We start from the raw sequence: 57,671 nt of genomic DNA, 5'->3' as shown, positions 1-57,671 counted from the left end.
ATGCCGCCATTAACATGAATTGTTTGGCCTGTGATGTATTTTGCCTTTTCTGAAGCTAAGAATGCAACAGTATTGGCAATATCTTTATCTTCACCAAAACGTGCTAATGGAATTTGATTTAACATTTGCTCTTTAAGCTCATCACTTAATGCATCCGTCATATCAGAAACAATGAAACCTGGTGCAACTGCGTTTACTGTGATACTTCTAGAAGCTAATTCGCGGGCAACAGATTTCGTCATACCAATAACGCCAGCTTTTGTTGCTACGTAATTTGTTTGACCTGGATTACCAACGGCACCTACCACACTTGATAAGTTGATAATGGCACCACTTCTTTGTCTAAGCATTTGTGGTGTTACCTTTTGAATACAGTTAAATACACCTTTTAAATTTGTATCAATAACGTCGTCCCATTCTTGTTCCTTCATTCTCATAAGTAAGTTGTCACGTGTAATACCAGCATTATTGACTAGTACGTCCACTGAGCCAAATTGACTTACAACTTCTTTAATCATTGCTTTAACTTCATCACCATTGGCAACGTTGGCTTGTATCGCAAAACTGTCTACACCTTTTGCTTTAATTTCTTCGACTACTGCGTCAGCTTTGTCTTTACTGCCCGCATAGTTCACGGCTACATTGTATCCTTCATCAGCCAATTGTAGTGCAATACTTCGACCTATACCTCTTGATGCTCCTGTTACTAATGCGCTTTTAGTCATTTTCATTCCACCCTTTTACGTCTTCTAATGTTTGAATTGAAGTTACTTTTACATCTCTGTTTATTTTTTTTATTAAACCTGATAATACTTTACCCGGTCCGATTTCTATAAAATGATCAACGCCTTGTGCGATCAACCATTCAGTCGATTCGATAAATTGAACTGGAGAATATAATTGTTTAATCATATTGGCTTTAATGATATTAGCATCTGTTTCTCCTTGTGCATGTACATTTTGAACCACTGGAAACTGTGCATCGTGCCATTCAAATTGATCTACATATTGTGCAAAGTCATCTTCAATCACTTGCATCATTGAAGAATGAAATGGCCCAGAAACTGCTAGAGGTAATACACGTTTCGCACCTCTAGATTTCCCTTCTGCTACTAATTGATCAATTAATGTTTTATGACCTGAAACCACAATTTGACCTGGCGAATTGATATTAGCAGGTTCAATAACTTCATCAGCTGTTGACAAATCTTTACAAATTGCGTTTACTTCATCAAAATCTAAACCAAGCACAGCTGCCATACTACCGACACCATCTGGAAAAGCTGCTGCCATCAATTGACCACGTTTGCGTACAATTTTCACAGCATCTTCAAATTTTAATACGCCGCTTGCAACTAAACTCACATATTCGCCTAAACTATGACCCATTGTATAGTCTGCATCAATATTTTCCAAAGCACTCAGTAAAGCTGAACTATGTGTTAATAATGCAGGTTGTGTATTTTCAGTTTGACCCAGTTTCTCATCTGAATCTGTAAACATCGTTTCTAACAAGTCAAAATCCACAGCAGATTGTGCTTCATTTAATATTGCAGTTGCCGCTTCGTTCTCATTGTATAAATCACTTGCCATTCCGACCTTTTGTGATCCTTGACCCGGAAAAATTATAGCTGTTTTACTCATTTTCTGCACCTACCGTTTCTTTCATTGTTTGAACAATTCGTTGTTCACCAGCAATTTTTGCTTGTTTGATAGCAGAATAAAATGCCTTTGCACTTGAACTACCATGTGCTTTTACTACTGTACCATTTAAACCTAACAAGACCGAACCACCATATTCTGCATAGTCCATTTTAGTCATTAATTGATTTAAATCTTTACGTAAAATTAAAGCAGCCATTTTATTTTTAAAACTACTTAACAATGTAGATTTAAACATTTTTCCTATAGATTTAGCAACACCTTCGAGATTTTTAAGAATCATGTTACCTGTATAACCATCAGTTACTACTACGTCTGCTACATCTTGCATTAAGCCCTTCGCTTCTACATTTCCCGCAAACTTAAATACTTGTTGCTCAGCCATCAATCCGTAGGCTTTTTTTGTTAAACTATTACCTTTTGCAGCTTCAGTTCCAATATTTAACAATCCAACTGAAGGGTGTTCAATGCCTCGAATCTTTTGCGCATAGATATGTCCTAATTGTGCATATTGTAATAAATGCTCTGGTTTAGCTTCCGCATTCGCACCAACATCCATAAACACAAACCCTTTACCTGAAATTGTAGGTAATGTTACTACCAATGCTGGTCGTTCTACACCTTTAATTCGTCCAACAATAAACAAACCTGCAGACATGAGCGCTCCAGTGTTACCCGCAGATACGCACCCTTCTGCTTCACCTGATTTAACAGCTTCAGCCATTTTTACCATTGAACTATCTTTTTTACGTTTGATTGCGCGTACTGGCTCATCTTCCATAGTAATTTCTTCTGTACAATGTCTCACTTCAACTCTTTCATGTTGAATTGTACACTGAGCTTCATCGCCGAATAAAATGATTTCTAAATCACTAAAATCATTTACCGCTTTTTTTACGGCATCTAAAACGATTTGTGGTGCATCGTCTCCACCCATCATATCAATAGCTAATTTAACCATCTTGCTCATCCTCACTTATATAATACATTTTAAATGTACCCTTAAATACCAATGCATCTTTTACATATGAATTTACTTGTATTATAAAGTACTTACTTGTACTTTCAATTACGTGTGCTTCTGCACGTACTGTATCATTTAATTTTACTGTTTTTAAAAATTCTACATTACTTTCTTTCGTCAACACACTTGATTTATGTATAAGTGCCACACAAAGCGAATTTGCTTGTGCAAATAATACATGACCACGTGCAATTTGGTTTCTGGTAAATACTGAATCCTCGTCAATATCGATAATAGAAGTTGCTTCACGATTTGGTTGGACATTAATGACGTCCCCAATAATTTCACTGCCGTCGATCGAACGGATACGGTCGTGATTTTTCCTAGCAACTGTCTTGATTCTCTTTCGTAATTCCGGAATATTCAAGTATGTACGGTCCAACCTGATTGTTTGAATACTCACTGAAAACAACGTACTCAAATCCAAATCAGTAATAAAGGGATTTTTTTCTATTTCTTTTTTTATAGCTTCGCGTCGTTCTTGTTTTTTTAACTTCATTTTGCTCAACCCCTACTTTTTAGTACCAAGTCTTAAACATTCCTCACATATCATAACACTTTCTATTTGTTCTACTCAACAAATATCATTATTATCTTTAATTATTTTTCACAATTACTTTTTTAGTAAAGTAGTAAATAAATAAATTTAGCAACTTAATATTTTTTCCTAAATGATATAGACATTTTTAACAATAGAAAAATTACAAATTTATTAATCTTTAATTATTTTTAAAATAGTTATTGATTTTAACTAATATTAATTGCATAATGATAAGCAATTCATAAATAAAATATTAATTTGCTTTTTAATAATTTCGGAGGTATTTAAATGAAAAAATTTTTACTCGCAACATTGGCATCGAGTGCAACGATTGCATTGTTAAGTAATACCGTTGACGCTAAAGAGACATCAGCAAGGCAAACGATAACTGAAAGTCAATTAAAGCATCTAGATGATATAAACGTTACAAGCAACCAAGATATTGAAAAATTACTGCAAGATAATGCACAAAAATTAATTCAGAATAAAACAAAATCTAAAGATGAGAGTTATGTTCGTTCTGCATTTGATCAGTATCATGTCGTCAAGAAAGAAGCTGATCAATCAGGTTCAACACACTATACGTTAGAACCAAATAAAGACAACGTAACAGCGTCTGATAGCCGAATTAAAGTACATGTAAATAACGATAATAAAGTTACTTTAATTAATGGTAATTTAGATAAGCCAAAAATCGAAACAACGAATAAAGTTCAATTATCTAAAAACGATGCAGAAGATAAAGCTCTCTCAGCCTTAGGCATCGATAAAAATAAAATTAGTAATATTAAAGGATATCCTGTTATTAGTAATAATAAACTTGATATTAATAGTGATAAGAAAAAACTTGTTTACGATGTTGAGATTAACTACATACACCCTAAACTTGCACATTGGAAAGTCCAAATTGACGCAAATACAGGTGACGTAATTCGAAAACAAAACTTAATCGAACATGCTAGTGCTACAGGTAAAGGTACAGGCGTAAATGGCGATGTGAAATCACCTTTAAATATTACTAACACATTAGGTAAATATACCCTACACGATACATCTCAAGATACTGAAATCGAAACGCGATCAGCCAATAGTACTGAATCATTATCATTACCAATTATCAATGGTTCAACTAATTTCAATAAAGATAATCAAAAAGCTGGTGTGGATGCACATTATTACGCTAATTCAGTCTATCACTATTACTTAGACAAGTTTAATCGCAAAAGTTTAGATAATAATAATAAAAAAATTGATTCTGTAGTACATTATGGAAAACAATATAATAATGCCGCATGGACTGGTCAATATATGGTTTATGGTGATGGAGATGGCAAACAATTTGCACCTCTATCAGGTGCTAAAGATGTAGTAGCTCATGAATTAACACACGCAGTAACTGAAAATACTGCAGCACTTGAATATCATGACCAACCTGGAGCTTTAAATGAATCATTCTCAGATGTCTTTGGCTATTTCAATGATCCTGATAATTGGTTGATGGGAGAAGATGTGTATACACCAGGTAAAGATGGCGACGGATTACGTAGTCTATCAAATCCAGAGAAATATAATCAACCTGCTAATATGGCTGATTATTATAAAGGCACAGACGATGAAGGTGGCGTACATATCAATAGTGGTATCCCTAATAAAGCTGCTTATCTAACTATAAAATCAATTGGCAAATCAAAAGCAGAACAAATTTACTATTTAGCATTAACACAATACCTAACACCTAAATCACAATTCACTGATGCAAAAGCCTCATTAAAAGCGGCTGCAAATCAATTATATGGAGATAATAGTACTGAAACACAAGCAATTGAAAAAGCTTGGAATGATGTAGGCGTTACAGACTAGTAACTAACAATTTGAAACATATTTTCTAATTTAAAAATGCCACGCCCAAAGATTGAATCAATCTTTGGGCGTGGCTATATTTATATTCATCATATCGCACTTATTTATCATCATAATTTCGATTAAGCACATGTTGAGCATATCCATTACATACTAAATCACTATTAGTCAAAGCTCATATATAATAGATTATCTTGAATAAATGTCCTTAATCGCTCATATTGCGGTTCAAAGAACGCACCAGATTGGATTAACTCAGCAGCTTCATCTCTTGCAACTTCAAGCATTTTATAATCTTCAACTACATTGGCTACGAGGAAATCAGGCAGTCCACTTTGCTTTACACCAAAGAAATCGCCAGGACCACGCATTTCTAGGTCTCTCTCACTCAATTCAAAGCCATCTGTCGTTTGAGTCATGATATTCATTCTTTCAATTCCTGTTTCAGTTTTCGGAGAAGCAATTAACACACAATAACTTTGATGTTCACTTCTACCAACACGACCACGTAACTGATGTAATGTAGACAACCCAAAACGATCAGCATCATAGATCATCATAAACGTAGCATTGGGCACATTGACTCCTACTTCGACAACAGTAGTTGATACTAAAATATCAATCTCATGATTACTAAATCGTTGCATCACTTCATCCTTATCATCAGATGATAACTTACCATGTAAGAGTCCAACTTTTCCTTCACCATAATATTGTTCTAATGATTCATATAGTGCTACTACGTTTTGTACGTCTTCTAAATGCTCAGAACTTTCAATCAAAGGACAAATGACATAGGCTTGTCGACCTTTTCTTAATTCAGCTGTCATTTGATTTAACACACTGTCATACGCTTCATGCTTAGACCATGTGGTAATAATTGGCTTTCTTCCTTTTGGTAACTGCTTTATTGAGGATACATCCATTTCTCCAAAGACAGATATTGCCAATGTTCTAGGTATTGGTGTGGCAGTCATAAAGAGTACATTAGTCATCGCACCCTTTTCTCTTAGTAATTGTCGCTGATTCACACCGAAGCGATGTTGTTCATCCGTAATTACCAAACCAATATTATGAAATATAACATCATCCTGTATTAATGCATGTGTCCCTATAATACAATCGATTTCATTATTTTCAAGTTGTTCTAAGAGTAGTTTTCTTTTTTTCCCCTTTACCGATCCAGTAAGCAATGCTACATTCATGCGATCACCAAATATTTCAACTAAACTTTCAGCGTGTTGTTCTGCTAAAATTTCAGTTGGAACCATCAATGCAGACTGATAACCCGCTGTTTTTAAAGCATACATACAAATAGCTGCAACCACTGTTTTACCTGATCCAACGTCTCCTTGTAGTAAACGGTGCATGCGTAATGGTGCCTTTAAGTCTCTGAAAATTTCATTCACACTATTTTTCTGAGCATCCGTTAATTCAAATGGTAAATCTTTAATGAATTGTTTGACTAATTCAATATCATAATCTACTTCGATCGCTTCATCTGATGTTTTTTCAATTCGATTCAACCACTGCATTCTCAATTCAAACATAAATAATTCAGTAAAGGCATATGTACGCCTTGCTTTAAGCAATGATTGTTTATCAGGAGCAAAATGCAACGCATGTAATGTATCATTTAATGTTTCTAATTTATATTTAGCCCTTAACTCATCTGATAGCCACTCATGAATTGTAACTTCACCCAAAACCTGTCGAATCATTTCTCTTAAAGGCTTCTGTTTGATACCTTCTTTTATTCGATATACCGGTTCAAATTGAGTCTCTGATTCACTACTTTGAGTAAAAAACATCCGCATTCCATTGATTTCTTGTTTACTACGGTTCCATTTACCTTTTACTGTAACCATACCGTGCAATTCTATTTTTTTCTTTAAATACGGTTGATTAAAAAAAGTACACTTAACCGCAATATGATTTACCATAATATGCACAGTCAATTTAGATTTATTTCTACCAAAAAAAGCGACAGTAGGCGTTGAATAAACTTCACCCACTACTGTCACTGTCGCCTGATCTTCCGCCTGATTTAAATCTATTACAGTATTATCATCATAGCGTGTCGGTAAATATAATACTAAATCTTCTACCGTATAAATATTCAATTCATTTAGTACAGCCAAACGTTTAGGTCCTAAACCCTTTATCTGTGCTAAAGGGAAAGGACTATCTATTAAGTTGATTTTCGACATTTTAATCACCAAATATTTCTTGTTTTAATCGTTGGCCTGTAGGTGTACCTGCTAGACCTCCTCTTCCAGTTTCACGCAAAGCAGATGGCATCGTTTGGCCAATCTTATACATTGCTTCAATCACTTCATCCGTAGGTATTCTTGAAGTCACGCCAGCTAATGCCATATCGGCAGACACGATTGCATTTGAAGCGCCAGCGGCATTTCTTTTTACACATGGCACTTCAACTAAACCTGCAACTGGATCACATACTAAACCTAGCATATTTTTCAAACAAATTGCAAAGGCTTCGGCAGATTGTTGTGGCGTTCCACCTGCTAATTCAACTGTTGCACTAGCCGCCATTGCAGCTGCAGAACCTACTTCAGCTTGACAACCACCAGCAGCCCCTGAAATCGATGCATTATTAGCTACGACAAAGCCGAATGCACCAGAAGTTAATAAGAAATTTAACATATCCTTTCTACTAGGCTCTAGACGAGGTTTCAAACCAAATAATACACCTGGTACAACTCCCGCAGAACCTGCAGTAGGCGTTGCACAAATTTTCCCCATTGCTGCGTTAACTTCGTTAGTTGCAACTGCTTTACTTACAGCATCTAATAACGTTGGCCCTGCCAATGACTTACCTGATTTAATGTATTCCTGTAATAAGACTGCATCTCCACCAGTTAATCCTGTTGTAGAGGTTACACCTTTTAGTCCTTCTTCTAAGGCATTTTCCATTGTTTGTAAATTTTTATCCATATGAGCATATATTTCTGCTTCTGATAATCCTGTAACTTCCATCTCTTGCTCTAACATAATTTCGTGAATTTTTTTATTTTGTGATTCACATAATGCAATTAATTCTTCCACACTTTTAAACATGTAATAACCTCCATCATGCGTCTCCCATGAGTGAAACCGTCACTACACCATCGACGTTTTTAATTTTTTCTATTATTTCATCGTTAATCGCATCATCTAACTCGCAAGTCATTAATGCTTGGTCTCCTTTTTCTTTTCTTGAAACTTGCATACTACCAACATTAATACTTGAATCCCCTAAGATATTTGCTACACGTCCGATTGTTCCAAAGGTATCCTTATGGAATACTAACAATGCAGGATAATTACCGCTAATAGCAATGTTAAATCCATTGATAGCTACAACTTCAATTTTACCTCCACCTATTGAGACACCTTCAACCGAAATTTCCTTTTCACTATCTCTCATATTAATAATCGCCGTATTTGGATGCGATCTTTCTTCAGCCATCTCAATAAAGTTAACCTTGACACCCATTTCTTCAGCCGTTTCTAAACTTGTCCGTATTCTATCATCATCTGTATCATAGCCAAGCAAACCACCGACTAGTGCTACATCTGTACCATGACCTCTATATGTTTCCATAAATGAACCATATAAATAGATGTCTACTTGCTTAGGTAGATAATTAAATAAATCACGCGCTACAAGTCCGATTCTAACCGCGCCTGCTGTATGAGAAGAAGATGGGCCGACCATTGTAGGACCGATAATATCAAAGACTGTTTTATACTTCATAATTTATACCCCACTCTTATTTTTAATGTTTCTAATGTGTTGCGCTTACATTTTTGAACGTTGTTATTATTATAACAACTTACTAATCGTTTATAAACCAATTCCGGTTGTAATAATCACTTAAAAACTAAAGCATATTATAGCGCACAATTAATTGTACACTTATAAGCAAAGCCAATAGTTAATATTAATGGAATTTACTATTGCAATCAATATGTTAACACATAAAAATATACGCAATTAGATTAATACATCTAACTACGTATATTATGTACCTTACTTTTTAATAGTTTACCTTCACTATTCTACTGAAATTAAATATGGATAAACGGGTTGATCTCCTTGATGAACATCAAGTTCAACATCTTCATAATTAGCTTCTACCCATGATACAATCGATTCTGTTTCTGATTGATTCGCCTCCGCACCAACTATAAGCGTGACGATTTCACTATCTTCAGCAATCATCGTTTCTAATAAACTTTGCGCTGCATCAATTAACACTGGGTTGCTAGTTACAATTTTATCCTCAATCAAGCCCATAAATTCATCTTTCTTAATTTCAATGCCATCTATCTTTGTATCACGAACAGCATATGTAATTGCACCCGATGATACCACACTAAGTGTTTCGTTCATACGTGCTTTATTATCTGACAATGAATCTGCTTCATCATAATTGAATAAAGCCGCAATACCTTGAGGTATCGATTTACTTGGTACGACTACCGCTTCTGCATCTACTATGCTAGCTGCTTGTTCGCTCGCCATCATTATATTTTTATTATTTGGTAATATAATTGCACGTTTACATTTAGATTGTTCAATTACTTTAACAATATCCTCTGTTGATGGATTCATCGTTTGACCACCACTTATAACATGCGTTGCACCCATTGATTTAAATAACTCAGAAATACCATCACCCATTGAGATTGTAATCACTGCCGTTTCGACTTCATGTGATGCAGTGTTGTTCGATGAATTGCTCTCTTCTTTTTTAACAACTTCTCGATGTTGTTCACGCATATTTTCCACTTTAAGCTTTATCAATTCACCATATTGTTGACCGTAATTGAATACATCACCAGGTTTTTCAGTGTGTACATGAACCTTAACAATTTCATCATCATTAATTACGAGTAAAGAATCTCCAAATGCACTCATGTCATTTCTAAATTGTTGTTCATCGAATGCTTTTTTATCTTTACCAAAGCGTACCATCATTTCTGTACAATAGCCGAATTCAATATCCTCTGTATTAATTACACCATGGAAATCATGTGCTTCATTGACTAATGTGTCTTTATCTAATTTTGTAACTTGTGTATCTATTGTTTCACCTTTTAATGCACTTAAAAAGCCTTCATAAACAAGTACTAAACCTTTACCACCACTATCTACTACACCTACTTCTTTAAGTACAGGTAATAGATTCGGTGTATTTTCCAAAGATTTTTCGGCTTCTGCTACGATAAATGACAATAATTCTATACAATCCGTTGTTTCTGTAACTTTTGCTTGAGCTGCTGCTCCTGCATCTCTTGCCACTGTCAAGATTGTGCCTTCAACTGGCTTTAATATCGCTTTATATGCAGTATCTACCCCTGCTTGAAAGCTATCTGCTAATTGTTGTGCATTAATCACTTCTAAGTCTTCTAGCTGTTTACAAAATCCTCTGAAAATCTGAGATAAAATAACACCAGAATTACCTCTTGCCCCCATAAGTAATCCTTTAGAAAAAGTTTTACCTAATTCTCCTATATGTTGAGATAAATTTTGCTCTACTGCTTCTCTACCTGATGTCATTGTTAAATTCATATTCGTCCCTGTATCACCGTCTGGTACTGGGTAAACATTTAATGAATCAACTAAATCCGCATGATTTGATAAATTTTGCGCTCCTTGAATTATCATTTCAGCAAATAATTTACCATTAATTTCGCTAACCATTGTACGTTATCCTCCTAGTTTTTCACGCCATTATTCACTCGTACACCTTGTACAAATATATTAATTGAGTTTACTTTTACTTTTAATGTTTGTTCTACTGTATATTTTATTGTTGATTGTAAATTGCTTGCGACTTCAGAGATTTTTGTTCCGAAACTCACAATGATATACATATCTATATTTACTAAACCATTTTCTTCCTTAACAATAATTCCCTTTGCATAATTATCGTATCCTAAAATTTCTGCTATGCCATCTCTAACTTGTTGTCTAGAAGCCATGCCTACAATCCCATAACATTCTACTGCTTTACTGCCTACGACCGAAGCTATTACCTCATTTGAAATGTCTATACTACCATAATCATTCGTGATCTCTAATGTCATCTTTATAGGCCTCCTAGTAATTTGTTATTAAATCATATTTAATTTGCTTCTGATGATAATTTATTATATTTATCCACATTGTACAATTATAGCATAAATTGATTTTAACAAAAGCATTACTGTTATAAAACAGTAATTTTTTTCATGAAAATATTGCTATATAAAAATATCTATGGTACATTATTTGAGTATGTAGTAGATACGTGTATTTATATTTATTAAAGGAGGTACTTTCATGGGCAAACAATGTTTCGTAACAGGTCGTAAAGCTTCAACTGGAAACAATCGTTCACACGCTTTAAATTCTTCTAAAAGAAGATGGAATGCTAACCTTCAAAAAGTTAGAATTCTTGTAGACGGAAAACCTAAAAAAGTTTGGGTTTCTGCACGTGCTTTAAAATCTGGTAAAGTAACTAGAGTTTAATAAATATAATGCACGAAAAAGACCAGTCCTTATGTGGAGGATTGGTCTTTTTTTATTTATTTTATTGTAAAGTTATGACTTATCTCTACTACGAATCACTAATACATTGCCTTTAAAAATCTCAATCTTTCCAAAATCATCAGCTATTTCATTAGAAATCGTTAACGTAGAGCCCTTTGACAAAGTTTCATGATCTAAATTATATTTGAAATGAGTTAGTGAAATTTCAGTTGGTACTGTTGTTGGTACAAATGAGATATATGGTAACGCTGGATTATGCTTTACAAAATGTTGCCCCGCCGACAAATAGCGAATCTCATTGCAGTCATCAATTAACGCTATTGTTAAGTCTTGCATTTCAAATTCAGGCTTTTCTAAAATTTGGATTGCACCTAAAAAATGATCTAATCTGCCACCCGTGGCACCATATATTTCAATTTCTCGATAACCATAGGCTATTGCTTGTTCCACACCCAATGCTAAATCCGTATCATCCTTTTCCGGATTCAACGGATTAAGTGTGATTTGCCGTTCAATCAAAGCACGTTCATCCTCATTTATAGAATCAAAGTCTCCTACCGCAAATTGTGGTGTGATCTTATGTTCAATTAATACTAATGTCCCACGATCAATCCCTATCCATCGCTCATTAGACTTTCTCTTTAAAATATCAATTGGTAAATTTCTATCCCCACAAAGCAAGTTGACTTTCATCTTTATCAACCTTTCAACAATTTAGTAACTTGTTTATAATCATCTTGTTTAAAGAAATAAGAGCCAGCAACTAGCATCGTTGCGCCATGTTCAATTACATCTTTAACAGTTTCATTATTTATACCACCATCTACTTCTATATCAAAATCGAGTTCCATTCTATCTTTAATAGAAGTTAATTGATCTAATTTTTCGATGCTATCACTGATAAAGCTTTGTCCTCCAAACCCAGGATTTACAGTCATCACTAAGACATAATCTACCATTCTAATGACTGGCAATATTGCATCTACAGGTGTGCCAGGGTTTAATACCACACCTGCCTTTATATTTTGCGATTTGATTTGTTCAATCACTCTATGAATATGCGGCGTTGCTTCTACATGTACAGAAATCATGTCTGCACCATGTTGTGCAAATAAATCAACATATTTCTCAGGTTCCTCTATCATTAAATGCACATCAATAGGTAATTTTGTCCCTTTTCTGACCGCATCCAAAATAGGAAGACCAATCGATATATTTGGTACAAATCGTCCATCCATAACATCGAAATGTACACCATCGACGCCTGCTGCTTCTAAATCCTTTAATTCTTGTTGTAAATTTAAAAAATCTGTTGATAATAAAGATGGATATAATTTTGCCACTAGTATCTTTCCTTTCTATTTGCTATCTCATTGAATAGTTGTACATAATGATCATATCTAAATTGTGCAATATTACCCAATTCAACTTCGGATTTTACCTGACATTTCGGTTCCTTAATATGATTACAATTTCTAAATTTGCACTGTTCTCCGAATTCATTTATCTCTAAGAAATAATGTTTTACTTCGTCTTTTTGTATATGATCAAAATCCAATGCACTAAATCCAGGGGTATCAGCTATAAAGCCATTTGACCTTTCATATAATTCAACATGTCGCGTTGTATGTCTTCCTCGATTCAGTGATTTAGATATATGTTGTGTCTCTAATTCTAATTCTGGAAAATAATGATTGAGTAATGTCGATTTTCCAACTCCAGATTGTCCACTTAACACAGCTAATCCTGAACCCCATGCTTGAAACACATCATTAATATCGTCGTTAACACCTATAAATTGTGTTTTATAACCTATTGCTTCGTAAATAGCTAGATTCTGTTTAATCTGACTCGCAATAGTGTCAGTAGTTAAATCCTTTTTCGTTACTAAAATACGCGGACGCAAATGATATGAATGTGCAATAACTAAAAATCGATCTAATAATTGTGTTGAAAAATCGGGCTCCACCGCACTCATAACAATAACGAGATGATCAATATTACTTACAGGTGGCCTCTTCAATTCATTCTTTCTATCATGAACGTGGTGAATATAGCCTTCAGTTACATTCTCCACTTCAAAATCTACGACATCACCAACAATAGGCGAAAATTTATTTTTCCTAAATAATCCACGCGGCTTTGTATCATATAGTTCTCCATCTACATCTACACGATAAACGCCACTAATTGATTTTATGATGCGACCTGTCTTCACTTAGGCACCCCTCTTTTAAATACTATTACTTTATATATTATAGCAAAGCAATTTCATTTTAAATATGAATAAAGCATCTTTATAGAAAATTCATACATTTCTTTTTTAGTATGCTAAGCATTTAATCGTAAAAATTGACTATAATCATAGATTGATAACAAAAAAGCATTCTCATATGGTACAACTTTCGAACTATATCACTACACAATTAGAAAAATACTTTAATAACTTTGTATTATAACACTAAACCATGAGCCTATTTTCATATAATTAAATACTGCTTTGAAATCACTATGACAATGAGACATATTAAACATTTTTATCTCAATAAATAACAAAAGCACCTAGAATAGTTTGATATTGAAACCAAACTGTTCTAGGTGCTTTATTTAAAGGCGATTTATATTCTAAAAGTCATAAGGAATATCTTTATCTGCAACTATTTTATTATCGACACGAATTGTGTAACCTGCAGTCTTTCCTTTTTCAATCGTCATCGGAATTTTAACTGTCTTGTTATCTTTAATCTTGAAAGTTTGTGCAGCCGAAGTACCTGGATTGTCTTTATCTCTGATATATACTTTAACTTCTTGTGCTTTATCATCCTTACCTGAATATGGCACTTGATATGTCTCTGTATATTCTTTTGTTGCCTCTTCGTCTTTATCCTCAGATTTATCTTTGTCATCGTCCTTATCTTGATCATCATCTTTATCATCTGCTTTAGGAGCACCAGAAGATACTGTAAAGGCAATCGTAGAACCTTCATCTACTTCTTCAGCTTTTGGAGATTGACTAATAACATTACCTTTTTTAATCTTATCGTGTTCTTGTTCTTCATTGACTACAACTTTAAACCCTTTACTTTCTAAAGCTGATTTTGCAGATTTAAATGATTTTTTCTCATAATTAGGAACATAAACTTGTTTCACACCTAATGATTCTATTAGTTGTATGCCACTATCTTTAATCTTCACTTTATCGCCAGGATTAATATTTTGATCTTCTATTAAACCTTTAGCAGTATTATTTTTAGTATAGCGCGTATCAACTTTCACATCATCGATACCCAGTTTTTTCAAACGATCAAGTGCTTCATCTTTAGAAACGCCATACAAACTTGGCATTTCAACCATTTTCGGGCCTTTTGATAAAATGAGATCAACTTTACTATTTTGTTCAAGTCGTTCGCCCTTTTCCGGGTTTGTTTTAATGATTTTATTTTCTGGATATTTATCACTATATTCACGTGAAATCTTTCCTAGTTCTAGCTTATTGTCATTAAGTATTTTCTCTGCTTGCTTTTCTGTTTTGCCAGATAAATCTGGTGTTTCAAGATATTTATTACCAAACATCCCCATTGCCATAAACCCAAATAAGCCAAATAGTAATAATACGAGTATCCCTGCATAGATAATCTTTTTACGTTTTGAGCGCTTTTTGGCTGGGACTGCATAAAATGGTTCTTCACTCGATTGAAACGCTTGCTGATTGACAATTGGAATTTGCATTGTTTGCTTTAAATTCTTATTTTTGTCTTCTTTTGTTTTGTTCGCCAACTCTGTTTTATCAATTGCGATGGTTTTCGTATTTGTTTCATCAGATTGATATGTCGGTTCTGATTGTCTTGACGAAGATAATGCTGTGTCTAAATCTGCTTCCATTTCATTTACAGTTTGGTATCGATCCCGTTTATCCTTTTCAGTAGCTTTTAAGACAACGTTGCTCAAGGATTGTGGAACCTCTGAACGTTGTTCTGTAGCATTCGGCATAGGATCTTGAATGTGTTTAATTGCTATACCAACTGCAGTTTCTCCTGAAAATGGTGGTTTCCCGACTAACATTTCATACAAAACTACACCTATAGAATAAATATCTGTGCCATTATCCGTCATTTCTCCACGTGCTTGTTCAGGAGAAAGGTATTGAACCGTACCTAAAACATGATTGGTTTGTGTCATCGTGGTTTCACTTAACGCTTTAGCGATACCAAAATCAAGTATTTTCAATGTTAGATCATCAGCGACAAGAATATTTTGTGGTTTAATATCCCTGTGCACAATCTGAGTTTCATGTGCATGTTTAATTCCATCAATAATCTGCTTTGTAAATGAAATAACCGTTTGTAAATCAAGCGGTTTATGCTGTTGAATATACTCTGCCAAAGTAGGACCTTTAATATATTCCATTACTAAAAAGAAATTTTCATCATTTTCTGTTACATCAAAAACGTTAACAATATTATTATGCGATAACTGACTTAAGTTATGTACTTCACGCTCAAAACGCTTGATTGTCGCTTCCTTTTCCCCAGGAGGAATTCGAATTGCTTTAATCGCAACATTTCGGTCGAGTATTGAATCTTCAGCAAGATAGACTGTACTCATTCCTCCACCACCAAGCTTCTTAATCACTTTGTAGCGTTCATTTATTAAGTTGCCTATCATACTTTATCTCCTTCAATCTCAGCCAATATTACACTAACATTATCATTAGAATCATTAGCTAAAGCTAAGTTAATTAAATTCTGTCCATGTTGCTCTAAGGTATGATCTGTCATCAATTCTTCTTGGATTGCTTGATTCAAGATGAAATCAGTCAATCCATCAGAATTTAACAATAGATAATCAAAGAACTTCGTTTTTTTAACAAAGACATCAGGTGTCACTAATTTATCCGTTCCCATAACCTTAGTAATAATATTTCGTTGCGGATGGTGAAATGCTTCTTCTGGAGTGATTTGTCCCATCATCACTAAGTGATTAACAAAGGAATGGTCATTTGTTATTTGTTCAATTTCTCTACTGTTGACCAAATATGCTCTGGAATCTCCAACATTGGCCACAACGATAAAATGATCAAAAACCAATGCACAAACACATGTAGTTCCCATACCTTTGTATTCAGGATTTTCTACTGATTGTCGATACAAGTCACGATTGATTGCTTTCAAAGTAGTTCTCAACCATGTTTCAGCTTGCTCCTCTTCAATTAGGTTTTCAGCTTCAAAGCGACGTTTTAACTCATCTGTTACAAATTGACTCGCAACTTCCCCTGCTAAATGACCGCCCATGCCATCACATAACACTAATAATTGTTGCTCAGTTTGATTGTAAAAAACGCCACCTGCATCTTCATTTTTATCACGATATCTTCCCATGTCAGTAAAAAAATGTGCTTTTAGCATGTCACTACCTCGTTTCTACTTTTCGTTCCTTTGCTCTAAGTTGCCCACAAGCAGCATCAATGTCTGCACCTTGTTCACGGCGAATCGTTGCATTAATACCTAATCGTTTTAATTCTTTTTCAAATTTAAAGATATCTTCTTTTGGTGTTTTAACGTAATTTCTTTCTGGCACGTGGTTTACAGGTATTAAATTGACGTGACAGTTTAACTTCTGAATTAAATGCGCTAACTCTCTCGCATGCTCCACCTGATCATTAACGCCTCCAAATAAGCCATACTCAAATGTTACACGTCTATTTGTTTTTTCTTGGTAATATTTAATTGCTTCCATCAGTTTTTCAACATTATAAGCTCTATTAATCGGCATTAATTGTGAACGAATTTCATCTTTAGCACCATGTAAACTCACTGCAAAATTAATTTGTATATCTTCTTCTGCAAAATCATAAATACGTGGAATAATTCCTGAAGTAGACACGGTAATATGGCGTGCGCCAATATTTAAACCATTATCATGATTCACTATTTTCAAGAAATCCATCATTTCATCGTAGTTTTCAAACGGTTCACCGATACCCATGATAACGATTTGAGAAACACGTTCATCTGTTTCATCTAAAGCCTTTTGAACAGTTAGTACCTGTGAAACGATTTCTCCAGCTTCAAGGTTACGCTTTAGACCCCCAAGTGTAGACGCACAGAATGTACATCCAATTCGACAACCTACTTGTGTTGTAACACATACAGAGTTCCCATATTCATGACGCATCAACACTGTTTCAATTGTGTAGCCATCTTGTAATTCGAAGAGGAATTTTATTGTACCATCTCGACTTTCTTGTTTAACAACAGTTGTAAGTGTCGTCATTGCAAAGTTATCTTTTAAAATTTCTCTTAATTCTTTTGATAAATTTGTCATTTCATCAATACTATTTACACGTTTTTCATATAACCATTCAAAAATTTGTTTCGCTCTAAACTTTTGTTGACCATGGTCTTGTAACCAATTTTGCATTTCGTCATATCTTAATGAATAAATGGATTGCTTTTCAAAATTGGGAAGAAACTTATTCTTTTTCTTCTTCTCTGCAGTAATCATATATTAATTTTCCTTTCTTTTAATCCTAGTTATGAAAAAGCCATCTGAGTTAAAGTCTTGAGGTAATATTTGCATGGTTTTTACTTTTTCGCCAGTTATTGGATGTTCAAATCCATCAAATTCAAAGTCTTTATTTTCTTTTAAAAATGTATAAATTACATTTTCATTTTCTAATTGTTCTATTGTACACGTAGAGTAAACTAAAGTTCCACCTGGTTTCAAATTATGTTTAACATTATTCAAAATCTCCAACTGAATCTCTACTAAAGCATTGATTCCGTTTTGCGATTGTTCATATTTAATTTCAGGTTTATGTCTTAAAACACCCAAACCACTACATGGTGCATCAACTAAAATCTTATCATACACTTTATCATATTTTTCAGTCGCATCATGTTGAAAAGCAGAAATGTTAGATAATCGTAATTTTCTAATATTAAAATCAATCAAGTCAATTTTATGTTCGTGGATATCTGTGGCATCTACATGACCCGTTTGATTTAAAACTTCTGCGATATGACATGCTTTTCCACCTGGTGCACTACACGCATCAAGCACCATATCACCTTCATTGATATCCATGAGTTCCGCAACAAACATTGAACTCTTATCTTGGATAGATACTAGACCATCTTTAAACATACGTGATTCAATAATCGGTTTTCCACTTACATGTAAACAAATATCTAAATCTCTATCTTGTTCAACAATATAGTCATCATCAACTAAGCGTCTTATCGCATCATCTATTGAAATTCTTGTTAAATTTACTCGTACAGTCTGACCTACTTTCGTTAAATAAGAGGCAGCAATCGCTTCTGTTTTTTCTATACCAAAATGTGTTGTCCAGTGATCGACTAACCATTTAGGCAAGCTATATTGCAAGGCAATACGTTTCTTATCATCAGCAATTTCACTAAAATCAGGTAACTCGCTGCGCATTACATTTCGTAATATACCATTAACAACGTTACCATTATGTGGTCCACCTTTGTATTTTGCAATATTTACGGCTTCATTTATTATGGCATGTTCAGGTATCTTGTCTAAGTATACATATTGATAAATACTCATCCATAGTAATTGTCTGACCCAACCTTTTAATTTTGTTTGGACAAATGGTTTCAAGATATAATCTAAGGTATATTTTCTCTTCAATGTCCCATATACCAATTCAGTCAATAAGCCTTTATCCGCTCTAGTCAACTCATATTCAGATAAAACCTCATTGATAACAATATTACTATATGCTTTATCATTTAATATGTCTTGCAATGTCTCAAATGCTAAGCTTCTTACATTTATTTCAGATGTCATGTTAATACCTTCCCGACTAATGATGTTTGAACACCACTTAAATAGTTAGCAGCTAGCATACGTTTTTTTCCTGATACTTGGATATCAGTTAAAGCAATCGCATCATTTGATCCTGTAGCTACAATTATTGCTTTTTTAGTTGTTTCTATAATTGAACCTGGCTCGCCTGATTTCCCTTTTTCAATATGAGCGGCAAATACCTTCAAATTACCATCTTCAAATTGTGTATAGGCAACAGGCCATGGAGATAAACCTCGAATGTGATTGTAAATCGTTTCAGCAGACGCAGTCCAATCAATTTTCTCATCTTCTCTACTAATATTCGATGCGAATGTTGCTTTATTATCATCTTGTGGAATACTATCATTTGTACCATTTATAATAGAAGGCAATGTCTCTTTTAGTAAATCTGCACCTAAAAAGCTCAACTTATCATGCATTGTTCCAACATTATCTTGTGATTCAATTTCAATTTCACTCTGTGAAATAATATTACCAGCATCTAACTTTTTCACCATATACATAATTGTAATTCCTGTTGTTGGTTCACCATCAATTATAGCTTGATGTATCGGTGCACCACCTCGATATTTAGGTAATAAAGATGCATGTACATTGATAGCTCCAAGTTTAGGCGCCTTTAATAAAGACTCAGGTAATAATTGTCCGAATGCAGCTGTGACAATTAAATCTGCATTTAGGTCAATTAGAGTTTGTAAATCTTCAGAGTCTGATAATTTTTCTGGTTGATACACTGGGAGACCATGTTGTACAGCAACTTCCTTAACCGGTGGTGGTGTTAGTTTACGCTTTCTTCCTACAGGTCGATCAGGCTGTGTTACAACCGCTATCACGTTATGTTCCGCAATTAACATTTCCAATACCTTTGTTGAAAAATCAGGTGTACCCATAAATATAATTTTACTCATTGTCAAAAAACGCCTCCACTTCAGCTTCAGATAATATTTTTTCTGCCTTATCCGTAAATAACTTACCTTCAAAATGATCAACCATATGGAGTATCATTCGAGCCACATCATCATATGCAGTCATTTCAACTTCATTACCTTGTTTATCGTTAGCCTTTATCACGATCATCTTGCTTCTTGTCACATTTCCATAAACATTAGGTAGACTTACAGAGCCCTCTAAATCCGTCACTTGTTCATTTGATTCATTAATTATTACTGGATTAATTAATTGCAATAAACCATCGATTTCCATATCTATAATCGCTACTTGTTGGTCAATACCAATTTGAGGTGCACAAAGTGCCGAAGCTTCCAAATCATACATTGTATCTTCCAAATCTAGTAACAATTGTTCTAATTCTGAATCAAAAGTTGTAACTGGTGCTATTTGTTTCTTTAAAATAGGATGTTGGTCACTAACAAGTCGTTTAATCGTCATCGAATCGGCTCCTTATAAAAATTCATCAAACTATTATAACTTATTTTAACTAAAAATGCATTACGCATATTCTAAACACTCAATAAATTCAATAACAATTTGCACGTTATTATTACTATTTTTTCTACGAACTATTGTCAAGTCATCATCTCATTAGTCAATCATACGAGCGAACATGTATGGTTTTATTTTTAAAAATAACTAAAGCTCGCCAGATTGAATTCTGACGAGCTTCATTATGTAGTATTAAATTCTACAGATTATTTTCATTTTTATTATCATACAGATAAGCGTTTAATCTGATTACCTTCAGCATCAAAATTTTCTAATGCTAACCAGTCTTCCATTATCATTTTGAGTGTTGGCCATTCAACATCTAACATGGAAAGCCACACGGTATTTCTATTTCTATTTTTATAAATGACATGATTTCTAAAGGTACCTTCATATTTAAAGCCTAAACGTTGTGCTGCTTTAATAGATGGTTGGTTAAGCGAATCACATTTCCATTCATATCTTCGGTACCCTAACGTTTCAAATATATAGCCTGCCAATAAATAATGGACCTCTGTTGCAATTCTAGTTCTTTTCATCTTATTGGAAAAATGGACATGTCCCACTTCAATCGAAGCATTTTTTGGATTAATACGTAATAACGATAATATACCAAGTGCTTCATTCGTATTATGGTCGACAATTGCAAAGAAATACGGATCTGTTGAGGCAATACGTTGTTCAATATATGCTTGAAACTGTGTATAATTTTGAGGTTGCTCATCTGGTAAATATGTCCAATTCGGTAAATCTTCTGGTGTGCTGAAATGATTAAATAAATCATCTACATGTTTCATGTCTAATTTTTCCAATCTACTATACTGTCCAGTCAAAGTTTGTACATTTGGAAATTCAGGCATATTAAATTCACGTAAAGCTTCACCAATTGGTTGGTCAAATTCATTATAATTCATTTACTTATCTTTCCCCTTTTTCTTTAGGTTCAAGTAATATAGCAAAATTTAAACGAAGTCATCTCCGTTTTATATAACGCTTGATTTATAAGGAAAACTATAACCATTCGTTACCTAAACACTAAAATTAGTTCCTATAATCATTCCACCTTTAACTGTAAAGCGAAATATAAAAATAGGCAATTATTTTTGTGTTAGATCAGATCGTCTGTCGTAGTATTAAAAAATTCAGCTAAAATTTGTACTTCTTCGTTTCCTAATTTAACCTTCTTAGTCTCAATTTGTTTAATGACTTCAGGACTTAATTTGGTATTATATAATGATGCTAAACGATTCGATAATTCTTCAATACTTAATCCAATCGCTTCTCTATTACTAAGTAAACTCATAAGCACAGCCCCTCATACATATTATTTGATTGAAAATCAGTTAACATATTTATGACGTTTAATTCATTTAATATCTAAAAACCACCTTAAAAAATATGAATACAATTTATATTGTTCTCGTTAATATTTAATATAACTGTAATTACAAATAAATGCAAACTAAAATTTGATATTTTTTTTATAAATTCATAAGAAAGTTGAGTTAATCCTTATAATTTTAGTCGGTTTTATTTATTTTAAAATGTATTAAAATAAATAGCAAGGTTAATTAGAAATTATTTTAAGATTTTATTACCCTTATTTTAAAAATTCGAGAAATAATAAAAAAACAACTCACTTTTATTAAATCATTAAAATGAGTTGTTTAAACTTAGTTATATTTAATTTTCTTAAACAGGATTAACTAATCATTAATTAATAATTGTAGCGTTTTTATTACTCCGCTCTCATCATTATTTTTTGCAATCAAATTAGCTTGTGCTTTTAATTCCGGATATGCGTTATCCATTGCGACTTTATATTTCGCAGCTTTAAATAGATCAATATCATTTAATCCATCACCAAAAGCAATCGTTTCTGAAATTTCGATGCCTAAATGTTCTTGAATTTTATTTATAGTTGTTCCTTTATTAATTCCTTGATTTGTAATATCAATCCAACTATCTTCTGAAGCAATGATATATACATTCGCATAATCTTTCGCAAGTAGTTGTGCAGTATATTTACATTTTTGTTGTGCATCATGTACTGTAATTTTTAAAAAATCATCTTTAATTTCTTCAAAACTTTCAATAAGGGTAACATTATGATAAGAACCACGAACAATTTGCAATTCGGAAGGATTCAAGTTATTTAATACAAATGCCGTCTCATCCGTACAGGCGATAATTGTCTGTGCTTCATCTATATGTCTTAAATCATCTATTATCTTTTTCCCTAAACGATTCTCGATTGCAGCTTTATATAGTACTTGCTTGTTATATTTAATTTTAGTTGCGCTATCACCAATAATATATACATCATTCGTGTGTTCACCTATTAACGCCTCAACCCTTTCACACTGTTTTCCCGTACAAAAAACAAATTTAATATCTTTTTCTGTCATTTGATTTTTGAGCAGGTGAAAACTTTCCCTATCAAAGGTACCTTCATTATTAAGAAATGTGCCATCCATATCGGTAACGACAAGCTTTAAATTCATAGAACCCCTCCAATAATTAAATAGTTACATTTTAATTATACCGGTATAATTATACGAACTCAAACTATCTCTTTCTTTTACGAGCGTTCTAATAAAAAAGACCTAACCCTAGGTTGCACATCTTTGATATGTTTCCATAGGTTAGATCCTCTATTACCATAATTTATTTTAATTATTTCAAGTCTTTCTGTAAGTTAGCAGTTGAATGAGCTGTCTGCCCTTTTTCTGTCCTTTTTATAATTTCTCAAACACCTTGCCTCTTAAATAACACTGGGATTACAGTATTTCACACCCCATTTTACATCATCATATTAGGATTTATGTCAATTTTTAAAGACAACTTTTCTTTAATATATTGGTCATGATAATAATCATCTAAATATTTTAAGGCATTATGCAAAGCAATTTCACTTTTATATTTTACTAATATTTGAAAGCGATATTCGTTATTGATACGAGCTAAGGCCGCTGGAGATGGTCCAAGGACAAATGCTTTTTCTGACAAATGTTGTAATAAAATCTGATGAATATGTTTTGATGCTTCCATTACTTTTTTCATATCCTTATGCGCAATCGTAAAATTAATTAAGAAAAAGTAAGGTGGATATTTTCCTAACTTTCTATAGTTCATTTCCTTTTCAAAAAAGGCCTGATAATCATTCGCTTGTACGTCTTTAATTGCATAATGATCTGGATTATAAGTCTGAATAATGACTTGTCCTTCTTTCTCATGTCTGCCTGCACGACCAGAAACTTGTGTCAACAATTGATAAGTCCGTTCACTAGCTCTGAAATCTGGTAGATTTAACATTGTATCAGCATTTAATACGCCTACCAAGGTTATATTGGGATAGTCTAAACCTTTGGCTATCATTTGTGTCCCAAGTAAGATATCTCCATTACCAGCTTCAAAATCATTTAACAGTTTTTCATGTGCCCCTTTACGTGAAGTTGTATCAACATCCATTCTTATAATTCGGGCATCATTAAAGGTATCTTGTAATAATTCCTCTACACGTTGTGTACCTGTACCAACTTGTCTAATATGTTCACTTTCACAACTCGGACAAATATGAGGTGCCGCTTCTTGGTGTCCACAATAATGACATTTCAATTGATCCGTAGATTTATGATAGGTCAATGAAATATCACAATTTGGACATTGTGGCACATGACCACAATCCCTACATAACATAAACGAAGCATAACCACGTCGATTCAAAAACAATACAATTTGTTCATTGCGATCTAATCTTAACTGGATTGCTTCTTTAAGTTCTGTAGAGAACATCGAACGATTTCCAGAACTCAATTCTTCTCTCATATCTACAATATTTATTTCTGGCATAGCCTGTTGATTTACTCTATTCGGTAGTGAAAGTAGTTTATAGACATCTTTTTCAGCACGGGCAAAGCTCTCTAAACTAGGTGTTGCACTACCTAAGACAAGTGGACATTGATGATATTGACTTCGCCATTCAGCGATATCACGTGCATGATATCTCGGATAGTCTTCTTGTTTATAAGAGGATTCATGTTCTTCATCAATAATGATCATCCCCAGTGATTTAAATGGCGCAAAAACGCTAGATCTCGCCCCTACACTTACACTTGCCTTACCGTCTCTAATCTTTTGCCATTCGTCGTAACGTTCACCCTTTGACAAACCAGAATGAAGTACGGCTACCTCATCACCAAATCTACGCTTAAATCGCAATACCATTTGAGGTGTTAACGCAATTTCAGGAACAAGCATCATTGCTTGCTTTCCTGATTGTAATACCTGTTCTATTGTTTGAAGATATACTTCTGTCTTACCCGATCCAGTGACGCCATGTAACAAGAATGTTCGTTGCGTTCCAGATTCAATAGTTTTGGAGATAGCATCATATGCCACTTGTTGATCTTGAGTTAGTTGTTGCTTCTTATCTTGTTCGAACACATTTGTTTCAAATGGATTACGTTCTACAATAGTTTCGAACTTTTCAATGTATCCTTTACGTACTAAAGTATCTACACTTGATTTCGAAAATCCCATCGCTTCAATATCTCTTAGTAGTACGATATGTTGACGTTCATCTGCAAGATAAGCGTATAGTTCATATTGTTTCTTAGATTTTTCTAATGTATTAAGAACGTGATCAATATCAATATCTTCGACGATACGAAGTGCTTTTTGCTTTTTCTTTTTCAAACTTTGCGATAATTCCGTGTGCTCTTGTATTACACCTTTTCTTAATAATGGCAATAATTTATCTAAATCACCATTTGCTTGTGCTGCCTTATATAAATATTGGCCGCCATCATTAAATTGTTGCTTTAAGTGTTCTGGCAATTCATTTATTCTGTCTTCATTAACAATAAAATATTTTGTATATTTTGCCTTTATCGCACTCGGTAACATGACCTCGAGCATCGAAATTCGCTTCGTTACAAAATAAGTATTAAACCAATCCGTCAACTCTATTAACTCTGGTGTTAATTCTGGCGTAATATCTTGGATTTCCTTTATTTCTTTTAACTTTGATATATCTATATCGTTATCTGGCTGTTCAGTAATTGCCATAATATAACCTTGTATTGTTCTAGGACCAAATGGTACTACAACACGCATACCAATTTGAATCATCGATTGCATTCTAGAAGGCACGAGATAATCAAAGGTGAAATCTACACTTTTAGAAGGTATATCAACGATTACTTTTGCTATCATGTTACTGCCACCTTGTCTCTAAACTGTCAATTATATGTTCTGCAAGGATAACTTTTTTCTCCTTACCTAAACTTAATGCATCGCCATCTTTAAAATACATCGTATAGTCATTATCATCTGAACTAAATCCTATTGTACGGTCACCAACGTTATTTGCAATGATGACATCAGCATTTTTATGTTGCAATTTCTTTTGAGCATATGCTTCTATATTCTGTGTTTCTGCTGCAAATCCAACTAAATATTGATGTGCTTTGTGTTCACCTAAATACTTTAATATATCTTGAGTACGCTTAAATGTTACTGATAAGGTACCATCTTGCTTTTTCAATTTATGTTCTAGTGGATCTGCAGGAGTATAATCCGAAACTGCCGCTGCTTTAAACACAATATCTTGAGCATCATAACGCGTTTTTACTGCCTGAAACATATCTTCCGCACTTTGGACAGAAACAAATGTAATACCTTCTGGTGGTGTTAAATGCGTAGGTCCTGATACCAATGTCACCTTAGCACCACGTTTAGCTAATGATTCAGCTAAAGCGTAACCAATTTTACCGGAAGAACGATTAGAGAGATACCTTACAGGATCTAATTCTTCAATAGTAGGCCCAGCTGTGATGAGCGCTTGCTTTCCATTAAAACTACTGTCAGCCAAACTATTGTCAATTAGTGTATCATCAAAGAACATATTTAAACGCTCAACAATTTGCAATGGTTCTTCCATACGACCTTTTGCAACATAACCACATGCTAAAAAGCCCTCGCCTGGCTCTAAAAATTGATAACCATCTGCACGTAAAATAGACATATTATGCTGGGTTCTTTTATTTTCATACATATGCACATTCATTGCTGGTGCTACAAATTTAGGCGTTTCTGTAGCTAACAATGTAGATGTTACCATGTCATCAGCAATACCATGCGCAAGCTTTGCAATTGTGTTAGCCGTAGCTGGTGCTACAACAATTGCGTCTGCCCAATCACCTAAGGCAACATGTTGGATTTCCTCTGGATTTTGTTCAATAAATGTACTGGTATATACTGGGTTTCTACCGATAGCTTGAAAGGCCAAAGGAGTGACAAATTCTCGGGCATGGTCTGTCAACATCACCCTAACATCATAATTTGCTTGTGTTAATTTACTCGTTAAGTCAATTGCTTTATATGCTGCGATACCGCCAGTTACAGCAAGTAATATTCGTTTCATTACAACGTTCCTCCAACTTATATAAAAATTGTTCATCTATGCCTATCAAATACTTAAAACTAACTGTATTGATTTACATTGCACACATGCTCAGTTCATTACTCCATATTATACACAAATTATGGTTTAAATAAAAAAAGCACACCTTGATGCCACATGGTGTACTTTAAAAATATACAATCAATCGTTTAAAAAGCTTGTATATACGTTATTATATTCATGAATAATTTAGAAAGTGATTATTTAAATGTACCATCTGGGAAAACATCCCCATTGGCAATTTCTTCTAATGCTTTACCTACTGGTTTTTTCGCACTATATTTTTCTAATAATGATGATTCAGGATGCTCATCAATTTCACGAGCACGTTTTGCAGCTGTTGTTGCAATTAAATATTTAGAATTAATCTTTGCAGTTAATTGGTTTAATGGTGGGTGTAACATTATTTTTTTGCCTCCAATATCATTTTTCTATATTTCGCTTCAATGCGTTCACGTTTCAAATGTTCAGCGTCAACGATAGATTGAATACGTTGCTTTGCTAATTCAACCTCATCATTCACTACAACATAATCATACAAATTCATCATTTCTACTTCTTTACGTGCTTCTTTAACACGACTTTGAATCTTCTCATCTGATTCAGTACCGCGTCCTACTAATCTTTCACGTAAATGGTCTAAACTCGGTGGAGCAAGAAAAATAAATAATGCATCCGGGAATTTTTTACGCACTTGCTTAGCGCCTTCTACTTCAATCTCTAAAAATACATCGTGGCCTTCATCCATCGTATCTTTAACATATTGCACAGGTGTCCCATAATAGTTGCCTACATATTCAGCATATTCTATAAATTGATCTTCTTTAATCAAGGCTTCAAATTCTGACTTTGATTTGAAGAAGTAATCAACACCATCAACTTCTCCCTCACGCATATTACGTGTTGTCATTGAAATAGAATATTTATAAGATGTGGATGGATCATCAAATATTTTCTTTCTAACTGTACCTTTACCTACACCTGAAGGTCCAGATAGTACTATCAATAAACCTTTCTCATTGTCCATGACTTACGACCTCTCTAAGCTATACTTCTATTATTAACACATAATACCATATAAACCAATCCGTTGTATAGCATACTTTGCCACAAACTTCGCCCATGACCAATTCTTTTTGCCATGTTACAATATACTGAATGAATAAAAATAAGGTGGCTGATAACAATGGCATATGATGGTTTATTTACAAGAAAAATGGTGGAATCATTACAATTTCTTGTAGATGGTAGAATCCACAAAATTAACCAACCTGAAAACGACACAATTATCATTGTCGTTCGCCAAAATAGAAAGAATCATCAACTATTACTTTCTATCCATCCAAGCTTTACTAGAATGCATCTCACACATAAAAAATACGACAACCCATTTGACCCACCTATGTTTGCTCGCGTATTTCGTAAACATCTTGAGGGCGGATTTATCAAAGCAATTCGACAAATAGGTAATGACCGTCGTGTAGAAATTGATGTTCAAAGTAAAGATGAAATTGGAGATACTATAAATAGAACAATCATTTTAGAATTAATGGGTAAACACAGTAATTTAATCTTAGTAGACGATACTCGAAAAATAATTGAAGGTTTTAAACACTTAACACCAAATACAAACCAATTCCGTACAGTAATGCCTGGTTTCAAATATGAAACACCTCCCACTCAAAATAAAATCAATCCTTATGATATGAGTGGTCAAGAGGTCTTGAAATACATTGATTTCAATAGTGGTAAAATTGCTAGACAATTATTAAATCATTTTGAAGGTTTTAGTCCACTCATCACTAATGAAATTGTAGATCGACGTCAATTTATGACTGCCGAAACTTTACCAGCAGCTTTTGATGAAGTTATCGCACAAACTAAATTACCAGCAACACCTGTTTTTCATAAGAATCATGAAACTGGTAAAGAAGATTTTTACTTCATGAAATTAAATCAATTTTATGACGATGTGAGTGAATATGAAACAATACATGACTTATTAGATCGTTATTATGATGCTCGAGGAGAAAGAGAACGCGTTAAACAGCGCGCTAATGATTTAGTGAAATTTGTGCAGCAACAATTAAATAAATATCATAATAAATTAAATAAACTTTATAATGAACAAGAAGGTACTAAAGAAAAAGACGAACAACAATTATATGGTGAATTAATTACTGCGAATATTTATCGAATAAAGCAGGGTGATGCTACAGTTACGGCATTAAACTATTATACTGGTGAAGATGTTACAATACCTCTTAATCCAACTAAGGCACCTGCAGTGAATGCACAATATTATTACAAACAATATAACAAATTAAAAACTCGTGAACATGAGTTAAAACATCAAATAGAACTCACACAAGAAAACATTTCATATTTTGAAAGTATCGATCAACAATTAAGTCATATTTCTGTAAATGAAATTGATGATATTCGCGATGAATTAGCTGAACAAGGTTTTATGAAGCAACGTAAACAAAGTAAAAAGAAGAAAAAACAAACCATAGAACTGCAAACCTATACTTCATCTGCTGGAGATACTATTCACGTAGGTAAAAACAATAAACAAAATGATTATTTAACGAATAAAAAAGCAGCCAAGAACCATATTTGGTTCCATACAAAAGACATCCCTGGTTCACATGTCGTTATCCTAAACGATAAACCATCCGAAGAAACAATTAAAGAAGCGGCAATGTTAGCTGGTTATTTCTCAAAAGCTGGTAATTCAGGACAAATTCCTGTAGATTATACTGAAATTAAAAATGTGCATAAGCCTTCAGGTAGTAAACCCGGTTTCGTCACATATGATAATCAAAAAACATTATATGTTACGCCTGATTATGACCATATTCAAAGTATGAAAGTTAACTAAATATTGTTTAAAAGATTTATGATTATAACGCCCATATATAAAACCAATAAAAATGCATGCCAATTTTATTTATCTATCTAACTAAAATTGGCACGCATAAAAATTAAAGCCTTTAAGTGAACGCTCTATTTCGTTTCACTTAAAGGCTTTTCATATAGCAATTTGTCAATTTTATAATATCGATTATCCAGTCAATTAGACATAGCCTTAGCTCATTATAAAATATTGGGTAAGCACAAAATAGTACCATTTATACTATCGACTATTGCTAATCATTAACTAAATCAATAGGCATTTGTGTTTAATCACTTCAAATATCAATTTGTTTTAGCCGTTATACATCAATAATTTCAATCGTATTATGCTTTACGATAATTAACAGAAAAATTAATATGTTATTTATTCTGGTAATGCAAGCTGAAAGTTAACCCCAAATTGATCTTGTACCCAAGCAAATTCTCTAAATGGTGGCATAGAGGTCTTTGGCATAAGTATCGCACCTCCACTTTTCAAACCGTTAAACAAACGCTCCATTTCCATAGCATTTTCAACAGTTACATAAAGGGACATAGCTGGGTTCATATCTACATCTACACCGTTCACATTATCGATAGCCATAAAAATTTGATCCTTCAATCTAAATATCGCATGTTGAACTTTTCCTGTTGGTGCATTATCACTTTCAGTATATTTAACTAGTGATAAAATTTCAGCATCTTCAAACAAATTAACATATAAATCAATTGCTTTTTCTGCTTGGCCATTAAACATTAAGAATGTCGTAATTTTTGGTATTGCCATAATGTTTGCCTCCTCATTTAATTTACATAAATCGTATTATCGCATTATTATTCTATAAAAATAATGCATTTATCATCTGTAAATGTTGCCGTTTTTAAGAAAGATTCATAAATCCATTACCTAATACATCTCGCACATCATGGATCACTAAGAATGCATTTTCATCCTCTTCATTAATAAGTTTTTTCACTCTCGTCACCTGAGATTGGGGTACGACGACATAAAGCATGCTAGTTTCATTTTTACCATAACCACCTTTACCATTCAATAATGTTGAACCTCTACCGGTAAATTGGTTAATTCTATCACTAATAATTTCATTTTTTGCCGAAATCACAGTAACCGCTTTTTTCGGATTAAATCCTTCTATTACAAAAGATGTTGCTCGTTCCGTCACAAATAACATAATAATCGTAAATAAGACATTCGTTAACGGTAATACAAATAAGAATGAAAGCACAACTAAACCATCTAATACAAATATTGCTTGTGATGTTTTAATATCTAAGTATTTATTTAACATCTTAGCAACAACAGATGTACCACCAATCACGCCTCCTGACGCAATAACTAATCCAATGCCAACGCCAACAAGCACACCACCAAATGTAGCATTAACAACAAAATGATGCACACCTGTATTCCAACTTTCCGTTAAATCTAGAAAAATTGAAATTGCAGTATTAGAAATTAATGTATATACTGCTGTTCTTAAACTTAAAAATTTCCAACCAACTAAAATGACGATTGTATTAATAATTAGAGAAGATACTGCCGGAGAAAAACCAAAGCTATACTTTAGTGCTAAGGAAATCCCAACTGTACCCCCATCTCCCAAATTGGAACCTAAAATGAAACAATTCACGGCAATCGCACTAATAAATGACCCAATTAAACATACGAAGATATTCTTAGTATGATCTTTCAATAATTGACGTAACAATTGCATAGACTTCCCCCTTTTTACTGTTACTTGTTAATATGCCCATAATTTATAAAAATATGTATTCACTACCTAAAGATATCGATGAATGGAAAATACAATCAACATCATAATAATATAAAACTTACTTTAGGCATATGCTACTAGTTTTGATTGCGAGACTCCTGAGGGAACAGGACAAGCTGAAGACTACAGGCTGAAGCTGTCCCCTAGGAAAGCGAGCAACTACAAAACTACAAGATACACTAGAAGTCTGCTATTTACTATGATGTATGAATCAAAATTCATCAAAGTATATGAAAATAACTTGTGTTTATAATCAACAGGCATATGCTACTAGTTTTGATTGCGAGACTCCTGAGGGAATAGGACAAGCTGAAGACTACAGGCTGAAGCTGTCCCCTAGGAAAGCGAGCAATTACAAAACTACAAGATACACCAAAAATAAAACCTAACTCATGTGTAGATTTATGTATGCTGACCACTTTAACGTTACTAGAATAAAGCTAATATACATATACATCGACTAATATTTTGACTTTATATTCAAAGCAGTTAAAATAAATATAAACTAACTTGGAGGAATGATTCATGACTTTTTATATAATTCCCTTACTTGTAGCAGCTTTAGTCTTACTTATAGGTTACCTCATTATTAAAATTATGATCCGTTAAACACATCACAATTTCATCTTAGACAAATCGATAGAACTCATACTCATCGATTTGTCTTTTTTTAATTAAATACCTTTAAACCAATTTACATACTACCTCACAATATGAAACACATCATATCATTTCTAACAGTAACCAGATTAACCTTTATAACTACACCCATCTCACATATAAATCAAAAAAACCGACAAAGACTAAAGCTTTGCCGGCAATTTAACTTAATATAATTATGATTCAAAAACACTAAATACTTACAATTCAAATCTAAATATTAAAGTTTACCCTTTTCTTTAATACTTGACTTACACTTTTTATAAATATTCTTCTCTGATGACTTAGAAAGTAATTCATTTTCTTCATCATCATATTGTTGATTTCTATAATCTTCGTCTTTTTTTAAAAATTTGTTTAAGTGTGCAAAATGATTATATGCATCATTCGGGTCCTTTGTCATAACATCCCCTCCGACTATATATTATGACAAGTTATCTCTCCATTCAACTAATGTCTCTATTTCAGATTCAGAAATTTCACCTTTTTCATTTGCCACTTCTATAAGTTCATTATAATCACTTAAAGTATAGAACGGTATACCCGCTGCCTCAAATTGTTCATCTGCTTTTTTCAAACCATAAGTAAAAATTGCCACAACACCAATCACCTCTGCACCCGCTTCTTTAAGTGCATCGACGGCAGTAATTGATGATCCACCAGTTGAAATTAAATCTTCTACCACGACTACTTTTTTACCTTCACTCTGTGCACCTTCGATTTGGTTTTGTTTACCATGACTTTTGCTCTTAGAACGTACATAATTCATTGGTAAATTCAATGTTTCAGAAATATATGCTGCATGTGGTATACCAGCAGTTGCTGTGCCAGATATAACTTCAACTTCACCAAATTGAGTTTGAATAAGTTCTACTAAACCATCTCTGATTTCTCTTCTAACTGAAGGGTAACCTAATGTCACTCTGTTATCACAATAAATCGGTGACTTAATACCTGAACTCCATGTGAATGGATCATTTGGCGATAGTGATACTGCTTCTATTTCTAGTAATGATTGAGCGATTTGTTTTGCCATAATTAACCTAACCAACTTTCTTTAATTTTATGATAGCTTTCTACTGGATTGTCACTTTGAGTGATCGGACGGCCTACAACAATATGTGTTGAACCGAGTGCCTTTGCTTCTTGTGGTGTTGTGATACGTTTTTGATCATCTGTACTCGTATTTAATGGTCTAATTCCTGGTGTTACTTTTAAGAATGATTCACCTAATTCTGTTGCTAATAATGATGCCTCTAATGGAGAACAAACTACACCATCTAACCCTGATTCTTTTGCTAGTGTTGCATAATTCAATACTGCATCTTCGATAGAAGTTTGTATGTTTTGTTCTTGTTGTAACATTGTTTCTGTCGTTGAAGTAAGTTGCGTTACAGCAATTATCTTAATATCTTTATTATATTTTCGTATACCTTCAACAGCACGCTGCATCATTTCAGAACCACCTGCAGCATGTACATTAACTAAATCTACGTTTAGTTTACTTAACCCTTCCATCGCTTTTCCCACAGTATTGGGAATATCATGTAACTTTAAATCCAAGAATATATCGTGACCGCGAGATTTAATTGAATTAATTAAACTTGGTCCCGTTTGATAAAAAAGTTCCATACCTACTTTCACAAAAAGTGGCTCATCAAATTGATCTAAAAACTGATTTACAGCTTTCTCAGATTCAAAATCCAAAGCAATTATTGGTAATTGGTTCATCATTTGTCCTACACCTCATTTATAAACTATGTCACTTAGAATTAAGACAAAACAACGCTATTTATTCACGCTATTTTGTCTTATTTGAAAACAGAGTTTACATATTTTTCATTGTAAATGTCATACTTTCAATTACATTTGTTAACGCCGCAGCTGTATCTAACGATGTTAAACAAGGGACACCATTTTCTACTGACGTTCTTCTAATTTGGAAACCATCTCGTTCAAATGTTTTACCTTTTGTCATAGTATTGATAACGATTTGTACTTCTCCATTTTGGATACGTGTTAATAAATCATCTTCTCCGCCGATTTTTCCAACGATTTCTGCCGGAATATTATTTTCTGCTAACTTATGCGCTGTACCCTCTGTAGCTAAAATTTTATAACCTACTTCATTTAAACGATGCGCAATATTTAATATTTCCTCTTTATCTTTATCACTCACTGTCATTAACACTGTACCATGGTCTTTTACTTCTACACCACTTGCAGTTAACCCTTTGAATAACGCCTTTTCCATCGTTAAATCTTTACCCATGACTTCGCCAGTAGATTTCATTTCTGGTCCTAATGTGATATCAACATTTTTCAACTTATTAAAGCTAAATACCGGTGCTTTGACATATACACCTTCCGAATACGGTTGTATACCTGGTTTGTAGCCATGATCTGTTAATTTTTCACCGATAATCGCACGCATTGCAAGTTGTGCCATTTGAATATCTGTAATTTTACTTAAGAACGGCACGGTACGGCTTGAACGTGGATTAACCTCTAACACGTAAACACCATCATGTGCAATAACAAATTGAATATTAATTAATCCTACAATGTTTAAACCTTTTGCCAAACGAATTGTATAATCTTCCAGTGTATCAATTTCTGACTGAGATAATGTCTGAGGTGGGTATACCGCAATCGAATCACCAGAATGGACGCCAGCACGTTCAATGTGTTCCATAATACCTGGGATAATTACTGTTTCACCATCTGAGATAGCATCTACTTCTATTTCTTTACCTGTTAAATATCTATCAACAAGTACTGGATGATCTGGACTCGCTTTTACAGCTTGATTCATATAATCTTCTAATTCTGCATCACTATTGACAATTTCCATTGCTCGACCACCAAGAACGTATGATGGACGTACAACAACTGGATAGCCAATGTTACGAGCATTTTCCAATGCGCCTTCTGGTGATGTTGCTGTTTTCCCTTTTGGTTGTGGCACATCTATAGTATGAAGTAATGCTTCAAATTCCTTTCTATCCTCTGCACGGTTTAGATCTTCTAAAGTTGTTCCTAAAATTTTAACATCATGTTTAGCTAGTTTATCAGCTAAATTGATAGCCGTTTGACCGCCAAATTGTACAACAACACCTTTAGGTTGTTCTAAATCGATGATGTTCATTACATCTTCTTCAGTTAGTGGCTCAAAGTATAATTTGTCTGAAATTGAGAAGTCTGTTGACACTGTTTCAGGATTATTATTAACAATAATAGCTTCATAGCCTGCCTGTTGAATTGCCCATACAGCATGTACTGTAGCATAATCAAATTCAACGCCTTGACCAATTCTAATTGGACCAGAACCTAATACAAGGATTTTTTCTTTTTCCGTAACGATTGATTCATTTTCTTGTTCATACGTACCATAATAATATGGCGTTGTTGATTCAAATTCTGCTGCACATGTATCAACCATTTTATAAACAGGAAGAATATCATTCTCTTTTCTCAGTTGATATACTTCTGCTTCTGACATGTCAAATCGATGTGCGATGACACGGTCACTAAATCCATAATCTTTAGCAAATTTTAAGTAATCAATATTACCTTTATTTTCTTTTAATTGTCGTTCGATATCGATTATATGTTGGAATTTATTTAAGAAGAAATAATCAATTTTAGTCATATTATGAATTTCTTCTAAAGTTGTACCACGACGAATTGCTTCACCAATAAAGAATAAACGTTCATCATCTTGATCACTAATACGTTCTTTAATATAGTCTAAATCGTATGTTTCACCGTTTGGTAAACCTAAATGATGCACACCATATTCTAAAGAACGAATTGCTTTAAGTAATGATTCTTCATACGTTCTACCAATGGCCATAACTTCACCAGTAGCTTTCATTTGAGTACCTAGGACACGCTCACCTTTTTCAAATTTATCAAATGGGAAACGTGGAATTTTTGAAATAACATAATCAAGTGCTGGTTCAAATGCTGCATATGAAGTACCTGTTACAGGGTTTAACATTTCATCTAACGTTAAGCCAACTGCAATTTTAGCTGCTAGTTTAGCAATAGGATAACCTGTCGCTTTAGATGCTAGAGCAGATGAACGTGATACACGTGGATTTACTTCAATAATATAGTAATCCATAGAATGCGGATCCAATGCTAATTGCACATTACATCCACCCTCAATACCTAGTGCACGGATTACTTTTAGTGACACATCACGTAGCATTTGATATTCAACATCAGATAATGTTTGGCTTGGTGCGACAACGATTGAATCTCCGGTATGAATACCAACAGGGTCAATATTCTCCATATTACATACAACGATGGCATTATCGTTGTGATCTCGCATTACTTCATATTCAATTTCTTTAAAACCAGCAATTGATTTTTCGATTAAACACTGTGTTGCTGGACTATAATGTAAGCCATTTGACACAATTTCCTTTAATTCAGCATCATTATGACAGATACCTCCACCAGTACCTCCCATTGTAAAGGCTGGTCTAACTATTAATGGATAACCAACTTGCTCTTTAAACTCAAATGCTTGTTCTACAGTATTAACTATGTCACTTTCTGGTACTGCTACGTCTAAATCATTCATTAATGATCTAAATAATTCTCTATCTTCAGCTTGTTGAATTGACTCTAATTTCGTTCCTAATAACTGTACGTTATTAGCTGCTAATACACCACTATCATGTAATTGAATCGCCATATTTAAACCTGTTTGGCCACCAAGCGTTGGTAACAATGCATCAGGCTGTTCTTTACGAATAATGCGTGCGATAAAGTCATGTGTTAATGGCTCAATATAAACCTTATCTGCGATTTCTGTATCAGTCATAATTGTCGCTGGATTTGAGTTTACTAATATGACACGGTAACCTTCTTCTTTTAAAGCTAAACAAGCTTGTGTTCCCGCATAGTCGAATTCTGCAGCTTGACCGATAATAATTGGGCCAGAGCCTATTACTAAAATTGTTTTTATATCATTACGTTTAGGCATTGGTAATTCGCTCCTTCGCTTTATATTCGTTCATCATTTCAATAAACTCATCAAATAAGTAATTTGAATCAGATGGTCCAGGGCAAGCTTCTGGGTGATATTGCACTGAAAATGCAGGTAGTGATTTGTGTTTCAATCCTTCAACTGTTCCATCATTAATTGCGATATGTGTAACTTCTAAATCAGTATTAATTAAGGAATCTTTATCGATTGCATAACCATGATTTTGACTTGTTAATGCTACTTTACCTGTCTTCAAATCTTTAACAGGATGATTTGCACCTCTATGCCCGAACTTCATTTTAAATGAAGTTGCACCTTGTGATAGGGCAAACAATTGATGACCTAAACAAATACCAAAGAATGGAATCACACCTAGAATTCCTTTAATCATTTCAACAGCAACATCTACTTCTTCTGGATCTCCTGGTCCGTTAGATAACATGACGCCATCTGGTGACATTCTGATAATTGTCTCAGCACTTGTATCGTAAGGTACAACAGTGACATTACAACCACGTTCATTTAATTCTCGCACGATATTTTGCTTTTTACCAAAGTCAACTAACACTACACTTAAGTCGTTACCTGTAGATACATAAGGTGATTTTGTAGATACTGTTGTAACTTCACTACGTGGTAAGACTGTTTCTTTCAACTTTGTTATAATGCTTTCCATTTCAGTTTTATCATCGGTAAATGCTGCTTTTAATACACCGTGTTTTCTAATTTTTCTTGTGATACTTCTTGTGTCAACACCAGCAATACCTGGAATTTCAAATTCAACTAGTACTTCATGTAATGTTTTTTGTTTACGGAAGTTACTCGGATGCATACTCGCTTCTTTAACAACGACACCATTAAGCGTTGGTACAAGAGACTCAAAATCATCTCGATTAATACCATAATTTCCAATAAGAGGATAAGTAAACGTAATAATTTGTCCAGTATAAGATGGGTCTGAAATTGTCTCTTGATAGCCTGTCATTGCTGTATTAAATACGATTTCTCCCACAGATAATTTATCTGATCCTAATTTGTAGCCTTCATAATATGAACCATCTTCTAATACAAGGTAGCGTTTTTGCAACATTATTTTTCCTCCTTAAATTTAACTTCGCCTTCTACTAAAGTTAACACTGGTGTACCGTATACTTTATAGCCGATAAATGGTGTATTATGCCCTTTTGATGCAAAATCTTCTGCTTTAATTTCAGTCTCTTGGTCCAAATTGATTACAGTCAAATCTGCAAATCCACCTTCTTCAAGTCGACCATAAGGTAAATCAAATGTTTGAGCAGGTTTAATAGTTAAGTAATCTACTAATTGTTGTAGTGACCAGTCTCCATTTTTTACAAAGTGAGTATAAAGTAATGGGAAAGCTGTCTCACTACCAACAATTCCGAATGGTGCTTTTGTCATTGGCTGTGCTTTTTCGTCAGCAGCATGTGGCGCATGATCAGTAGCTATACAATCGATTGTCCCATCTAATAAACCTTCCAATAAAGCTGCTCTATCTTCTTTACTTCTCAATGGTGGGTTCATCTTAAATATAGCATCATCACCAGGAACATCATCTTCTGTGAGCAATAAATGATGCGGTGTAACCTCTGCAGTAACGTGAATGCCTGCTTTTTTAGCATCTCTAATCACACGTACACTCTCTTTAGTAGACACATGACAAACATGATAATGTGCACCAGCTGCTTCCGCCAATAATACGTCACGCGCAATTTGTACTGCTTCACAAATATTCGGAATACCTGGAATTCCTAATTCTTCACTACGTTGTCCTTCGTGCATTGCACCACCATAAATTAAACTGTTGTCTTCGCAATGTGCTACTACAGCTTTATTTACTTTTGCAGCTTGTTGCATAGCCTCATACATCATATTTGCCTGCTGTACACCTACACCATCGTCTGTAAATGCAAATGCGCCTTGATTAGCAAGAGCTTTAAAGTCTACATGTTCTTTACCAGCTTGTCTTACTGTAATCGATGCATAAGGCAATACTCTCACTTGAGCATTTTCTGCAATCAATTGATTTAAACGTTCTAAATTTTCTTCAGAATCAGGTACAGGTCGTGTATTTGGCATTGGACAAACAGTAGTAAATCCACCTCTTGCTGCCGCTTTTGTTCCTGTTTCAATCGTTTCTTTATGCTCTCCACCCGGCTCACGTAAGTGTACGTGTACATCTACTAATCCTGGCGCTACAAATTGTCCTTGAACGTCAATTACTTCTACATCTGAATCTACATCAATTTGCGGAGAAATTGCTTTAATATACTGACCTTCAATAAGAATTGATGTTGTTACGAGTTCATTGTTTTTTAATACTTTAGCATTAGTTAGTAATTTCATTTTTTTGTACCCCTTTTGTTTGTAAAATATAATCTATAACTGCCATTCGTAAATACATGCCATTTTCCATTTGCTTGAAAATGCGAGACTTCGATGCTTCAACCAAGCAATCATCAATTTCAACGCCTCTATTAACCGGTGCAGGATGCATAACAATTGCATTGTCATGCAATCTGTCATAGCGTTCTTTAGTTAAACCAAATGCTTCGTGATAGTTCTTGGATTCAAAGCTAGCTATTTCGCCTGTTTCATGTCTTTCGTGTTGTACTCTTAATAACATTACAATATCGACTTGATCGATGACTGTATCGATATCGACATAAGGCGCTCGAAGTGATTCGTCTTTCCATGCTTCAGGACTGGAGAACATAACATTTGCTCCAAGTGCTGTTAAACTTTGGTAATTGCTGCGTGCAACACGTGAGTTTTTGATATCTCCACATATTAGTATATTTAACCCTTTAAAATCATTGTATTCTTCATAGATAGTCATCAAATCGAGTAAACTTTGTGTTGGATGTTGACCACTCCCATCACCACCATTGATAATAGGAATATTTAACGTTTCTAATTCATCGTAATAGGTTGTTTGTGAATGTCTTATCACCAGAACATCTGCACCCACTTGCTCGAGTGTTTTACATGTATCATAAAGTGACTCACCTTTTTGAACAGATGATGTTGTCGTCTCAAAATCAATTAATTTCAAACCTAACTTTTGTTCAGCTACTAAAAAACTACTCTTAGTTCTCGTTGAATTTTCAAAGAATAAATTTGCTACAAATTTATCTTCGTAATTTCGAGGTTTTAAATCACCCTTTTTGATATCACTTGCGCGTTGTATCAACTCATAAATTTCATCTGTTGTTAGATGTTCCATTGATAATAGATTATCCATCATTTGCCTCCTCAAAATACAATGATTTTAGTTCGTTTCTGTTTTCTCTTTCGGTAAGATTAAATTCAAGATAATTCCTGCGAGAGCTGCGAGAGCCATTCCTTCTATTTCTAATTTCACACCTAGTCCATGTAAATTAAACACTAGGTTGCCTATGCCTATTACTAAAATCACAGATGCGATAACTAAATTTCTGTTACTTGCAAAATCTACTTCACTTTCCACTAACATTCTTAAACCACTCGCTGCAATAATACCGAATAGCAATATTGATACACCGCCCATTACGGGTGTTGGTATTGAAGACACAAGTGCAGTGAATTTTTCTACAAAGCCTAGGATAATCGCTATTACTGCAGCACCACCTATTACATAGATACTGTAAATCTTAGTAATTGCCAATACACCTATATTCTCACCATATGTTGTACTTGGTGGACCACCGATAACACTTGCAAACATAGTTGATACACCGTCACCAATAATCGATTTATCTAATCCTGGGTCTTTAAAGAAGTTTTTACCGACAATTTTATTTATGACCATTTGATGACCAATATGTTCACTAACCGTTACAAATACGATGGGTATCAGGACTAAGATCAAGCCTATATGAATTGATGGGGTATAGTCTCTAAAGGGTAAGTATACTTCTGGTAAGTGTAACCACTTCGCTTCGACAATTGGTTTAAAGTTAACGAGCCCCATAAAAATCGATACGATGTATCCGGTGATTATTCCAATTAATACTGGAATAAGTGATAAGAACCCTTTGAAGAAACCTTGAACGAGTATCGTAACTAATAAAGTAATCATTGCTACAGCAAGGTAACTTAAGTTGTATCCTTTCATGTCTGAACTATTTTCAAACATTGCCATATTGACCGCTGTTGGTGCTAAGCTTAACCCAATAACCATGATAACTGGTCCTACTACGACTGGTGGTAACAATTTCATTAGCCAGCCTGTGCCACTAATTTTTATCGCTAAACCGATAAGCACGTACATGACGCCACTCATAAATAATGCGGTTAACATGTCGCCTAAACTATGTGAATTCAAGCCAGATATGATTGGCGTGATAAAGGCAAAGCTTGAACCTAGATAGGCTGGTATCTTAGCTTGTGTAATTAATATATATAACAATGTTCCGATTCCTGATGCTAACAGTGCAGAAGATATCGGTAATCCTGTTAAGAAAGGTACAAGTACAGTTGAACCAAACATCGCAAATAGATGTTGAGTACTTAAAAATGCCCACTGTCCTAATTTCGGTTTGTCACGTACATCTAAGACCGGTTTAACTGTCCTTTCAAACATTGTTTCATTTTCCATTGCATTTCGCTTCCTTTCATAAAAAAATCTCTTTACATCGTATTCATGTAAAGAGACTTCGAAGGGTCTATCAGTTCAATAACCTTAGTTAGATACTGTATTACAGTTGTACTAAGGGTGCTATTGAAGATATGACGGTATAGAAAGTTGCTACTTTTAAATTAGAGTCATCACTGTTGCTCTAGTTTAAAAGCTTCACACTTACTAACCTATCCTTTCTCAGTCTCTCGTACTGAATTAAAAGGTTATTATTCAATTACTACTGCATTTCTTGAATCAATCTCATCTAGATAAACTGACACCGCTTCTTCACGCGCTGTCGGTATATTCTTTCCGACAAAGTCAGCTCGAATTGGTAATTCTCGATGACCACGATCGACCAAAGTTGCTAATCCAATCTTTTTAGGTCTCGCATACTGTAATACTGCATCTAAAGATGCGCGTACAGTGCGACCTGTATAAAGTACATCGTCTATTATAATTACAACTTGATTGGTAATATTAACATCGATTTCATAGGTTTCTTCATTCGATTGTGCTGTTCTATTCTCTAAATCATCTCGAAACTGCGTTATATCTATTGTTCCAGTTGGTACGACCTTTTCTTCGATGTTTTCTATCTTTTGCTGTATGCGACGTGCTAAAAATGCGCCTCGTGTCTTAATACCTAGTAAAATTAAATTATCAGTACCTTTGTTATATTCTAATATTTCATGCGCAATACGAGTAACCGTACGTTGTATCGCTGCTTCATCCATAATAACGCGTTCTGACATTTTAGGCACCTTCCTCAATTCATATTAATTTGCTTTAGCTACAAGATGATACAAAGAAAACCTCATATCTTCAATGAAGACATGAGGTTTCTCAATAATCGTATCACAAATGAAAACAGAGACATTTCTATATTATAAGACGCTTTCTCTATCATGAATGTAAATCATTCATGTTTGATTATGCACGAATAGTTACGTTGCATAGATTCATCTGTGTACAAGTTATTAAATTCATGTCTTCGAAGCCTCTCTGGACTTTCATTTAAAGACGTACGTTCGCTTTATTAAACTGTCATTATAATATCATGATTTTATTTAATGTGCAAGAACCTGCCTAAGTTGCATTACGCCTTTTAAATGCACAAATACACTATTCTTATTATAAGTAACCTTTATTAATACCCTATTACTTTCCAGCCACTATATGATTTAATCATTTTTACATAAAAAATAACCTCATTATCTTTTTGACTCGCGTCATTTTTATAATGAGGTAATTTCATTCATATTACTTGTTATAACCTTTATTTAAAGCATAAGTTATTGATCACTTTTTCTAATATCTGTTAATAATTGCTCAAACTCACTTGGCAATTCCGCAGTTTTTTCAATGTATTCACCTGTAACTGGATGTTCAAAGCCAATAACACCTGCATGAAGTGCTTGACCTCCAATGTCTAATGTTTTCTTCGGTCCATATTTAGGGTCACCAACTAATGGGAAACCAATATATTTCATATGAACACGAATTTGGTGTGTTCTACCCGTTTCTAGCTGACATTCAACTAACGTATAATGTTTAAAGTGTTCTAAAACATTGAAATGTGTTACTGCTTCTTTACCGTCATCTACGACATCCATTGATTGTCGATCATTTTTGTTTCTACCAATTGGAGCATCAATCGTACCATAATCATGCGGAATATTTCCATGTACCAATGCAACATATTTACGATTTACAGATTTATCCACCAATTGTTCTACCAATCCACGGTGTGCAATATCATTTTTGGCAACCATCAATAAACCTGATGTATCTTTATCAATTCGGTGTACAATACCAGGTCGAATCTCACCGTTAATACCTGATAAATCTTTCATTTGATACATTAAACCATTAACCAATGTACCACTGTAATGTCCTGCGGATGGATGTACTACCATACCCTTAGGTTTATAAACAACTGCGACATCATCATCTTCATAATAAATATCTAAGTTTAAATTTTCTGGTTTGATATCAGTTTCTATGACTTCTTTTTCTGTTACATTTATTTGGTCATTTAATTTTACTTTATAATTAGATTTTACTACTTTACCATTTACTGTGACTAACGATAATTTTATCCAGTCTTGAATTTGAGTTCTCGACCACTCTGAATTTAATTCAGGTAATACCTTGTCTATACGCTGACCTGACAAGTTTGCTTGTTCTATTACAAACTCATGATTACTCATAATTGCAACCTCCTACACTTCTTTTTTCATATCTGTTAATAATGCGACAATAATTAGCAATACACCTATCGTCAAGCTAGCATCTGCAACATTAAATATTGGGAAATTATATCCAAAAATATATGTATCGACAAAGTCTACGACTTCACCATGTAACACACGGTCGATGAAATTACCTAATGCACCGGCAAATAATAAACTAATTGCCACTTGCATCAATAAATTGTGCTTTGCTTCTTTAATATAAAATACTATAAGTACGATAAGGATAATAATAGTAATAATATAGAAGAAACTCATCTTACCACTTAAAATACCCCACGCAGCTCCGTTATTTCTATGTGACGTAATATTTAAAAAGTTAGGAATCACTTCGAAAGAATCTCCAACTTTCATTGAACTCGCTATTATAAATTTAGTGATTTGATCTAAGATTAAAATAACAATCGTAATGAATATAGAAATACCTAAATAGTACTGACGTTTCATGCCTGTACCTCCTATTCTACTATCTGACGCTTTTACAACATCTTTCATTATAGCTTAATCAAACTTATAAAAAAAGTTACAGTTTATATCTATCACATTTATTTTTAGATATGCTTAAAATTTGTCTTATTTGCAATAATATTTCACTATCTTTCAAAACACTCACTTAGTTTACATAATATAATTATTTTAAATATACTTTCGTAGTTAGCAATACATTGATTCACTTTGCTTTATTTTCTTTAGGATGGATGATGTCATATTTTTTTAATGCTTGTGGACTTATATCTCGCGTCGTAATTTCGAATGGATGATAAAAGTTCATTTCTTTCACTTTGATAGTGCCGTCATCAAAGACCCGTTCAATATATGCCACATGTCCATATTTACCTTTAGTAGATTGTAATATACTGCCCACTTTGGGATGGTGATTTACAGTATAACCATCCTGTTGCGCTTTTACTTTCCAATATTTAGCATCTCCCCAGGACCTACCAATTTTATTACCCGCATCTCTCACTCTATCAAAAACGTAATTCGTACATTGTCCTTTTACATAATTATTATGTTTCATCGGATTCGTCGACCATAGTGTATTTTCTGGTTCTGTCATATCTCTATTATCTATACCGTCATAAGTTGCAATTCCTGTAATTATTAAGCCTAAAGTGACTAATGTAGTAATCCTTTTCTTCATGTTTTGACACTACCTTTAACTATAATAATATGCTACATCTATTGCTTGTTACACTTAGTCTTACTATAATCTTTGCTCTATTTAATCAGCTTATTTTCTATACCCTTTTTAATAAATATAATAGTGTTAAAAATATAATTTACCTGAAGTTGTGTGTAGTAATTAACTTATATTGTTGGCTCGTTTTCTTAAGCGACAGCCTCAGACTGTAATCTTCGACTCGTCCTGCTTCCTCAGAAGTCTCATCTTATTACTTTATATAAATTAATATTTAATTTACAATATTCGCTATTTTGGACAATACCATTTGATTTTTTAAGATTAAAACAATAATAGTTATTACTTTATGTCTTGGATCTCACCATATAAATCACATCACATTAAAAATGGCTACGCTCATATCATAAATATAAGGTAGCCATAAACTTAGTGTTTTTTTGAGTCTATTTTACAGAGCGTAGTTCATTGCAGAATAGCGCTCTTATTTTAAGAATTGGAAATTATAATCCTAATGCTGCAAAATCTGTTAATCTTGTTAAATTTTATATCTTAATTTCACTTAAACTAGTGTCTTAACGACAGATTGACAACGTGGACATAGATGATCTAACTCGCCAACAGATCCAAGTTCATCACTATAATTCCAGCAACGTTCACATTTTTCTCCATGTGCATGTTCAATTTTGATGTCACCATAATTATACGTCTCACCGTTCTCAACTTTATCAACAACTTCAGCTTGTGAAGTGATAAACAATTGTTGTAAATCAGTAAATTGTTGTAAGAATGACGTAGCATCAAAGTGTTCGTTACTACTAATAATTACTTTTGCCTCAAGTGATTTACCGATTACCTTTTCATTACGTGCAACTTCTAAAGCGCGGTTAACGTCATCACGCAATTTCATAAATGTATTCCATTTTTCTACAAACGCACTATCAATTTCAACGCGTTCAGGCATACGAGTTAAATGTACACTTTCTTCTTCAACATGAGGTATATGCGACCAAACTTCTTCTGCTGTATGTGCTAAAATTGGAGCTAATAATTTCGTCATATCGACAACAATTTGATATAGCACTGTTTGCATACTACGGCGTTTTAATGAATCTTGTTCTTCGATATACAAGATATCTTTACCATAATCTAAGTAGAAATTACTTAGTTCTACATTGATGAAGTTTTGTAATTCTTGATAAATATCTAAATAGTCAAAGTTATCATAATGATCTAATGTACTTGTTGTAAATTCACGTAATCGATTTAATACATATTTATCAACATCTAATAATTGATCTTCAGCAACTGCGTTTGTATTTGGATTATAGTCATTTAAGTTACCTAACATAAATCTTAATGTATTTCTAATTTTACGATATACATCAGACGTTTGCTTTAAGATTTCTTCAGAAATACGTACGTCAGCTAAATAGTCCACACTACTTACCCATAAACGTGCAATGTCAGCACCTTTTTGTTTCACGATTTGATCTGGCACAATTGTATTACCTAATGATTTACTCATTTTTTTACCTTCGCCATCCATAACAAATCCGTGAGATAATAACATTTTATATGGAGATTGTCCTCTTGTAGCTACTGATGTCGTAATTGAAGAGTTAAACCAACCTCGATATTGGTCACTACCTTCAAGGTATAAGTCAGCAGGATACGATAATTCTGGTCGTTCTTCTAACACACCTCTATGAGATGAACCAGAATCAAACCAAACATCCATAATATCTGTTTCTTTTGTAAATTCACCATTCGGACTACCTGGATGTGTAAAGCCTTCAGGTAATAATGCTTTAGCGTCTCTTTCAAACCAAATGTTAGAACCATGTTCTTGGAATAAATCTGCTACATGATTAACTGTTTCCTTCGTCATGATGATGTCACCATTTTCAGCATAAAATACTGGTAGTGGTACACCCCAAACACGTTGACGTGAAATAACCCATTCGCCACGGTCACGAATCATATTATAGATACGTGTTTTACCCCAATCTACTTTAAATGTAGTGTCTGTAATCGCATCTAAGATATCTTGACGGACTTTATCTATAGATGCAAACCACTGCGGCGTAGCTCTAAAGATAACAGGTTTCTTTGTACGCCAATCATGAGGGTAACTATGTGTAATAAATTCTAGTTTTAATAATGCGCCTTTTTCTGTTAATAAATCAGTAATTTCTTTATTTGCTTTATCATAAAACAGTCCTGCAAACTGGCCAGCTTCTTCTGTAAAGACACCTTTATCATCTACTGGACTAATAACTGGTAAATTGTATTTTTGACCAACGATATAGTCATCTTCCCCGTGTCCAGGTGCTGTATGAACACAACCTGTACCTGCATCTGTAGTAACGTGTAAACCGTTAATTACTAATGATGTACGATCAACAAATGGATGCTGTGCTTCAACATATTCTAATTCTTTACCTGTAAATGTTTTATCTAATTTAACATCGTTATCATCCCAACCTAAAGTTTCAGCAACACTTTGAGCTAGATCCTTACCGATGATAAATTTCTCACCATTTACTTCATATTGGCCATAAGTCAAATCAGGGTGTACTGTAATAGCTACATTTGAAGGTAATGTCCAAGGTGTAGTTGTCCAGATAATAAACTTAGCATCTTCATCCACTATACCTTTACCATCTTTAACATCAAATGCTACAAAGATTGAAGCAGAACGCTTGTCATGATACTCAATTTCAGCTTCAGCTAGTGATGACTCACTTGAAGGTGACCAATAAACTGGCTTTTTCCCTTTATAGATTAAACCTTTATCTGCCATTTCACCGAATAAACGAATTTGAGCAGCTTCATATTCTGGTTCTAACGTAATATATGGATTGTTGAAATCACCCTTGATACCTAATCGTTTAAAGTCATTTTTCTGACCTTCGATTTGTTTTAATGCAAATGCTTCACATTTTTCTCTGAATTCTGCAACAGATAATTCTTTTCGTTTAACACCCTTTTTAGTTAACGCTTGTTCAATTGGTAAACCGTGCGTATCCCAACCTGGTACATATGGTGCATAAAAGCCTTGCATTGATTTATATCGCGTAATGATATCTTTCAAGATTTTGTTTAATGCATGTCCCATGTGTAAATTACCATTAGCATATGGTGGACCATCATGAAGAATATAAGATGGGTTTCCTTTATTTTGGTCTAATACTTTTTGATAAATATTTTTGGCTTCCCATTCTTCTTGAATTTTCGGCTCTTTATTTGGCAATCCCCCACGCATTGGGAAAGCTGTCTTTGGCATTAATAATGTTTCTTTATAATCCATTTTCTACACTCCTTAATACATTTTTCCTCTATTGTGTTTCAATTTAATAACAATAAAAAGAACTCTAAGTTCAATTAACAGGGACGATATAAACCGCGTTACCACCCTATTTAACTCAACTTAGAGTTCTCTCATTGTGCTGTATTGAACTATGGATAACAGTGATATAAGTAATATACATATAAAAGGCTCTCACTATCCCTTTCTCGCTTTGATATGCTGTATTATTACTTACGTGTCTGTTATTTCTTATCTGTACTTTCGCTCGTAGCATCTGCAGATTGATTATCCGCTTCTGCTTTAGCTTTTAAAGCTTTCTCTTCTTCTGTTAATTCATTGTCATTTAAATGATTGACATTTTCTTCTGTAACTTGTTCAGCATCTAAGTCATAATTGAGTAAATAATCCCAATCTTCATTTTTTAATAGGTCTAACTGTGCTTCAACAAGCATACGGAATCTAGAACGGAAAATCTTAGATTGACGTTTCATATCTTCAGTTTGGAATGACAAACGACGCGCTTTTTCAACACCGTCATTTACAATTCGATCTGCTTCTGCTTTGGCCTTTGCAATTGTTGCCTCTGCCTCTTTATTTGCTGCAGCTTTTGTTTCTTCACCAGCCTGTTTAGCTTGAATTAAAGCATCGCTAACAGATTGATGAACATCTTTATAAGACTGAATATTCGTCTCTTTATCTTCTATAACTTTTTCTAATTGTTTTTTATCTTCTTTTAATCTTTCGATTTCATTACTTAATTGTTGTAAATAACTCTCTACTTCAGTAGGCTCAAAACCATTTTTGGCTTGAGTAAAAGTTTTATTTTTAATTTCACTAGGTGTAAAAGGCATACATTATCCTCCCTTAATCATACACTATTTTATCATTTCAATAAATACGAGAAATAGTATTCTTTGCAGTTTATTTTATATACTATACTGTAAATGTCGTACAAAAATCAACAATTATTTATTCATAACATATCGTCAACGACAAGTTAAGTATAACATTATTTGAATAAAGTTTCGTATGAAATTCTAACTTTATCCTTTTTCGTAGTACCACCAATGTCAGTAACTTTGGCACGACCAAACCCTTGGATAGATAATAGATCTCCACTTGCTAACTGAAAATCAGCTGCATCGATAATCGTATGATTAACCTTAACGCGCTTCTTATCTATTAATTGTTTGGCAATTGTTCTTGATTTACGAATCATTTCTTTCAATACAACATCAAGTCTTAATGCACTTACGGTTGTATTGAATGACTTCCATTCCTCTTTTGATTGTATCATATCTGATAACGGAATAGAATTAAGTTTAACTGTAGCACCTTTGATGCGATTTAATTCAAGTAACATGTAAGATTCTAATTGTTTTGTCAAAGTAAACTGTATTGCTCCATCTATGACGATGTCACCTAACTGTTCTCTTTCAATACCTAATGACATAATTGTACCAAGTATATGTTGATGTTGTAATGTAACGAATTTTTCTGGATAATCAACTGCCATTAGTACAATTTCAAAGTCTGAATCCTCAGGTTCAAAATAAGTAGGCGCTATAATCGCTCGTTTGCGTTCTGCATGTTTACCTCCATACAAATGCACTGTTAATTCTTCGAAACTCGCTACTATAACCTCTAAAATATATTGCTCTCTTGGATCTAAGAAATTCGTAAGTATTGGTGCATATTGCTCATTAGCTCGTTTACATTTGTCCATTAAGTTATCAATAAGTTGTTGTTCTTCTTTTCTAAAATGTTGATAAATATCGATTGCATATCACTCCAAACACAATATAAAAGCACCTATCGTCATACAATGATAACGGGAGGTGCTTAATTATCGATTCATTTTACACTTAAATTCAATTTATAGTTTAGTTTGCCTTACGCAAGATGCATAATTATCATATTAAAAATACTCACTAAACCTCTTTGGAACAACACGAGAACAATAATTGCAACGATGGATGATATATCAATCATGCCTATCGGAGGAATAATCTTCCTAAATGGCTCTAAAAATGGCTCATATATTTTTTGTAAAAATTGTCCGAATTTATTTTCTCGTGCATTCGGTATCCATGACATAAAGAAATAAACAATCATGCCATAATAATAAATTTGAACTAAGAATAATATAAATTTAAATACAGTTGCAAGTAAACCTACATCCATTTATTCTTACCTCTATTCACCTTGATATTCCATGTTATCAATTTGGTCAGTTATATTGCCTGCTACTTCAACATTGTCTGGTGTACATAAAAAGATATCAGTCCCAACACGTTGAATATCGCCACCAATTGCATAAACAGTACCGCTTAAGAAATCTATGATTCTCTTTGCAGAAACCTTATCAATGCGTTGCAAGTTTACCAAAGTAGCTCGACGATTTTTTAGTTCATCTGCAATATCTTGTGTATCTGAGAATACGCGTGGCTCAAATAAACACATTTTAGAACTTTCTTGTGCAAAGCCGAATTGATCTTGTTCTTGATTATTCATATTCACAACGTTCCTAGTATTATTATTTGATGTATTGCTAGCCATTTGATACTTCCTTTCCCCTGTAGATTGTTGTAATCTAGATGATTGTTTCTTAGGTACGGATTGTATCGCTCTTTGACGTTCATTACTCTCATTATTTGATTGTTCGTTAAAATTATTTTGAGACTGTGCTTGTTGCTTTTGATGTTGTCTATTGTCTTCTTCAGGTGGTGCTTCTAATTGGTCATCCTCTTCTTCAACCACGAAAAATCCGCTAAATAAATCTTTTAAAGCCACGGGGCTCACTCCTCTTTTCCTACAAGTTTAGTCCCAATTCTCACAAATGAGGCACCTGCTTCAGTGGCCAAATGGAAATCATTACTCATTCCCATCGACAATTCAGTACACGGTGCATAATTTAAATTGAGCGCTTTAATTTCATCTCTCTTTATTCTTAATGATTGAAACAAGTCTTTGATATACGACTCATCATCTGTTAACGGAGCCATCGTCATTAGACCGACTACTTCTATATTATCAAATTGTGCTAATTCTTCAATAAAAGTATCTAATTCATCTAATGCCACACCTTGTTTAGATGCTTCGCCTGAAACATTTACTTGTACAAAGCATTTGATTGTGTGTGTCGCTCTCTTATCAATTTCCTTTGCCAATTTAAGACGATCTAACGCATGAAAATAATCCACATCATTGATAACTTCTTTAACCTTTCTAGTTTGAAGCGCACCAATAAAGTGCATTGTCACGTCATTTGGTAAAGCTTGTTGCTTTTGTTGAAAACCCTCTACACGGTTCTCACCAAAGTGTCTAATTCCTGCACGATATGCATCATTAGCTCGGTCTATTGTAACATACTTTGTAACGGCAATCACGTTTGGCAATGTTGAAATATTACCCTTGTCCGCTGACTGTCGTAGTTGTTGCTCGATGTCATTTAGATTTTCACTTACATTCACTGTATACACCTCTTTATTTTTGACCAATAAATGCTAACATTCTACCAGTTTGACCCTTTTCTACTCTGTACGAAAAGAATAAATCCAAATCTTCGGAAGTTGCATAATTAGTAATATAAATATTTTCTTTCGGAACGCCACTATGTTGTAATAACAATGCATTAGCAACCTTTAAATCAATACCATGTCTATCTGACGCTCTCGTTTCTATATACTTTGTACTATCAATTGGCAATGCAGCAAACTTTGCTTTGATATCATCATTAATTTCATATGACATAGATGTAGCTGGTCCTATAACAACCTGTAAATCGTTTAAATTAAAGTCAATTTTATTTATCATTTCAACCACAATTTGCCCAACCGTACCACGCCAACCTGCATGTGCTAAACCTATAAAATGATGCTGTTCACTATAAAAGTATATTGGTACACAATCAGCATAACACATTGTTAATAATACATTAGATTCATAGCTGTACATGCCATCAATCCCATGTAAATCATCAGTTAGTTTATCGATATTCATGCCTTGATGCTCTTCTGTAATTTCAACGACTTTATTTTCATGTGTTTGTATCGGAAACACCCAATGCGCTCTATCAAACTTTATTAATTCAGCTAGTTTTTGTTGATGTTTAGTTATATTTTGTGGATTATCATCAATATATCGCGCCATGTTAAATGCGTGATTTGGATAATCACTAAATCCATTCTTTCGCGTTGTGATACCTAATGTAACATTTTGTAATGGGTCATCTCTATATTCTAAAATATGACTATTTTCCACAAATTTTTCTGGCATTATAACCCCTCCGCTAATTGTTCTTCAAAATAAATGTTATTCGATGATCCGTTTCCATCTTGATTGACTGTTACTACTTCTAATTTGAATATTGAATAGCCATAAAATAATTTCTAGAATTAAAAATCTAAAAAAGTCATCAGATCTGAGACCTGATGACATAGATACTGTTATTATTACTAACTTCAGCTTAAGTATATTTTGTTTAAGACGTACTATCCGACAAATTAACGTCTAGTTCTTCTTGAACGTCTTTCTTCTCTATTTCTGATGAAGCTTGGAATGTCATCTTCATTTGTTGTATGACTTCTGCTTTCAGTATTGCTTTCTACTGAGTGTGATGAGCTAGCAGCACTTGAACTAATTGAAGTTTCATTAGATGCTACGCTACCACTTGTTGCACTGCTACCAAAACCAGTATTTGAAGCTTTACGACCTTGAGAAGATGGTTTATCTTCAAATCCAGTAGCAATTACTGTAACTACAATCTCATCTTGTAATTCAGGATTGATTACTGTACCGAAAATCATGTTTACATCTTCATCTGCAGCGTCTTGTACAATATCAGCAGCTTCTTGTGCTTCGAATAATGATAATGACTCTCCACCAGTGATGTTCATTAACACACCTTGTGCACCTACGATTGATGTTTCTAATAATGGTGAAGAAATTGCTTTCTTAGCTGCTTCTACCGCGCGGTTTTCGCCAGAAGAAACACCAATACCCATCAATGCAGAACCTTGGTTAGACATGATTGTTTTCACGTCGGCAAAGTCAAGGTTTACTTCACCAGAAACAGCGATTAAATCAGAAATACCTTGCACACCTTGACGTAAAACATTATCTGCTTCTTTAAATGCTTCCATCATAGGCGTTGATTTGTCAACGATGTCTAATAAACGATCGTTAGGGATAACGATTAGTGTATCAACTGCAGCTTTCATTGATTCTACGCCTGCAGCTGCTTGAGTTTGACGTTTACGACCTTCAAAGCCGAATGGACGAGTAACGACACCAACTGTTAACGCTCCCATTTCTTTTGCGATTTTAGCTACGACTGGTGCAGCACCTGTACCAGTTCCGCCACCCATACCTGCAGTTACGAATACCATATCTGCACCTTGGATAGCATCTTCAATTTGTTCACGTGATTCTTCTGCAGCTTTTTTACCAATTTCTGGGTTAGCACCTGCACCTAAACCACGAGTTAATTTTTCCCCAATTTGGATTTTAGACTCAGCTTTAGATAAGTTTAAAGCTTGCCCGTCCGTATTGATTGAAATAAACTCAACATTGTTCATACCATGGTCAATCATTCGGTTTACAGCGTTGTTTCCGCCGCCCCCTACACCGATGACTTTTAACGTCGCTAAATGATTAAATCCTTGTTCAAATTCTAACATTTATATTTCCTCCTAGTTTTAATGGCCAATCAATCGAATAGAGATTTCATCAGTTTTTTAAATTTACTTTCATCCTTTTGTTCGTTGTGTTGAGACTTATGTTCAACGTCGCTATCAGCGTTTACTTCTTCGTCATATGTCTCTGTCACTTGTGAATCTTCTGAAGATGAATCTGACGCTGGTGCTTCATCTTGCTTATTCGATTTTTTCTTAAACCAATCAAATCCGCTTGTTTTTGTATTATTCGTCGTCTCATCAGATTCGATAACTTCTTCTTCGAATTCTTCACTGTCATGATTACTTATTGTAACATAATCTAGCAATTCGTCGAAAGTAATGCTACTAGAAATTGTTGAAATTGCTGAAGAGAATTCAGGTTTTCTTATACCCATTTGTGACGGTGTATGAATTCTTACTTTTTCGCTAACCATATCTTGTAATAATTCTTTAACACCTAATAAGTTTGCTGAACCTCCAGTTACTACAAATCCACCATTAACTTTTGTTAATTGTAACTCTTGTAATACATCGAACACTTCAAAGAAGATATCTTCTACACGTGCTTCAATAATATCAGCTAAGTCCTTTTGAGTGAATTGTGCATCCTCTTCACTGTCTACTTGATCCACAGTGAATACATCTTGATCAGATGCTGAATCAAAGAAAGCGTGACCATATTGGTGTTTAATCTTTTCAGCTGTTTCATATGAAGTGTTTAATCCTTCAGCTATGTCTTCTGTAATGTCACGACCTGCCATTTCAATTGCATCCGCATCAACAAGCTCACCACGTTCATAGAAAGCAAGTTGTGTTAAATCTTCGCCGATGTCAATCACACATGCACCAAGTTCTTTCTCTGTAGCAGATAAAACTGAGTTGTAGTTGTACGCATCAGAATATACATCTAATACATCTACACCACAAGATTCTACACATTTAATCATATTGATTAAGATTGATTTTTGAATCGCAATGACACCTGCATTTACTTTCAAGCTATGTCTCGCAATTAATTCCTTTGGATCAGAAACTTCATTGTCGCCATCAACTAGAAACTTAATCGGAAATGCATTAATTATTTCTGTTTCCGGTACGTTATTTTTTTCTCTGATACCTTCTAGTACATGTTCAATATGTGTACCATTTAATTCAGTATCTTCATAAAATTCTATTTCATTAGATTCATCAAACACTTCAGTGCCGACAATTGGAAGTTTAAGAAACACTTCTTTAATGTCTACACCCGAAGCAATAGAAGCTTTTTTAATTGTATCTTTGACTGCTTGTTTCGCAATATCGAAATCATCGATTTGACCATTTTTAATTCCACTCGTGTAGGTTTGTCCTGTACCTATCACATTAATTCCATTGTGAAATTTTTCGCCTACTATTGTTTTTACACTTGATGAACCGATATCTATACTTACATAATAATGCTCTTCCATAGATAGGCACCTCCTGACAATTACATAATCAAGTTCACACTATTAACAGTTTACAATACAGTTTCGCGGTTGTGAACTATAAACACATGTATTTGTCTAAATTTTTTAATTATTTTTGTCTTTTTTCTTATTTATCTTATTTAAAGCACTTTGCAACTGATCTTTCGCTTTATCTTCTTGGTTATTTCCTTGTTCAACATTTTTATCTGTTTCTGATTTTTGATCAGAACCACTACTATATGGAATAAAGGAAGCACCAACAGATAAATCAATATAACCTGCTTTTTTCAAGTTTCCACTTTCATCACGATCTAATGATTGTGACATTTGAGGATAATACTTCATTTTGCTACCAATTGTATTTAAGTTACCTACTACTTGAAGATTGTCTGTAGTAAATAATTTCACTTGGTTTTGCATATTGGGTTGTGGATCATATTTAACTTCAGATATTAGTCCCCTAACTTTTGCTGGCATTTCAGCTAACTGTCGTATAATTTTGTCCTTTCGTTCTTTATCGAAACCATCAATAATCGGACCATCATCCAACACACTATCTTGGAAATTTTCCAATTCAGTGCCATCCTCCGTTATTGGAACATATTTATCTTTCTTTTTAATTAATGCCACAATTTGATCTTCTGTCACTTTAACCGTCATTTTATTTGGAAAATGCTTTGTAACTTTGGCATCTTTAACCAATGTGTTTTCTTTTAATTTCTTTTCAGCTTTTGAAGTACTATAAGTATACATTCTTGAATCATCTTTAACATTTATTGCTTTACTGATATCACTCTTCGATACATTATTATTACCTTTTATCTCAACACTACTTATTTTACTCAAAGGTGTGAACATATAGATAAGTATCAATAAGATAAAAAACAACAATACACCGAATACTGAATATTGAATTTGTTTCTGCCTTTTACGCCTTAATTCTCGTTTTTGCTTCAAGTATTCAGAGTCAAATTCGCGTACTTTATCGGCCATATTTTTTCACATCCTTTAGAAAGATGGCAAGTGCGTTTTGAATCTATTAATGAACTTTTCTCCACGCTCTTCAAAAGTATTGTATTGATCCCAACTTGCGCATGCAGGAGACAATAGCACCACATCATTCGGTTCAATAATTTCTTGTATTTTATCTACGGCATCTTCAACATCTACTGCCTTAATCACATACTTACCTTGACTTTCACCTAAATTAACAAATTTACTTTGCGTTTCACCGAACGTTACCATCACACGCACATTTTTCATATATGGTATGAGTTCATCGAAGTCGTTACCACGATCTAACCCGCCACACAACCAAATAATAGGTTGTTCAAATGAATTTAGTGCAAATTGTGTAGCTAACGTATTTGTTGCTTTGGAATCATTGTAATATTTGTTCGTTTTATTAGTTCCGATATATTGTAATCGATGTTCAATACCTGAGAATGTGGTCAAACTCTCGATGATTGCACGTACT

At 33.9% G+C, this 57,671-nt stretch carries 53 protein-coding genes (2 of these 53 cut by a window edge); 3 read left to right on the top strand and 50 right to left on the bottom strand.

Going from position 1 to position 57,671, the window contains the following annotated elements; translation table 11 throughout:
- The 4 genes in view from fabG to fapR are tightly spaced (each overlapping or abutting the next) and all read right to left on the bottom strand, a layout consistent with a single transcriptional unit that may run on beyond the window.
- Positions 1–725 carry the 5' portion of a 3-oxoacyl-[acyl-carrier-protein] reductase gene (gene fabG / locus ACF91D_RS20970; RefSeq protein WP_107527200.1) on the bottom strand. Its footprint begins 13 nt before the window's first position, so the window shows 725 of its 738 coding nt (coding positions 1–725); its start codon is at positions 723–725; the stop codon falls past the left edge of the window.
- Complete coding sequence (gene fabD, locus ACF91D_RS20965; RefSeq protein WP_042738883.1) at positions 718–1,644, bottom strand: ACP S-malonyltransferase; 927 nt, start codon at positions 1,642–1,644, stop codon at positions 718–720. The genes fabG and fabD overlap by 8 nt, the downstream gene beginning before the upstream one ends.
- Positions 1,637–2,623 carry a phosphate acyltransferase PlsX gene (gene plsX, locus ACF91D_RS20960; RefSeq protein ID WP_042738884.1) on the bottom strand — a complete coding sequence of 329 codons (987 nt, stop codon included), beginning with the start codon at positions 2,621–2,623 and terminating at the stop codon, positions 1,637–1,639. The genes fabD and plsX overlap by 8 nt, the downstream gene beginning before the upstream one ends.
- Positions 2,616–3,185 carry a transcription factor FapR gene (fapR, locus tag ACF91D_RS20955; RefSeq protein WP_042738885.1) on the bottom strand — a complete coding sequence of 190 codons (570 nt, stop codon included), beginning with the start codon at positions 3,183–3,185 and terminating at the stop codon, positions 2,616–2,618. The genes plsX and fapR overlap by 8 nt, the downstream gene beginning before the upstream one ends.
- A 330-nt stretch (positions 3,186–3,515) precedes the next feature.
- Between fapR and ACF91D_RS20950 the strand changes: the two genes are divergently transcribed.
- The gene (locus ACF91D_RS20950) at positions 3,516–5,087 is read left to right on the top strand and encodes a M4 family metallopeptidase (RefSeq protein WP_107527064.1); all 1,572 of its coding nucleotides are present in this window, start codon (positions 3,516–3,518) and stop codon (positions 5,085–5,087) included.
- A 164-nt stretch (positions 5,088–5,251) separates the two neighbouring features.
- Here the strand turns inward: ACF91D_RS20950 and recG are convergent, their stop codons facing one another.
- From recG to ACF91D_RS20925, 5 genes are all read right to left on the bottom strand, one after another.
- Complete coding sequence (recG, locus tag ACF91D_RS20945) at positions 5,252–7,297, bottom strand: ATP-dependent DNA helicase RecG (RefSeq protein WP_107527065.1); 2,046 nt, start codon at positions 7,295–7,297, stop codon at positions 5,252–5,254.
- A gap of 1 nt (position 7,298) precedes the next feature.
- Positions 7,299–8,168: an L-serine ammonia-lyase, iron-sulfur-dependent, subunit alpha gene (sdaAA, locus tag ACF91D_RS20940; RefSeq protein ID WP_107527066.1), complete on the bottom strand. Its 870-nt coding sequence runs from the start codon at positions 8,166–8,168 to the stop codon at positions 7,299–7,301.
- Positions 8,169–8,181: 13 nt separating this feature from the next.
- A complete protein-coding gene (gene sdaAB, locus ACF91D_RS20935; RefSeq protein ID WP_042738889.1) occupies positions 8,182–8,847 on the bottom strand; it encodes an L-serine ammonia-lyase, iron-sulfur-dependent subunit beta in 666 nt (221 codons plus the stop codon).
- 300 nt (positions 8,848–9,147) lie between these two features.
- Positions 9,148–10,800: a fatty acid kinase catalytic subunit FakA gene (gene fakA, locus ACF91D_RS20930; protein ID WP_107527067.1), complete on the bottom strand. Its 1,653-nt coding sequence runs from the start codon at positions 10,798–10,800 to the stop codon at positions 9,148–9,150.
- Positions 10,801–10,814: 14 nt separating this feature from the next.
- Positions 10,815–11,186 (bottom strand): Asp23/Gls24 family envelope stress response protein, encoded by a 372-nt coding sequence (locus ACF91D_RS20925; protein WP_042738891.1) that lies wholly within the window; start codon positions 11,184–11,186, stop codon positions 10,815–10,817.
- A 235-nt stretch (positions 11,187–11,421) separates the two neighbouring features.
- Here ACF91D_RS20925 and rpmB point away from each other — a divergent pair, with 235 nt between their 5' ends.
- Positions 11,422–11,610, top strand: a complete 189-nt coding sequence (gene rpmB / locus ACF91D_RS20920) for a 50S ribosomal protein L28 (protein WP_002483503.1) — start codon at positions 11,422–11,424, stop codon at positions 11,608–11,610.
- A 72-nt stretch (positions 11,611–11,682) separates the two neighbouring features.
- Here the strand turns inward: rpmB and ACF91D_RS20915 are convergent, their stop codons facing one another.
- From ACF91D_RS20915 to gmk, 16 genes are all read right to left on the bottom strand, one after another.
- Complete coding sequence (locus ACF91D_RS20915) at positions 11,683–12,324, bottom strand: thiamine diphosphokinase (protein ID WP_107527068.1); 642 nt, start codon at positions 12,322–12,324, stop codon at positions 11,683–11,685.
- A 5-nt stretch (positions 12,325–12,329) separates the two neighbouring features.
- The gene (gene rpe, locus ACF91D_RS20910) at positions 12,330–12,974 is read right to left on the bottom strand and encodes a ribulose-phosphate 3-epimerase (RefSeq protein ID WP_107527069.1); all 645 of its coding nucleotides are present in this window, start codon (positions 12,972–12,974) and stop codon (positions 12,330–12,332) included.
- Positions 12,974–13,849 carry a ribosome small subunit-dependent GTPase A gene (gene rsgA, locus ACF91D_RS20905; RefSeq protein ID WP_392437655.1) on the bottom strand — a complete coding sequence of 292 codons (876 nt, stop codon included), beginning with the start codon at positions 13,847–13,849 and terminating at the stop codon, positions 12,974–12,976. The genes rpe and rsgA overlap by 1 nt, the downstream gene beginning before the upstream one ends.
- 407 nt (positions 13,850–14,256) lie before the next feature.
- Positions 14,257–16,296, bottom strand: coding sequence for a Stk1 family PASTA domain-containing Ser/Thr kinase (gene pknB, locus ACF91D_RS20900; RefSeq protein ID WP_107513118.1), 2,040 nt, complete (start codon positions 16,294–16,296; stop codon positions 14,257–14,259).
- A complete protein-coding gene (locus tag ACF91D_RS20895; RefSeq protein ID WP_107527071.1) occupies positions 16,293–17,036 on the bottom strand; it encodes a Stp1/IreP family PP2C-type Ser/Thr phosphatase in 744 nt (247 codons plus the stop codon). Before ACF91D_RS20895 ends, pknB begins: the two co-directional genes overlap by 4 nt.
- A gap of 4 nt (positions 17,037–17,040) precedes the next feature.
- On the bottom strand, positions 17,041–18,135 hold the full coding sequence (gene rlmN, locus ACF91D_RS20890) for a dual-specificity RNA methyltransferase RlmN (RefSeq protein ID WP_042738897.1): 1,095 nt from the start codon (positions 18,133–18,135) through the stop codon (positions 17,041–17,043).
- Between the two features lie 3 nt (positions 18,136–18,138).
- Positions 18,139–19,452 carry a 16S rRNA (cytosine(967)-C(5))-methyltransferase RsmB gene (gene rsmB, locus ACF91D_RS20885; protein WP_042738898.1) on the bottom strand — a complete coding sequence of 438 codons (1,314 nt, stop codon included), beginning with the start codon at positions 19,450–19,452 and terminating at the stop codon, positions 18,139–18,141.
- Positions 19,449–20,381: a methionyl-tRNA formyltransferase gene (gene fmt / locus ACF91D_RS20880; protein ID WP_107527073.1), complete on the bottom strand. Its 933-nt coding sequence runs from the start codon at positions 20,379–20,381 to the stop codon at positions 19,449–19,451. The genes rsmB and fmt overlap by 4 nt, the downstream gene beginning before the upstream one ends.
- A complete protein-coding gene (locus ACF91D_RS20875; protein WP_042738899.1) occupies positions 20,374–20,862 on the bottom strand; it encodes a peptide deformylase in 489 nt (162 codons plus the stop codon). Before ACF91D_RS20875 ends, fmt begins: the two co-directional genes overlap by 8 nt.
- A gap of 278 nt (positions 20,863–21,140) precedes the next feature.
- Positions 21,141–21,830, bottom strand: coding sequence for a GNAT family N-acetyltransferase (locus ACF91D_RS20870; RefSeq protein ID WP_107527075.1), 690 nt, complete (start codon positions 21,828–21,830; stop codon positions 21,141–21,143).
- A 194-nt stretch (positions 21,831–22,024) separates the two neighbouring features.
- A complete protein-coding gene (locus ACF91D_RS20865; protein WP_042738901.1) occupies positions 22,025–22,219 on the bottom strand; it encodes a helix-turn-helix domain-containing protein in 195 nt (64 codons plus the stop codon).
- A 403-nt stretch (positions 22,220–22,622) separates the two neighbouring features.
- The gene (locus ACF91D_RS20860) at positions 22,623–23,420 is read right to left on the bottom strand and encodes a Cof-type HAD-IIB family hydrolase (RefSeq protein ID WP_232161369.1); all 798 of its coding nucleotides are present in this window, start codon (positions 23,418–23,420) and stop codon (positions 22,623–22,625) included.
- Positions 23,421–23,718: 298 nt separating this feature from the next.
- Entirely contained in the window at positions 23,719–26,133 is a 2,415-nt protein-coding gene (gene priA, locus ACF91D_RS20855; RefSeq protein WP_107527870.1) for a primosomal protein N', read from the bottom strand.
- A gap of 1 nt (position 26,134) precedes the next feature.
- Positions 26,135–27,343, bottom strand: coding sequence for a bifunctional phosphopantothenoylcysteine decarboxylase/phosphopantothenate--cysteine ligase CoaBC (gene coaBC / locus ACF91D_RS20850; RefSeq protein ID WP_392437650.1), 1,209 nt, complete (start codon positions 27,341–27,343; stop codon positions 26,135–26,137).
- A gap of 239 nt (positions 27,344–27,582) precedes the next feature.
- Positions 27,583–27,786: a DNA-directed RNA polymerase subunit omega gene (gene rpoZ / locus ACF91D_RS20845; protein ID WP_042738905.1), complete on the bottom strand. Its 204-nt coding sequence runs from the start codon at positions 27,784–27,786 to the stop codon at positions 27,583–27,585.
- Positions 27,786–28,409, bottom strand: coding sequence for a guanylate kinase (gene gmk / locus ACF91D_RS20840; RefSeq protein WP_042738906.1), 624 nt, complete (start codon positions 28,407–28,409; stop codon positions 27,786–27,788). The genes rpoZ and gmk overlap by 1 nt, the downstream gene beginning before the upstream one ends.
- A gap of 159 nt (positions 28,410–28,568) precedes the next feature.
- Here gmk and ACF91D_RS20835 point away from each other — a divergent pair, with 159 nt between their 5' ends.
- On the top strand, positions 28,569–30,266 hold the full coding sequence (locus ACF91D_RS20835; protein ID WP_392437649.1) for an Rqc2 family fibronectin-binding protein: 1,698 nt from the start codon (positions 28,569–28,571) through the stop codon (positions 30,264–30,266).
- Between the two features lie 399 nt (positions 30,267–30,665).
- Here the strand turns inward: ACF91D_RS20835 and ACF91D_RS20830 are convergent, their stop codons facing one another.
- From ACF91D_RS20830 to murD, 25 genes are all read right to left on the bottom strand, one after another.
- Positions 30,666–31,067 (bottom strand): VOC family protein, encoded by a 402-nt coding sequence (locus ACF91D_RS20830; protein ID WP_042738908.1) that lies wholly within the window; start codon positions 31,065–31,067, stop codon positions 30,666–30,668.
- 94 nt (positions 31,068–31,161) lie between these two features.
- Complete coding sequence (locus ACF91D_RS20825) at positions 31,162–32,016, bottom strand: YitT family protein (RefSeq protein WP_042738909.1); 855 nt, start codon at positions 32,014–32,016, stop codon at positions 31,162–31,164.
- A gap of 940 nt (positions 32,017–32,956) precedes the next feature.
- A complete protein-coding gene (locus ACF91D_RS20820; RefSeq protein WP_042738910.1) occupies positions 32,957–33,139 on the bottom strand; it encodes a hypothetical protein in 183 nt (60 codons plus the stop codon).
- A gap of 21 nt (positions 33,140–33,160) precedes the next feature.
- Positions 33,161–33,772, bottom strand: a complete 612-nt coding sequence (gene pyrE, locus ACF91D_RS20815) for an orotate phosphoribosyltransferase (RefSeq protein WP_042738911.1) — start codon at positions 33,770–33,772, stop codon at positions 33,161–33,163.
- A gap of 2 nt (positions 33,773–33,774) precedes the next feature.
- Positions 33,775–34,467: an orotidine-5'-phosphate decarboxylase gene (pyrF, locus tag ACF91D_RS20810; protein ID WP_107512248.1), complete on the bottom strand. Its 693-nt coding sequence runs from the start codon at positions 34,465–34,467 to the stop codon at positions 33,775–33,777.
- Between the two features lie 97 nt (positions 34,468–34,564).
- The gene (gene carB / locus ACF91D_RS20805; protein WP_107589456.1) at positions 34,565–37,738 is read right to left on the bottom strand and encodes a carbamoyl-phosphate synthase large subunit; all 3,174 of its coding nucleotides are present in this window, start codon (positions 37,736–37,738) and stop codon (positions 34,565–34,567) included.
- Entirely contained in the window at positions 37,731–38,831 is a 1,101-nt protein-coding gene (locus ACF91D_RS20800; RefSeq protein ID WP_392437647.1) for a carbamoyl phosphate synthase small subunit, read from the bottom strand. The genes carB and ACF91D_RS20800 overlap by 8 nt, the downstream gene beginning before the upstream one ends.
- Entirely contained in the window at positions 38,831–40,105 is a 1,275-nt protein-coding gene (locus tag ACF91D_RS20795) for a dihydroorotase (protein WP_107527129.1), read from the bottom strand. The genes ACF91D_RS20800 and ACF91D_RS20795 overlap by 1 nt, the downstream gene beginning before the upstream one ends.
- Positions 40,089–41,003 carry an aspartate carbamoyltransferase catalytic subunit gene (locus ACF91D_RS20790; RefSeq protein ID WP_042738915.1) on the bottom strand — a complete coding sequence of 305 codons (915 nt, stop codon included), beginning with the start codon at positions 41,001–41,003 and terminating at the stop codon, positions 40,089–40,091. The genes ACF91D_RS20795 and ACF91D_RS20790 overlap by 17 nt, the downstream gene beginning before the upstream one ends.
- A 27-nt stretch (positions 41,004–41,030) precedes the next feature.
- The gene (locus tag ACF91D_RS20785; RefSeq protein ID WP_042738916.1) at positions 41,031–42,338 is read right to left on the bottom strand and encodes a uracil-xanthine permease family protein; all 1,308 of its coding nucleotides are present in this window, start codon (positions 42,336–42,338) and stop codon (positions 41,031–41,033) included.
- A gap of 248 nt (positions 42,339–42,586) precedes the next feature.
- Positions 42,587–43,114 carry a bifunctional pyr operon transcriptional regulator/uracil phosphoribosyltransferase PyrR gene (gene pyrR, locus ACF91D_RS20780; RefSeq protein ID WP_042738917.1) on the bottom strand — a complete coding sequence of 176 codons (528 nt, stop codon included), beginning with the start codon at positions 43,112–43,114 and terminating at the stop codon, positions 42,587–42,589.
- A 540-nt stretch (positions 43,115–43,654) separates the two neighbouring features.
- Positions 43,655–44,572, bottom strand: a complete 918-nt coding sequence (locus ACF91D_RS20775; protein ID WP_107527130.1) for an RluA family pseudouridine synthase — start codon at positions 44,570–44,572, stop codon at positions 43,655–43,657.
- A gap of 12 nt (positions 44,573–44,584) precedes the next feature.
- Positions 44,585–45,061: a signal peptidase II gene (gene lspA / locus ACF91D_RS20770; protein ID WP_042738919.1), complete on the bottom strand. Its 477-nt coding sequence runs from the start codon at positions 45,059–45,061 to the stop codon at positions 44,585–44,587.
- Between the two features lie 223 nt (positions 45,062–45,284).
- Positions 45,285–45,758, bottom strand: coding sequence for a CHAP domain-containing protein (locus ACF91D_RS20765; protein WP_107589458.1), 474 nt, complete (start codon positions 45,756–45,758; stop codon positions 45,285–45,287).
- A 559-nt stretch (positions 45,759–46,317) separates the two neighbouring features.
- Positions 46,318–49,068, bottom strand: a complete 2,751-nt coding sequence (gene ileS / locus ACF91D_RS20760) for an isoleucine--tRNA ligase (RefSeq protein ID WP_107527042.1) — start codon at positions 49,066–49,068, stop codon at positions 46,318–46,320.
- A gap of 242 nt (positions 49,069–49,310) precedes the next feature.
- A complete protein-coding gene (locus ACF91D_RS20755; RefSeq protein WP_042738922.1) occupies positions 49,311–49,919 on the bottom strand; it encodes a DivIVA domain-containing protein in 609 nt (202 codons plus the stop codon).
- A 158-nt stretch (positions 49,920–50,077) separates the two neighbouring features.
- Positions 50,078–50,848 carry a YlmH family RNA-binding protein gene (locus ACF91D_RS20750; RefSeq protein WP_319633838.1) on the bottom strand — a complete coding sequence of 257 codons (771 nt, stop codon included), beginning with the start codon at positions 50,846–50,848 and terminating at the stop codon, positions 50,078–50,080.
- 113 nt (positions 50,849–50,961) lie between these two features.
- On the bottom strand, positions 50,962–51,252 hold the full coding sequence (locus ACF91D_RS20745) for a YggT family protein (RefSeq protein WP_042738924.1): 291 nt from the start codon (positions 51,250–51,252) through the stop codon (positions 50,962–50,964).
- A 12-nt stretch (positions 51,253–51,264) separates the two neighbouring features.
- A complete protein-coding gene (locus ACF91D_RS20740; RefSeq protein ID WP_042738925.1) occupies positions 51,265–51,861 on the bottom strand; it encodes a cell division protein SepF in 597 nt (198 codons plus the stop codon).
- Between the two features lie 5 nt (positions 51,862–51,866).
- Positions 51,867–52,541 carry a YggS family pyridoxal phosphate-dependent enzyme gene (locus tag ACF91D_RS20735; protein WP_042738926.1) on the bottom strand — a complete coding sequence of 225 codons (675 nt, stop codon included), beginning with the start codon at positions 52,539–52,541 and terminating at the stop codon, positions 51,867–51,869.
- 13 nt (positions 52,542–52,554) lie between these two features.
- Complete coding sequence (pgeF, locus tag ACF91D_RS20730) at positions 52,555–53,346, bottom strand: peptidoglycan editing factor PgeF (protein ID WP_107527040.1); 792 nt, start codon at positions 53,344–53,346, stop codon at positions 52,555–52,557.
- A 227-nt stretch (positions 53,347–53,573) separates the two neighbouring features.
- The gene (gene ftsZ / locus ACF91D_RS20725) at positions 53,574–54,749 is read right to left on the bottom strand and encodes a cell division protein FtsZ (protein ID WP_042738928.1); all 1,176 of its coding nucleotides are present in this window, start codon (positions 54,747–54,749) and stop codon (positions 53,574–53,576) included.
- A gap of 29 nt (positions 54,750–54,778) precedes the next feature.
- Positions 54,779–56,194, bottom strand: a complete 1,416-nt coding sequence (gene ftsA, locus ACF91D_RS20720; protein ID WP_042738929.1) for a cell division protein FtsA — start codon at positions 56,192–56,194, stop codon at positions 54,779–54,781.
- 105 nt (positions 56,195–56,299) lie between these two features.
- Positions 56,300–57,187, bottom strand: coding sequence for a cell division protein FtsQ/DivIB (locus tag ACF91D_RS20715; RefSeq protein WP_052495422.1), 888 nt, complete (start codon positions 57,185–57,187; stop codon positions 56,300–56,302).
- Positions 57,188–57,202: 15 nt separating this feature from the next.
- A protein-coding gene (murD, locus tag ACF91D_RS20710; protein ID WP_107527038.1) for a UDP-N-acetylmuramoyl-L-alanine--D-glutamate ligase crosses the window boundary here: on the bottom strand, positions 57,203–57,671 show its final stretch. Its footprint extends 881 nt past the window's final position; only the last 469 of its 1,350 coding nucleotides appear in the window; its start codon lies off the right edge, out of view — the gene reads right to left on this strand; it ends in the stop codon at positions 57,203–57,205.

This window comes from Staphylococcus sp. 231237_7MaSpsaltlick (genome assembly GCF_043107035.1).
The sequence above is the reverse complement of the archived record's forward strand: the minus strand, read 5'-3'. Positions and strand labels throughout refer to the sequence as shown.

What these genes read in the sequence shown, in the direction of transcription:
- fabD (WP_042738883.1), bottom strand. Translation starts at nt 1,644, where the DNA reads ATGAGTAAAACAGCTATAATTTTTCCGGGTCAAGGATCACAAAAGGTC.
- plsX (WP_042738884.1), bottom strand. Translation starts at nt 2,623, where the DNA reads ATGGTTAAATTAGCTATTGATATGATGGGTGGAGACGATGCACCACAA.
- fapR (WP_042738885.1), bottom strand. Translation starts at nt 3,185, where the DNA reads ATGAAGTTAAAAAAACAAGAACGACGCGAAGCTATAAAAAAAGAAATA.
- ACF91D_RS20950 (WP_107527064.1), top strand. Translation starts at nt 3,516, where the DNA reads ATGAAAAAATTTTTACTCGCAACATTGGCATCGAGTGCAACGATTGCA.
- recG (WP_107527065.1), bottom strand. Translation starts at nt 7,297, where the DNA reads ATGTCGAAAATCAACTTAATAGATAGTCCTTTCCCTTTAGCACAGATA.
- sdaAA (WP_107527066.1), bottom strand. Translation starts at nt 8,168, where the DNA reads ATGTTTAAAAGTGTGGAAGAATTAATTGCATTATGTGAATCACAAAAT.
- sdaAB (WP_042738889.1), bottom strand. Translation starts at nt 8,847, where the DNA reads ATGAAGTATAAAACAGTCTTTGATATTATCGGTCCTACAATGGTCGGC.
- fakA (WP_107527067.1), bottom strand. Translation starts at nt 10,800, where the DNA reads ATGGTTAGCGAAATTAATGGTAAATTATTTGCTGAAATGATAATTCAA.
- ACF91D_RS20925 (WP_042738891.1), bottom strand. Translation starts at nt 11,186, where the DNA reads ATGACATTAGAGATCACGAATGATTATGGTAGTATAGACATTTCAAAT.
- rpmB (WP_002483503.1), top strand. Translation starts at nt 11,422, where the DNA reads ATGGGCAAACAATGTTTCGTAACAGGTCGTAAAGCTTCAACTGGAAAC.
- ACF91D_RS20915 (WP_107527068.1), bottom strand. Translation starts at nt 12,324, where the DNA reads ATGAAAGTCAACTTGCTTTGTGGGGATAGAAATTTACCAATTGATATT.
- pknB (WP_107513118.1), bottom strand. Translation starts at nt 16,296, where the DNA reads ATGATAGGCAACTTAATAAATGAACGCTACAAAGTGATTAAGAAGCTT.
- ACF91D_RS20895 (WP_107527071.1), bottom strand. Translation starts at nt 17,036, where the DNA reads ATGCTAAAAGCACATTTTTTTACTGACATGGGAAGATATCGTGATAAA.
- rlmN (WP_042738897.1), bottom strand. Translation starts at nt 18,135, where the DNA reads ATGATTACTGCAGAGAAGAAGAAAAAGAATAAGTTTCTTCCCAATTTT.
- rsmB (WP_042738898.1), bottom strand. Translation starts at nt 19,452, where the DNA reads ATGACATCTGAAATAAATGTAAGAAGCTTAGCATTTGAGACATTGCAA.
- fmt (WP_107527073.1), bottom strand. Translation starts at nt 20,381, where the DNA reads ATGAGTAAAATTATATTTATGGGTACACCTGATTTTTCAACAAAGGTA.
- ACF91D_RS20875 (WP_042738899.1), bottom strand. Translation starts at nt 20,862, where the DNA reads ATGACGATTAAACGACTTGTTAGTGACCAACATCCTATTTTAAAGAAA.
- ACF91D_RS20870 (WP_107527075.1), bottom strand. Translation starts at nt 21,830, where the DNA reads ATGAATTATAATGAATTTGACCAACCAATTGGTGAAGCTTTACGTGAA.
- ACF91D_RS20865 (WP_042738901.1), bottom strand. Translation starts at nt 22,219, where the DNA reads ATGAGTTTACTTAGTAATAGAGAAGCGATTGGATTAAGTATTGAAGAA.
- ACF91D_RS20860 (WP_232161369.1), bottom strand. Translation starts at nt 23,420, where the DNA reads ATGAATTTAAAGCTTGTCGTTACCGATATGGATGGCACATTTCTTAAT.
- priA (WP_107527870.1), bottom strand. Translation starts at nt 26,133, where the DNA reads ATGATAGCAAAAGTAATCGTTGATATACCTTCTAAAAGTGTAGATTTC.
- coaBC (WP_392437650.1), bottom strand. Translation starts at nt 27,343, where the DNA reads ATGAAACGAATATTACTTGCTGTAACTGGCGGTATCGCAGCATATAAA.
- rpoZ (WP_042738905.1), bottom strand. Translation starts at nt 27,786, where the DNA reads ATGTTACACCCACCATTAAACCAATTAACTGCAAAGATTAATTCTAAA.
- gmk (WP_042738906.1), bottom strand. Translation starts at nt 28,409, where the DNA reads ATGGACAATGAGAAAGGTTTATTGATAGTACTATCTGGACCTTCAGGT.
- ACF91D_RS20835 (WP_392437649.1), top strand. Translation starts at nt 28,569, where the DNA reads ATGGCATATGATGGTTTATTTACAAGAAAAATGGTGGAATCATTACAA.
- ACF91D_RS20830 (WP_042738908.1), bottom strand. Translation starts at nt 31,067, where the DNA reads ATGGCAATACCAAAAATTACGACATTCTTAATGTTTAATGGCCAAGCA.
- ACF91D_RS20825 (WP_042738909.1), bottom strand. Translation starts at nt 32,016, where the DNA reads ATGCAATTGTTACGTCAATTATTGAAAGATCATACTAAGAATATCTTC.
- ACF91D_RS20820 (WP_042738910.1), bottom strand. Translation starts at nt 33,139, where the DNA reads ATGACAAAGGACCCGAATGATGCATATAATCATTTTGCACACTTAAAC.
- pyrE (WP_042738911.1), bottom strand. Translation starts at nt 33,772, where the DNA reads ATGGCAAAACAAATCGCTCAATCATTACTAGAAATAGAAGCAGTATCA.
- pyrF (WP_107512248.1), bottom strand. Translation starts at nt 34,467, where the DNA reads ATGAACCAATTACCAATAATTGCTTTGGATTTTGAATCTGAGAAAGCT.
- carB (WP_107589456.1), bottom strand. Translation starts at nt 37,738, where the DNA reads ATGCCTAAACGTAATGATATAAAAACAATTTTAGTAATAGGCTCTGGC.
- ACF91D_RS20800 (WP_392437647.1), bottom strand. Translation starts at nt 38,831, where the DNA reads ATGTTGCAAAAACGCTACCTTGTATTAGAAGATGGTTCATATTATGAA.
- ACF91D_RS20795 (WP_107527129.1), bottom strand. Translation starts at nt 40,105, where the DNA reads ATGAAATTACTAACTAATGCTAAAGTATTAAAAAACAATGAACTCGTA.
- ACF91D_RS20790 (WP_042738915.1), bottom strand. Translation starts at nt 41,003, where the DNA reads ATGGATAATCTATTATCAATGGAACATCTAACAACAGATGAAATTTAT.
- ACF91D_RS20785 (WP_042738916.1), bottom strand. Translation starts at nt 42,338, where the DNA reads ATGGAAAATGAAACAATGTTTGAAAGGACAGTTAAACCGGTCTTAGAT.
- pyrR (WP_042738917.1), bottom strand. Translation starts at nt 43,114, where the DNA reads ATGTCAGAACGCGTTATTATGGATGAAGCAGCGATACAACGTACGGTT.
- ACF91D_RS20775 (WP_107527130.1), bottom strand. Translation starts at nt 44,572, where the DNA reads ATGAGTAATCATGAGTTTGTAATAGAACAAGCAAACTTGTCAGGTCAG.
- lspA (WP_042738919.1), bottom strand. Translation starts at nt 45,061, where the DNA reads ATGAAACGTCAGTACTATTTAGGTATTTCTATATTCATTACGATTGTT.
- ACF91D_RS20765 (WP_107589458.1), bottom strand. Translation starts at nt 45,758, where the DNA reads ATGAAGAAAAGGATTACTACATTAGTCACTTTAGGCTTAATAATTACA.
- ileS (WP_107527042.1), bottom strand. Translation starts at nt 49,068, where the DNA reads ATGGATTATAAAGAAACATTATTAATGCCAAAGACAGCTTTCCCAATG.
- ACF91D_RS20755 (WP_042738922.1), bottom strand. Translation starts at nt 49,919, where the DNA reads ATGCCTTTTACACCTAGTGAAATTAAAAATAAAACTTTTACTCAAGCC.
- ACF91D_RS20745 (WP_042738924.1), bottom strand. Translation starts at nt 51,252, where the DNA reads ATGGATGTAGGTTTACTTGCAACTGTATTTAAATTTATATTATTCTTA.
- pgeF (WP_107527040.1), bottom strand. Translation starts at nt 53,346, where the DNA reads ATGCCAGAAAAATTTGTGGAAAATAGTCATATTTTAGAATATAGAGAT.
- ftsZ (WP_042738928.1), bottom strand. Translation starts at nt 54,749, where the DNA reads ATGTTAGAATTTGAACAAGGATTTAATCATTTAGCGACGTTAAAAGTC.
- ftsA (WP_042738929.1), bottom strand. Translation starts at nt 56,194, where the DNA reads ATGGAAGAGCATTATTATGTAAGTATAGATATCGGTTCATCAAGTGTA.
- ACF91D_RS20715 (WP_052495422.1), bottom strand. Translation starts at nt 57,187, where the DNA reads ATGGCCGATAAAGTACGCGAATTTGACTCTGAATACTTGAAGCAAAAA.